The organism is Dermabacter sp. p3-SID358, assembly GCF_025147465.1.
Classification (GTDB): Bacteria; Actinomycetota; Actinomycetes; order Actinomycetales; family Dermabacteraceae; genus Dermabacter.
In genome coordinates this window covers 1-44684 of sequence record NZ_JALXOZ010000019.1, presented here as the reverse complement: position 1 = coordinate 44684, position 44684 = coordinate 1, and the positions used below count along the sequence as shown (strand labels likewise).

Here is a 44684-nt window from a genome sequence, read left to right as displayed (position 1 = left end):
GTGGCGGTAGCGGCGGGATTTGAACCCGCGGTACGGGGTTGCCGTACACAACATTTCGAGTGTTGCACCTTCGGCCGCTCGGACACGCTACCGCGGAACACTTTACCGATTCGTCGCCTGTCGTCAAAGTTCGGGCAACCTTGTGGGAGCCAGGTCACGCGCAGGTGGCGCCCCCGAAAGCACTATAGGCTTGCCTCCATGACACATACCACTCCCCTAAACCCGCCGGTACCGGCGAAGAAGCCCATTGAACGCACGCATCACGGCGACACCGTCGTCGACAACTTCGACTGGCTGCGCGACAAGGAAAGCCAGGAGGTCCTCGACCACCTGAACGCGGAAAACGCCTATGCGGATCAGATCCTCGAGCCCCTCCACCCGCTACGCGATCACATCGTCGAAGAAATCAAAAGCCACACGCAAGAGACCGACTCTTCCGTGCCCTACCGCGATGGCGACTTCTGGTACATCTCCCGCACACGCGAGGGCGACAACTACCCTCGTTTTAGCCGTATCGCGGTCACGGAAAGCCCCGAGCTTCCCGTGATCGACGCCGAAAGCGACGAACTGCTTCCCGGCGAGCAGGTGTACCTCGATGCGCAAGCACTCTCGGAGGGCACCGAGTTTTTCCAGCTCGGCGGCATTACCCTCAACGAAGCCTCGAACCGCCTCGCCTACAGCGTGGATACTTCTGGCGGCGAGGTGTATGCGCTTCGCATCGTGGACCTCGCTTCGGGCGATGTGATCGACGATTCCGTCAAGGACGTCGCCTACGGTCTCGCCTTTTCCCTCGACGGTTCGGAAATCGTCTACGCCAAGAATGATGAAGCCTGGCGTCAGTGCGAGATTTGGGTGCACGAGATTGGCAAGCCTGCGTCGGAAGACCGCCTTCTTTTCCGCGAGGACGACGAGAAATTCACCACCTACGCGGGCGCGAGCCGCAACCGCAAGGCTCTCATCATCGAGACGGCCTCTCGCGTCACCGGCGAGGCCCTCGTGACCTCCCTTGAAAGCCCGATTCAGGAACCGCGCTCGGTTGCGGGTCGCGTCGAAGGCGTCGAATACACCGTTGAGCACGCGGGCGATCACTACCTCGTCTTTCACAACCGCGACCACAAGGGCTTCGCGCTCGCGCGCCAGGAGCTCGACGCGAGCGGCGCGGAGGCTCAGGACACGTGGCGCGAAATTCTCGCCCCGGCCGAGGGCGAGCGTATCGAGGGGGCCGACGCTTTCGAGAGCCACGTGGCGATCACGATGCGCGCAGCGGGCCTGCCGACCGTCCGTGTGCTGCAGCGCGATCAGGTGAGCGGCGACCAAAATGCCGAGAGCAGCACAGGCTGGGACACCTCCTCCGCTTTCGACATTTCGCACGGTGGCGAGCTCGATGCCGTCTACCTCGCGCACAACCGCAATTGGGACGAGGAGACGATCCGCTACACGCTCGACTCGATGCTCACGCCCACGACCGTCGCGCAGATTCCCGCGTCGGGCGGCGAACCGGAGATCCTCAAGGAAACTCCCGTACCGAACTTCGATCGCACGAAGTACGTGGAGAAGCGCCTGTGGGCGACGGCCCACGACGGTACAAAGATCCCGATTTCGCTCATGGCCCGCGCCGATATTGAGCCCGACGGCACGAACCCCGGCTTCCTTTACGGCTACGGAAGCTACGAAGTCCCCACGGATCCGATGCTTTCGGTGTACTGGCTGAGCCTCATGGACCGCGGCGTCGTCGTCGCGATCGCGCACATTCGCGGCGGAGGCGAGATGGGCCGCGAGTGGTACGAGAACGGCAAGAAGCTCGCGAAGAAGAACACGTTCAGTGACTTTGTGGAATCGGCGCAGTTCCTCGCGAGCGAGGGCTGGTTCGACAAGAACCGCATCGCGGCTAATGGCGGAAGCGCGGGCGGCCTGCTCATGGGCGCGGTCGCGAACCTCTCCCCCGAAACGTTCCGCGTGATCGTCGCGGGTGTGCCGTTCGTGGATGCGCTCACGACGATCCTCGACCCGAGCCTCCCGCTGACTGTCGGTGAGTGGGAAGAATGGGGCAACCCGCTCGAGGATCCCGAGGTGTACCAGTACATGAAGGAGTACACGCCGTACGAGAACATCCAGGGCGTGCAGTACCCTGCGATTCTCGCGACGACGAGCCTCAACGACATCCGCGTGTTTTACGTCGAGCCCGCGAAGTGGGTTGCGCGTCTTCGTGAGGAGACCCGTAACTACGAAAGCGGAGAGGCGATCCCCGCGCACCCGATCCTCTTCAAGTGCGAAATGGTCGCCGGCCACGGCGGACGCTCGGGGCGCTACGCCAAGTGGGAGCAGCGCGCCGAAGAGTACGCCTTCGTGCTCGATCAGCTCGGGGCAACCGAGCTCCTCTAGCCGCGCTTAGAAAGCGGGGATGACGGAACCGTCGGTGTAGGTCTTCTCGATGAAGGCCTTCACCTCATCCGAATGCAGGAGCTCCTCGAGCTTCTTGAGGTGCTCGTTTCCGTCATCCTCGCTTCGCCACACGAGCAAGTTCGCGTAGGGGCTGTCCTCGCCCGGCTCGAGGAAGATCGAATCCTCGTTGGGCTTGAGGCCAGCCTCGAGCGCGAAGTTGCCGTTGATGACACCCGCGGCGAAGTCACCAAGCGAGCGCGGAATCTGGCCGCCCTCAAGCTCGGTGAACGTGAGGTTCTTCGGGTTCTCTTTGACATCCTCGGGCTTGACGAGTGCGTCCTCGGGGGCGTCACCGAGCGAGATGAGGCCCGCCGACTCGAGAAGCCTCAGACCACGCGCGGTGTTCGCGGGGTCACTGTTGAGGGCGATCTCTCCGCCTTCTTCAATCTCGTCAATGCTCTTCGCCTTCTCGGAGTACAGGCCAAGCGGCTCGATATGCACGCCCTTGCCAGCCGTAAACTTATACCCGTTTTCCTCGATTTCGTTCTTGAGGAAGTTTGGGGTCTGGTAGAAGTTCGCGTCAGTATCGCCCGATTCGAGGTCCTTGTTCGGAAGGATGTAATCCGTGTATTCGACGATCTCGATATCGAGCCCTGCGTCTTTCGCAAGCTCATCCTTGACGAACTGGAGGATCTCGGCGTGCGGAACGGGTGACGCTCCTATCTTGAGTGACGAGTCAACGCTTGATTCACCATTCTTACCACCGGTGCCCGGCGAGTTCGAAACGCACGCGCTCAAAAATCCAAGTCCCGCGAGGCCCACGGCCGAAGTGAGGAGGGTGCGGCGATTGAGGTTGGTCATGATGGTCTCTCCTTAGGTGTTCTCGATTGGCTCTAGCCTGCACCGGAAGTGCGGCCGGGCGCGAGAAATGTGACGGTTCGTGACATCGGCGTGGGTGAGTGGGAGCGCTGGAGCGGATTCCGACGTCGGACTGCCCCACACCGTACCCGCGTTCGTTAGCCCTTCGCTCGGTGATCGACCGCGCGCGCGGCCCAATCCCCCACGACCTGCACGAGCACGACAAGAATCACGAGCACAACGACGGTCGTGATCATGACCGTGTCGTTGTAACTCAGGTACCCCTTGCGGAAGGCGAGATCGCCGAGTCCGCCGGCGCCGACTGTGCCTGCCATGGCCGTGTAGCCGACGACACCGATCGTCGTCGTCGTGATGCCAGCGATGATTCCGGGAAGGGCTTCTGCGACGAGCACGTGTCTGATCAGCTGGAAGCGGCTCGCGCCCATCATCTCGACGGCTTCGAGCTTGCCCGCGGGGATTTCACGCAAGGCGGTTTCGACGAGGCGCGCGAGGAAGGGGACCGCGGCGATCGTGAGGGAGATAATCGCCGCATTGGGGCCAGTTCCGCGCCCCACGAGCATTTTCGCGAGCGGCAAAAGCGCGATGATGAGGATGACGAACGGGAAGCTTCGCAACACGTTCACGACGAAACCAAGAATCTGGTAGGCGACACGAGCTGCGCGGGAACGCGCGCGCGAGAGTTCAAACAGGCCGATACCGAGCGGGATACCGATCAGGATGCTCAGCCCCATCGTCCACGCGACCATGTAGATCGTGAGCCCCGTGTTGATCCACAGCGAGTTATTCGTGCTCGTCGAGGTGAAGATTGGATCCGAAAAGAACTCGTGGAACCACTCGATCACGGCTGCACCTCCACGGCGACGATGTTGTTGTCGGCGCAGTCCTTCACGAACCTCGCGAAGCCCGGCGCACTAATGGGGCTGTTGTCGGCGTTGCGCAACGCGAGCTGGACTCGACCGATCTGCTGGCCTTGGATCGTTTCGATAGAGGCCGCGACGACCTCGGCAAGCGCATCGTGTTTCTCGGTGAAGCGCACGATGTCGTTGACGTTCTTGACGGCGGGTGACTTTCCGTAGTCAAGGTTCACGATTTTTGCATCGACGCCCGTGGGGGCGGGCGGCAGAGGAATGAGTTCTTTCGCGAGGCGCCCGAACGGATCGGAAGCGACGTCGAGAAGCGAGCCGGTCTGGACGATCTTTCCGTCTTCGAGAAGAGTCACGTGGTCGCAGATTTCGCGCACGGCGCTCATCTCGTGCGTGATGAGAAGAACCGTGATGCCGAGGCGGCGATTGAGGTTTTTGATGAGCGAGAGGATCTGCCGGGTCGTCCCGGGATCAAGGGCGCTCGTGGGCTCATCGCACAGGAGCACCTGAGGCCGTGCCGCAAGGCCGCGCGCGATTCCGACGCGCTGAATCTGACCACCGGAGAGCTGCGCTGGATAGTTGTTCTCGCGACCTTCGAGGCCCACGAGTTTCACAAGTTCGGCGACGCGCTCGCGGATTTTCTCGCGAGACCAGCCGGCGATCTCGAGGGGGTGCGCGATATTGCGCGCCGCGGTACGAGAATCAAGCAGGTTCGCGTGCTGGAACACCATGCCGATCCTCCGCCTCGCTTCACGAAGTTGCGGACCGCTGAGTGCGGCGATGTCCGTTTCGCCGATCCGCACGGTTCCGCTCGTGGGCTTCTCGAGGCCCGTGAGGCAACGGATAAGGGTCGATTTACCTGCGCCGGAGCGGCCAACGATGCCGTGGATCTCGCCGTCGGCGACATCCAAGGAGATGCCGTCGAGGGCGCGAACCTCGGCACCGCCGGTTCCGGGGAAAACTTTGGTGAGTCCGTCGAGTGTGATCACGCCCTCCAGTATCCGGGAAAGGCGGTGCGGAACGCAGATGCCAGTTCATGAAAGGACACACAGCTCACACAAAAGGCGACGCCCCCGCCGCGTTTGCGAAAGGGGCGCCGCTCGTGACATGACGACGTGACTACTGCTGTGTCGGCCCATCGTTTGCGGAAGGTGCAGAACCAGGCTGGGGCGGCTGGTTGTGACCGTAGGCCTGCTCTTGCGTGAAGTGAGGAGCTTCGGAGGCCTGCTGCTGGGGCTGCCCGCCATACTGAGGAGCCTGCGGGCTCTGCTGGCCGTACTGCGGCTGCTGGCCGTCATACTGCGGGGCCTGCTGACCACCGTACTGGGGCTGAGCCTGCTGACCCTGCTGCCCGAATTGCGGCTGCTGACCACCGTACTGCGGCTGAGCCTGCTGACCCTGCTGCCCGAACTGCGGCTGCTGACCACCGTACTGCGGCTGAGCCTGCTGGCCGAACCCTTGCGGTGCGGCCTGCTGGCCCTGCGGATTCTGCTGCCCCTGCTGATTTTGCATGTTCGCCGCCAAGGCGTTGAAGTCGATCTTCTTGTGCTGCACCTCGGTGGCGTTGTACTCGGAGTTCTTCCCGTACTGCTTGTGCACGAAGCCGCCGGCGATCGCCGGAACGAAACTTGTGTAGAACGGGGCGATGAAGCGCGAAATGACCTCGACGAGGATTCCCACAACCGCGGCGATGAAGGGGGTCGCGAGGCTTACACCCGCATGGGCATCGCCTTCATAGTTCAAAAGCCCGGCGGATTCGAGAACGTCGCGAGCTCCGTTCGCGCCGAAGTTCGAGTTGATCGTCGCAAAGATGATGCCGAGAACGCTCAGCACGAAGAACACGGCGGGAAGCGCAGCCCACGAGGTCACAGTCGCGAGAGTGTTGCCTTCTACGCGGCGGCGGGACTTCGCCCACACCCCTGCGAAAACGAACATGAGAAGCAGGGCGAACGGAATCGCGGGAAGAATCATCCACCAGTGCGGGAGGGTGAACACGGAAACCATGTCGCCTTCCTGGCTAATCAGCAGGCCCGCATAGGCGCCGTGGCCGTACGTGTAGTTCACCGGCGAGAACGTCGCGAGACCAAAGTGGGTGAAGAGCACCGTCAAAAGTGTCGCGGGGAGCGTGAGAACACACATCACGAGCATCTTGAGAGTGTCGCCGAAGTGGCCCTCGTTGATGGCGGCAATGAGGACGACAACGACGCTGCTAAAGAGCCCCACGATCGCCGCCGTGGCGGCATAGAGAAGCGCAAGCTTCGCCGCATCGAAGTACTCGCTCACAAGCGGCCACTTCTTCGGGAGAGGGCGAGTGCTGTAGCGGCCCGCCACGAGGGCAAGGGCGAGGAGCACGAAGATACCGAGGAACGGAAGGACCCCTGCGGCGTGAAGGCTCACGTGGGTCTCGTAGCTCATGCCGTAGTTATCGATCTCCTCACTCCCGCGCGCAGCGAGGGCCCACGACAAGAGGGTCGAGACGACCGCGACGGCGAAGCTCGCGATCAGGGCCTGGACCCAGATGGCAACGGCGCCCTCGTTCGGCCTACGTTTAGCGACGTAACGCCCGGCGAAGAAGGCGCCGGCAAGCACCGCGGCAAGCACGAGGAAGGGAACGAGTCCGAGGCTTGCAAACGTGGACATCGTCGCGTCGTCTTCTCCGGCGAACGACCCCTTAATGGTGGTGTTGACCGTGTACGAGCCAAGGAATGCCATCGAAACGGCCTGGAAAGGCGCACCGAGGATATACAGGAATTCGGGCGTATCCGGCTTGAGCTGGCCAACACCCGCCGCACCGAAACCATTCTTCACATCGGGAACAATGCTCGGTGTATCGAGCACCATTGAGCCGAGAAGGGGAAGGCCGATCACGATCGCGGCGACGATGAGACCCGTCGCGTACGAAGCAAATGCCGCTGCGAGGGTCGGCAGCGGATTACCGATGAAGGATGCGGCCTGACCAAACTGCTTGCCGAAGTCGGCGCCTTGTTGTCCCGGCTGTCCCTGCTGAGGCTGGCCTTGCTGCGGCTGGAACTGGGGGTACCCCTGCTGCGGGTTCTGCTGGCCCTGCTGACCCGGGCCGCTCTGCTGGAACTGCGGTGCACTCTGCTGGAACTGCGGTGCGCTCGGCTGGCCCTGCGGATACTGGGGACTCTGGTACTGGGGTGCGGAGGAAGCGGGGCCCGACGCCTGCGGGGCGCTCGGCTCTGACGAGGCCGAAGCTGCCGAAGGCGGAACGTTGGGGTTCGGAGTCACTCCGTCGCCCTGGGGCATACCCTGCTGCGGGGGGTTCTCTGACATGTCATTCCCTTGCTCGTTGGCGCACGCGATCGTCCTGTTTCACGCGTGTGTAACGGGCATCATGGTACGGGACTTTTTACTCTCCGCGTAGCCCTTTGCGCCGTTCACGCAACTTTCGAAAGAATTCGCGCAGTAAATCGCCGCATTCTTCATCCCGTACACCCGTCGTGAGCTCGACGCGGTGGTTGAGCCTCTCTTCGCGCACGAGGTCGTACAACGATCCGGCGGCCCCCGCTTTGGGGTCCATCGCTCCAACAACGAGGTGCGCGATCCGGGCAAGCACGATCGCCCCCGCACACATCGTGCACGGCTCGAGAGTCACCACGAGCGTGCAACCGCTCAGGTTCCAGCGCCCTCGCACGCGGGCCGCTTCGCGCAGGGCGAGAATTTCGGCGTGTGCCGTTGGGTCTTCATCCGCTTCCCGACGGTTGCCAGCGCTCGCGATGAGCGTGCCTTTTTCGTCGTACACGGCGGCGCCGATGGGAATGTCTCGGCGCGGAGGCATCGAGGCGGCGCGTGCTTCATCGATCGCCGGCTGCATGAGCTGGTCTAACGTCGCTCCCGCGTATGCCATGCGTACCTCGCTTACATTTTGGGCCCTGGGGCCGCGCCGAATCGGCTTTCATCGTAATAGGCTGGCCTCATGCGCGTATTGAACATTGACCACCCGCTCGTTGCCCATAAGCTCACTGTCCTTCGCGACAAGGACACCCCCAGTTCCGTTTTCCGCCAGCTCGCCGACGAGCTCGTGACCCTTCTCGCGTATGAGGCGACGCGCAATGTCGCCGTCGCGCCTGCGGAGGTCGAGACGCCGGTCGCGACGACGGTTGGCCGCAAGCTCACCGACCCGAAACCCATGGTCGTGCCGATTCTCCGTGCGGGCCTCGGCATGCTCGATGGCATCACGCGCTTGCTCCCCACGGCCGAGGTCGGCTTCCTCGGCATGGTGCGTAACGATGAAACCCTCGAGGTCACGACCTACGCGAATCGCCTTCCCGACGACCTCACGGGCCGCCAGTGCTTCGTTGTGGATCCGATGCTCGCGACCGGCCACACGCTCATCGCTTCCGTGAATTACCTTCTCGAAAAAGGCGCGCGTGACATCACGTGCGTGACCCTCCTTTCGGCTCCCGAGGGCATCGCCACCATGGAGGAGAAGCTCGACAAGGACGCGAATATTACGGTCGTGACCGCAGCAATCGACGAGAAGCTCAACGAGAAGAACTACATTGTTCCGGGCCTCGGCGACGCGGGCGACCGGCTCTTCGGGGTTGTCGACTAGACCCGCACTTTCGTTCATCACGGCGCCGACGCGGCGGGGACGTCCACGAGCTGATTTCACGGCAGTGTTTCAGTATGTGAACGCCCACTTGCGTCGGCGCCGATCGTGTTTCACACTGGTCACATGAATTTCCATGCCGCATCGAGCATCATCGAGGGGACCTCTTCGGTCTCCCGCTTCATGATGCGCGGCATGATGATGGACATGGCGATGTCCATGATGCAGGGTCAGCCGCGCCTCTAAGCGCACTGCGGAAAGCCGGCTGACAGGAGCCGGCCACTGGGCGCGGGTTCCAGGTGCCCACCGGGAGCACACCTCGCACGCGAGTTTCTTTCACTCCCCCGCGAGATCCCGGATTCCCCACACTTTCGCGCCGCACGGCGCCGCATCCTGGAGAATCGCCATGACCGTTGCACTTGACCGCACCCCCGCTTCCACCTCGACCCGCACCGTGAGCATCACGCTCACCGTTGAACTTCCCGCCGCGAGCAGCCAACGCGAGGCCACGCTCATTGCCGACGCGCTTCGCTCCCACGCCCACACGCTCGCGACAGTCAAGGGAGGAACGGCGAGCGTGCAGGTAGCGTCGGACCCCCGCCCCCGCCGCGCCCGCTTCACGGCCGTTCCCGGTCAGAGCGCAGGTACATCAATCCCCCCGCGTCCCGCTGGGAAGCCGCAGGCACTTCGCCCTCGCAAGGCTGGAGTCGTGTCGCCCAACGCACCCGCGCGCAGGGACGCCGAAGCCGCACGCTTGCGCCTGATCCAGTCGCGCTCGGTGAGTCCCGTCAGCGCCCCGGGCGCCGCGAGTGCACTCAGTCCCGCAAGCCCGTCCCTTCCGGGGAGCCCCGGATCGCGTCTCGCGCAACCATCGCTTGTAATCGATCTGTTTGGTCGCCGCGTGCGCATCGATGGCGAGGATGTGGATTTGACCCACCGTGAGTTCGAACTCCTCGCGCACCTCGCACGGAAGGCCCGCAGCATCGTTTCGCGCGAGGAGCTCATGCGAGAGGTGTGGTGCACTGCGGGTAGTGACGCGGGCGAGCGCACCGTTGACGTCCACATTCGCCGCGTGCGCAACAAGCTCGGGCGCTACCGCAAGCTCATTTCGACGGTGCGCGGTTCGGGTTACCGCCTCGAGCTCGGGAGCGACGTCGCATTGCTCGGCACAAAATAACGAAGAACACCTCCTCACAGACGAACGGACCGGAGCGCTCACAAATGGGGCTCACGGTCCGTTCGCTGGCTTCGCGGGACGAAGGGGGGGGGGGAGGTCCCTGCGAAGCGGCGATCGGGTTCGGGGGAACTTCCGATCGCCAGGCCGCACGCGCAAGGGGGTGAGCGCTGTGCGGCGGCTATGTTCCGGCATACCTGCCGTACTTGTGCCGCGAACGCGACGCCGGAATGCCTTGGAGCGGGCAACGCCGGTACTGCAACTCTAAAACACTTCGGGTCAAATGTGAACCCAGCTCGTCTCTCTAAGAGCGGCAAGTTGTGTTCGAGTCATACGCCTCACCTCTCAACGTTTAAGGTGGGGCCGTTACGATGGTTGCTCAGGGCGTGCAGCCGCCCACCGAAATCGTTTACACATTCGCAGCGAGGACCTTCATGATTGCTCACGCACGCATCGTTTCGGCGAAGGATGCCACGATCCAGTTCGCCGATCGCGCCGAACGGATCGAAGGCGAGAGCAGGAACGAGGTGCGCACGGCTATCAAGCACGCATTTGTCGCGGAAGCCCGTAAGCAGAATGCACCGGTGGATGTCGTCATTTTCGATGGTCCCGCAACGCACAACCTTCGAGTCGAACCCAACGGTCGCATCCAACCCCGCGAGGGCGATTCCCGCCCGCTCTACGCCTCGAGTGCCGCAATGCCCGACGCCTCGGAGCAAAAACGTGGCCGCCACTCGGCGCTGAGCGCCACGAGCCCCGCCACGGCAAACGCCGCCCGCCCCGCGAGTGCCGCGTCCCCGGACCCCGCGAGTGCCGCATCCGCCGCGGCCCTTGCCGATCTTCAAAAGCGCCTCGCAGCCGCCGAGGAGCGGCCAGCTGCCGATTCAACCTCCTCCCCCGAACCACTCACTTCCTCGCGCCATGCGGAGGGTGACGCGCTCCAGCCCGCCACACCGGCGAAGCCGCACGAACCGGTCGTCTCACCCAAGCGTGAGCTCCCCAAGGATGACCTGCCCACCCTCGATGACCTACGCGCGGGCAACGACGCGCATCGCAAGCCGCTCGCAACCCGCGGCTTCAACAAGTTCATTCGCCAGGCAAGCCTCGGTCTCATCAAGCCCGGGCCCGGCCGCGCCGAGCGCCGCGAACTCGACCAGATTGAGCGGATCCGCAAAAGGCTTGATGCACCGAAGAACATCGCGGTCGTCAACCTCAAGGGAGGCGCCCATAAAACCACGAGTGTGCTCATGCTCGCCGCAACCCTCGGCATGTTCCGCGGAGGAAGCGTGCTCGCGTGGGACAACAACGAAACACGAGGCACCCTCGGTTGGCGTGGTATTCCAAGCGATCACCACCTCACTGCCCTCGATCTCCTCAACAACCTCGATCACTTCGCGGGTGGGGATGCGCGCGTAGCCGACCTCGACAAGTACGTTCGCCCGCAGGGTGACATGAATTTCGACATCCTCGCTTCGGATGAAGACCCGGGCTCGGCCGCATCGATCGATGGCGAGGCCTTCAACCGCCTCAACGACACCCTTTCGCGCTTCTACCGCGTCAAGGTCGTGGACACGGGCAATAACGTGCGCGCCTCGAACTGGCTTGCCGCCGTCGAAGGCGCCGATCAGCTCGTGATCGTGTCGACGGTGCGCGAGGACACCTTCAACGCCGCCGCGTGGATGATCGACGAGCTGCGCATGACCGGCCACAAGAAGCAGGTCGAAAAGGCCGTGACGATCCTGTCGCACTCCTCGCGCGGCAAGATCGACCGTGTGCTACGCAAGCGCCTCCTCCACCACTTCGGCGCTCACACGCGCGCCGTGCTCGAGGTTCCGTTTGAGTCGCACTTCGTGGACGGCGGAAGCCTCGAATGGGCCAAGCTCTCGAAGGAGACGCGCGAGGCGTGGATGAACGCAACCGCGACGGTGGCCGACGGCCTCTGAGCACCACGGGAACCCATGAGGCCGGGCGAAGCCCCGCGTATCGCTCGTGCACGCTCCATCTCCACGCTGATACCGCCCTCGGCGTGAGCCTGTGGGCACACGCGACCGACACCGCGCGCCACGCCCACATTCTCGACTCCCTCGACTCGGCGCTCAGCGCGCTCTCCCCCGACGGGAGGCATCCCGCACCGCTCGCGGCCCTCGGTCCGTGGCTTGCGCGGCCCATGCGGCACGTGATCGAGGTTGAGTTTTTCGGCCGCCGCACGCGCGTGCGCACCCTCGCGCTCGAAAGCGCGCATCTTGCCGAGTTTATGACCGCGTTGCGCGCGCGCATCGCCCACCTCGCCCGCGCATCGGCAACGCCGCGGGATACGAGCGACGACGGCATCGCGCGTTTGATCAGCGAACTTGCGGAAGCGGGCCGCCCGCTCGACCTCGGTGAGGGAATTCTCCTCGCCCCCGAAACTCTTGCGCTCCTCAATCTCGACTCGCACGCGCGCCGCATCGTCAAACGGCGCGACGTCGTGCCCGGGCCCGAGAGCGCGCACGACACCTCGCGCGTGCGATGGCGCCTCGCCCCCGGTCTCGCAGTCGGTACCTCTCCCACTAATCCCGCGCTCGAACACCTCGTCGATGCCCACGCGCGCGCGACCTTCACGCGGCTGCGCAAGGAGCGCGAGCGCGCGGGCGAGCTTCCCGGGGCCGATGAGCTCGCGGGCCTCGACCCCGTGGGCGCCGCGCTTCTCGATGCCCTCGACAACAGCGATGCCCTCCTCACGCTCGACACGGTCAACGACCGCCGCGTGCGAAAGGCCCTCGACTCGTTCGTGGACTCGGCGCTCGCCGGCGTCCTTTTGAGCGAGAGGCAGCCGCGCCTCACGGTGCGCGTGCGCGAGGCGGAAAAGAAGGGTTACGACGCAGGCTCGGCAACCGTCGGACTTCGTGTGTACTCCACCGCTGCCCGCTGGCAGGTCGAGGTTTGCCTCGCGGAAACCTCGGGCCGCGTGCACCTGCTCGGGGATCTCGTGAATGCGGGTGATCTCACGAGCGTGGGCGCGCTCGAGCACGCCTCCCACGTGCGCCGCCTTTCTCCGACGCTTGCGGGGACCCACGCTGAGCCGGGAGGGCTCACGTGGAACCTTTCCACCAAGGAGCTTTCGCGCTTTCTCACCGAGGAGGCGAACGTTCTCGAGGCAGAGGGCATCACGGTCATGCTCCCGCGCGAGTGGACGAAGCAGCGCGTAAGCGTCGTTGCGAAGGTGGCAACGCCCGAGGAGGACGACCGCGAGAATCGCCCCGCGAAATCGACTGGTTTCTCGGGCGCGATGGCGTCGTTCGAGTTCGGCGTCGCGGTTGGCGAATCGATGCTGAGCCCCGACGAGCTCGAGGAACTCCTCGAGGAGCAGCGCGAACTTGTGAACATCCGCGGGAAGTGGGTGCGGCTCGATTCCTCGACGCTGCGCGCGGCGACGGCGTTCCTGCAGGGTGCGCGCCGGGTGGCGGCGGAGAATTCTCGCGAGGGCGAACGCGATGCGCTCACCGACGTGCAGTTTCGCGGCCTCCTCACCGAGGGTGGGCTCGAGGATCTCGACCTGAGCGTCGAGGCGGAAACGAGCAACGGCGACGAACTCCTGTTTGGCACCGACAAGGTTGCCGTTCCCGCGCTTCCCGCCCCGCGCACGCTCAAGGCGACGCTGCGCCCCTACCAAAAGCGTGGCCTCGACTGGCTCTCGTTCCTCGATGCGCGCGGCGTGGGCGGGATTCTCGCCGACGACATGGGCCTCGGCAAAACCATGCAGGTGCTCGCGTTCCTCGCGCGCGAACGCGAAAAACTCCCCCGGATCGGCCCCACACTCCTCGTGTGCCCGATGTCGGTGCTCGGCAGCTGGCAACGCGAGGCTGAGCGCTGGCTTCCGAGCCTCAAGGTGCACATCCATCACGGCCCCGATCGCCTCCACGGCGAGGCGTTCCGCGAGCGCGCCCGCGCTTCCCACCTCACGCTCACGACCTACGCGCTCGTGTCCCGCGATTTCGACGACCTTGCCGCCGCGAAGTTCCATCGCGTGGTCCTCGACGAGGCGCAGCACGTCAAGAATCACGACACGGGTGTCACGCAAGCGGTGAAGGCTCTTCCCGAGGGTCGACGTCTCGCACTTACGGGCACGCCCGTCGAGAACGATCTCACGGACCTGCACTCGATCCTCTCGATCACGACGCCGGGCCTGCTCCCAAGCGAGGCGGCCTTCAAGGAACGATTCGTGAATCCGATCAACGAGGGCAATCGCGCTGTTCAGGAACGCCTGAGCCTCCTCACGAGGCCGTTCATTTTGAGGCGCGTGAAGACTGATCGCAGCATCATCTCGGACCTGCCCGAGAAGCGCGAGGAACGCGAACTCGTCAACATCACGGAAGAGCAAGCGGGGCTCTACAAGGCGCTCGTGGAGGACATGACGAAGCAGCTCGAGGAGCTCTCGAAGATCTCCGACCCAATCACGAGGAATCGCCGACGCCGCACGATCGTGAGCACGACGATCATGAAGATGAAGCAGGTTCTCGGGCACCCCGCGCACTTCCTCGGTGATGGCTCGCCTGTGCTCGATGCCTCGGGCGAGCACAGAAGCGGCAAGCTCGAACGGCTCGACACGATCCTCGAATCTGTCGTCGCGAATAACGAGAAGGCGCTCATCTTCACGCAGTTCACGGCGTTCGCCCCCACGATGCTCGAGCACTGGGAAACGACGTTCGGGCTTCGCGTGCCGTTCCTCCACGGCGGCATCTCGAAGGCGGAACGCGACGAGATGGTGCGCGAGTTCCAGAACTCCCCCGGCACCCCGGGGGCGATGCTGCTTTCGCTTCGCGCAGGCGGCACCGGCATTACCCTCACGGCGGCCAACCACGTGATCCACCTCGATCGCTGGTGGAACCCCGCCGTCGAAAACCAGGCGACCGACCGCGCGTTCCGCATCGGCCAAACCCGCGATGTCTCCGTTCACAAGCTCATCTCGATCGGCACAATCGAGGAGAAAATCGACGATGTGCTGCGCTCAAAACTTGAGCTCGCCGAGCACACGGTGCGCTCGGGCGAAGGGTGGCTCACGGAGCTCAGCAACGACAAGCTCGCCGAAATCGTTTCGCTCGACGACGCACGAAAGGAGCGCCGCTCGTGAACATCGAGATGACCTCGAAGCGCGGCGCGATCGGCGAAAGCTTCCTCGCACGCGAGTTCCTCGCACGCGCAGAGGTGCAGCTCGGCCGCACGAAGCTCGCGGCGGGCAGGCGACTCGCGCGCGCGGGGGCCGTCGAGTGGCTCGACGTCACCGCGGGTCACGTCAAGGGCGAGGTCACTGCCGCGATCGATGGCACCCTTACGCATCCGCAGCTCGACTTCGGGCCGCGGGGCGGAAACGACATCGACGCTCTCATTGCGCGAGCCACGCGCGACCCGCACGAGATTCTCGCGGTCTTCGCGGGCACCTACGACATCGCCGACGAACGCGAACTTGAAAGCGAAGGCCTCGCCCTCCTCCCGAGCGCCGAACTCCCCCTCTCCTTCGGCTGCACGTGCCTGCGCTGGCCCGACGTGTGCGAGCACGTGTGGGCCCTCACGCTTGCTTTCACCGAACACATCGATCGCGCACCCGCAGACTACCTCGCGCTCCTCGGCCTGGACGTCGAGCAGCTTCACCTCACGGAAGGAGAGTCCGACGGTTCTTCGGCAACCGTCGGACCTGATCCGCACGTGGAGACCCGCACCCGTTTTGATCCCGCGCGGCTCGAATCCGAGATACTGGTGAGGGCTATGGGCGAAGAGGCCGCGGCCCTCATCGCGGCGTTCTACGCTGAAGCTAAGCGAGAGGGCGGCACGCCGCCAACCGAGACGAAAGGACAGGGCCCGGGCGATGGCTCACGAACTGACTAACGAGACGATTGACGCGGTTGCGGCGATTTTTGACAAGGCCGTCGCGGACCACCGCATGGCGGGGGTTGCGTGGGGCGTTGCGAGGGACGGCGAGATCCTCGCCTCCGGTGGTGCGGGCTCGAGCGCACTCGTTGGGGGTGAGAACGACGAGGGCGCGTTCACGCCCGGCGTTGATTCGATCTCGCGTATCGCCTCGATGACGAAGTCGTTCACGGCCGCAACGATCCTCGCCTTGCGCGACGAGGGCAAACTGCGCCTCGACGACCCAATCTCGACCTACGTTCCCGCCGCCGAAGGCATCGGCGCGTTTAGCGAGGACTCCCCCGCGCTCACGATTCGCCACGCCCTCACGATGGCCGCGGGTTTCGTCACGGATAACCCGTGGGGCGACCGCCAGGAGTCGATGAGCGCCGAGGAATTCGATGAGTACATCGCGGGCGGTCTCTCGCTCATCGCGGAACCGGGCTGCGGCTTCGAGTATTCGAACACGGGCTACGTGCTTCTCGGCCGCGTGATCGACGAGGTCACGGGCGTGAGCTTCCGCGACGAGATTCGCCGCCGCTTCCTCGAGCCGCTCGGCATGACGGACACGGTGTTCTCCCTCGCGGAGATGACCGACGAGCAGCGCTCGCGCGTGCTCACGGGCCACCGCGTGGGCGATGGCGAAGGCGCGACGCGATTCGAAGAAGTCGATTTCGATACGCCCGGCGTGTTCGGCGCGATGGCGGGGCTTTTCTCGACCGTCGCGGACGTCGCGAAGTGGACGGCCTTCCTTTCCGAGGTGGGTGTGCGCCGCGCCGACGGCATCAGTGCCGAATCGCGCGCGATGCTTTCACCAGCTTCGCGCCGCGAAATGCAGGAGATTCACCGCATCCAGGAGTGGCCGGTGCTCGAAGGCGAAACTGGATTCGGCCGTGTGCGCGGCTACGGCTTCGGGCTTGTCGTCGAGAAGTTCCCGAAGCTCGGGGACGTCATCTCGCACTCGGGCGGCTATCCCGGATATGGCTCGTTCATGGTGTGGCTGCGCGGCACGGGTCTCACGGTGATCGCCCTCGCGAACTCGAAATATGCACCCGCGATTCCGTGCTCGCTCGAGGCGCTCGAGGCGATCCGCACCCACCAGGAAGAGCTCACCCGGGCCCCGAAGCGCGAGCTTGCCCCTTCGACCCGGGAGGCCCTCGAGAAGTCGCTCGCGTGGCTACGCGACGTCGAGCTCGAGGGCCAGCCGACGGCCCTCGTGCCGAGTGGCTCCGCCCGCACCGTGCTCGCGAATCGCGCCGAGCAGGGCGTGAGCGAGGAAAGCGACCCGCTTCTCGCGCTGTTTGCGACCAACATGGATCAGGACGTCTCGCGCGCCGAACGCGTGCGTCTGCGTGACGCGGCCCTGCGGATCGCCGGCCTCGACCGCGCCGACCTCACGCTCGAGAAGGCTGCAAACCTGAAGGTGCTTTCACCGTTCCAAGCGGTGTGCACGTTCGAGGGCGAAAGCGGGAAGGTCCTCATCGACCTGCTCATGGATCCGCGCAAGAACTCCCAGATCCAGGCACTCAATATCAAGGGCGAGCCGAAGAACAAGGGCGAGGCCTCGGGCGCCGCGCCCATCGGCATCTAATCCTCATGCCGCACATCCACCTCGAGGTGAGTGGGCTCGATGCCGCCCTCGTCGACGACCTCGACTGGGGCGGCACGATCCTCACGATCGGCGGGCACGAGCAGTCCCACGTCAACCCCGCCGATCCGTTAGAGATTCGCTACGAGTATTTGAGGCGCATCGCGAACGTTCTCGACGAAGGATTCGAGGCAGGCGCGCCGATCAGCATTCTCCACCTCGGCGCGGGCGCGCTCACACTCGCGCGGTACGTGCAGGCCACGCGCCCGGGAAGCATCCAGCTCGCGGTCGACATCGAACCCCGCCTCGTCACGTTCGTGCTCGAGAACCTGCCTCTTCCAGCGGGCACGCGCCTCGAACACCGCGTGGGCGATGCTCTCGCACTGGTGCGCGCGCTCTCGCAAGAGCACACGGACTCCGCCTCGAGCGGTGAGGTCCGACGGTTCCACGCCGCCGTGCTCGATGTGTTCAGCGGGAAGGAGACCGCGCCTCACCTCGCAACTGCTGACTTTTATGGCGCGGCGCTCGACGTGCTCGACGCAGACGCTGAGGATCCAGGGATCCTTCTCGTCAACATCGGCGACGACGAGCCCCAACGCTTCCTCGCCGCGCAGGCTCGAGAGCTTCACGCCGCGTGCGCCGAGCGGGGCTACCCAGAGCCGTGGATCCTCACCGATGCTCACGTCGCGCACTCCCGTGCGACGGGCAACTCGATTCTCGTGGCAGGCCCCCTCACGGCTCGCGAGGATTTTGTGCAGATTGCCTCGCGCGTGCGGGCCTCGGGGCCCCATCCCGCCGTCGTAGAGCCGTGGCGCGACGTCCTCGGCGCTTAGCTCCGCCGCGCCTTACAGGAAGCCAATGAGCGTGAGCGATGCGAAGGCACCCGCGCCGATCGCGATCGTCATGCCCGCGATGATCGCGGCCCAGCCCACGAGAGTCATCCGGTCATAGCTGCGCGCACGCTCACCCAGCCCGCGCTTTCCGGTGCGAATATCGACGTCGTGCTCATCCGGGCTCGACGGCACGAGTGAAACCGCGGGAGGCATCCGTCGTTCGGGCGGATCGAACGGCGCCTCGACGTCGTCCACTTCTTCGATAATCGCGGCGCTTGGGGGCCGCTGAGGCACGGGCGACGGCACCGGCTCAACGGTGGGCGGCTCCCCCTCGTACGGATCGAAATCTTCCGGAATATCCGGCATGAGGTCCACAATTTCAAGCCGGGAACCGTCGGAAAGAAGAGCCGGAGAACCGGGCTCCACGCTCGGGAGCTGCGCGAGGGCTTCCCGCGCGCTCGGGCGCTCAGCGGGGTCGCTCGCGAGCATTGCGGCGAGGACCCGGGCGAATTCGGGCGAGAGGCCTTCGGGAACTGTCGTATCGTTTAGCGCGGCGGGGCCGGCGAGCGTGAACAGCACAGACGCACCAAGCGCGTAGACGTCGGCCGCGGGTGTAGCGACGGCACCGGCGGCGACCTCGGGCGCGAAGAAAGCTTCCACGGTCGCGGTGTCCACGACCGGGAAATCTGGCGCTTCGACCTCCGGCATCGCTGCGCTCACGCCCGCGAGAACAGCGAATACGGGTGGGCGATCTTCCCGGCACATGATCGTCGTGGCACTCACGCGGCGATGCACCCACCCCGCCTCATGCATCGTTGCGAGCGCCTCGAGGATTTGCCTCGCGATCATGAGTGCCGCTGATTCGCCGAGCGTCCCTCTGAGGCTCACAACTTCGGCGAGGGTGCCACCTGACACGAGCGGCATTGCTACGAGCGCCTCGGACTCGTCCATCGCATAAGGGGAAAGAAGATGCGGGTGGGCGAAGGCGCCGTCGGAATCTTCGAGTATCCGCCTCGCCGAGACCAACTGCCCGTCATCGAGAATCTTGAGCGCGCACTGATCCTCGCGTTCGCAGTCCCGCGCGCGCCAGACCTCACCCGTGCGTGAGCGCTCGACCAGGTCGATCCGCACGAAACGCTTGCCGTAGGCGTTCATGGACCTAGATCAGCACACGCCGACGCATCTTTCAACTTCTATAGCGTTTCAGTGTTGACATTCGCATTTTGTGACCAGCCTTGCACATATGAATATGCAGGCTAAGTTCGCAGGCATTCTCCTCCGGGAGCATAGCCACGAGGACTTCAACGCGCGGGCTATAAGGCAACGAGCAATGGCAGCGCCTACCGTTTACACCTGTAGCGCGACACCATGCCGCGCTCGGAGGTTGGCTTCACTATTACAACCAGCACCGGCCTCTAAGGAACTAGGGAGGCCACACACCAGCCAGCCTCGTCCCGGGTATTGACTTCGGTCTCGTCCACGATGAGGGCATTCACTCGGATGGTCCGTCTGAATACCCGCGCCTGGGAACGCTCCTGCCAACTGGAGCGTCCTGAGCGTCCTTCAAGCGCGGATGGGCGCAGAACCCTCAATACCAGCGGACGAACATCGCCTGCGATCGTCGATTTAACGACGCCAAGCATAGAGAAAGCCGACACACATTCCCGCCACTCGCCCAAAATGGCAGTGCGCGACAGTCATCGAGCATTCCTAACGGTCTTCCAGTAGGACGGCGCCCGAGCCCAAAGAAGCTGCGGAATGGTCTGACCACCATTCAAGCTTGCGTTCGACGCTGGGGCCACCTCCATAGGTCTAAGTCTTCAGCAAACGACCGCGCAAATAAACAAATAGTCCACAAACTCGACGAGCTGCCCTACCGCGACGAAATGCTCGTCGGGATCGGGAAGTAGTTTCACACTGGCCAGGCGGCAGCGATAAGACGCTGCCCATGGCTATTCAGGGCACTCGCCGGCGTTGTAAACACCGCGTATAGAGTGAACACCCAGGGTGGGAAAACTGCCCAGATCATCATCAGCGCCACCCCCCTTCCGGTCAACCTGCTACACCTCCATCCACCCCAGATGGTGGTCATCAACCTTTCTAACAGCCTCTGCACACCGACGGTATAACCAGGGACAACGACACGCCCCTTCCATCACCGTTTCCGGGCCCTACACCTACGTTCAGTACTGCCATCACCACTCGAGCGACATGACCTGCGGGGTTCAACTGCCTTACTCACAACTCCAGCCGCCCCAGGTGGATAAGCCTAGCCAGCTCTCGTCAGGTTCCTTAAGTTCTCCCAACGGCTCATCTGGAAGGAGAGCCAGGGCCGCTACCGTATAGTAAGCACCACGCACACGTGACAGCAGTCACATGTCGGTGTAAGATCCTAGATGAGCTCAAAGAGGAGGTGATTTCAATGACGATTCAACTTTCCCAGAAGGCGCCTCGCCTACGCCATGGCGCATACGGATATTCGCACTGCGGAGCACACTGTTCCAGCCCTAAGTAACCCAACCGATTGCCTGGTGTATGCGGCGTCGAACGCCGCATACACCAGGCTTCACAGAAGTAGGCAAGAAATGACCAGCTCCCCCTTAGCCGCAGCGATAATTTCCCAAACGTTTTCCCACCAGTGGATCGAATCCTCTAGGCCGGCCGTCAACACTTTCTTCTACACTACCGCCGTACCGCATGCGACAACACTGGAGAGGTTCGACAAATTTGCGACCATATACTCACGCTTTCGCTGGATAGCAAAAGAGGTATCTAACGCTGCGCGGGGGCCACTAAGCCTACCAAGCCCTGGAATCATAAGTATTCCCGATAGCATATTCATAGCAGAACTCTGCCGGTGTGGCGCATTGCTGACATTTGATAACGGACCTCACACCATCGAGCAGCCCCAACAGAATAGTCCCGATTCCCCTCCCGAGGAAATTATTTCACGCGCACACCTTTCTCTTCGAAACAATGATCCGTGGGCCACCATAAATTTACTAGACCGTGCTCCACAATCAATTGCAAGATCCTTTGACGGAACCCTACTTTATGCACGAGCGAACGTCGCCTTAAATAGCTCGTTCACTGCGCTTGGTGTTCTAAATCAGATTATTCCCACGACCGCGGACGAGCGGGCGATTTTAGCGTACGAAAAGGGAATCATACTTCTGCGTCACCTCCCCGCCCATTGGCAATCGCGCGAGCAGGGGATTATCCTTCTAAAACAAGCAGCAACCCAAGCACGAAGCTCCGAGGTATCACCTTCTGTTAGAGCTACCGCTCTTAATGGTTACGCTCTTGCGGTGGCCGCTCAAGACACGGCTCTGGCAGTCGCGCTCGAAGTAGAAGCGATCGAGACCCAAAAGGAGCTCTTGGATATCGATAGACACGAAGAAGACGTGTCTTTATCAATCTTTAGAGGAAATCTTGCACGACTGCTGCACTCTTCAGGTGCAACTGACGAGGCGAAGAGGGCCATCCTGGAGGCACTCAGATATCAACCTCCAGACACTGGACAACTAGAGCTGGCGTTAAGAATAGCTGAGGACCAGGGGGATGAATCACTTGTAGATCGAACGGTCCACCAATTGTCACAACGCTCGAACTGGGACTACAATGCCGCCATCGCGTTGGGAAATTACTATTCAAAAAACGAGATCAATTCTCTAGCTCTATCACATTACGAGCAAGCCCTATCTCTGGACCCTGAGCTTGTCGATGTCCGTCTTTCTTGTGCTGAACTCTACCTAAAAAACGACTCCATCCAGGATTCAGAAAGGCATCTCTCAAAGGAACTATTTACCTTTGCTGAGCGTTCGGACTTAGCGCGACGAGACCTTCTATTACTCGAGATAGAAATTAGACGCGTCCCTGATCGAGAGCGATTGGATTTCCTCCTTGTTGCGTTGGAGCGACTCGCCGCTATCTATCCAGAAGACCCTGAGGTCAGCTCTAATCTCGCGATGATCGAAAAGAAGACTGGCGAGGGGCGGACGTCATGACGACTTCCACCATCAAGACCGCGCTTTGGGCCGTGCATCAGTTGTGGAAGTACTCGCCTGTGGTCCTCGTGTTCTATCTGATTTTCGTGATCGTCGACAGTCTCGGCCCTGCCCTGATGGTAGTCGCGGTTGAAAACCTCGTGCATGAGGCCACTGCGAGGGAATCACACTCCCAACTGTCTGGAGCTATTGTCGCGGCGGGGCTCGTATTCGGGCTGAACTCCAGCGTTCGGTCTGTTGTGATGACTCTCAGTCAAATCTTGAGCCGAAAAACCCGGGCGGGCATGGAGTATGAGTTCGCGAAAGCAATGTCCCGTGTACCGGCAGACCAGCTCATGGGAGACTCGCTCACTACCCGAGCAAGAACCGCTAGCGAAGCCATTGCAACGGCGGCATCCTTCCATGGAACCTATGTGATCAATTCGTTCCGCGCAGTCGCCACCATGGCATTTTTGGTCCTCGCCTTAGCTCCTTACAGTGTCATTTCGGCGTTGGTCATCGTGCTGGCTACGATTCCTACGCTCATCGCTTTTACGCTGGTCGCCAAAATCGAAGGCCGAACCTGGCCCTTGGTTTCTCACGAAGTAAAGTTCGGAAGCTACGCTCTCAATCAGTTGGTTTACGAAAAGCCAGCTTTCGAGCTGTCGGCACTTGGGACCGGCTTCAAATTAGCTCGCGTCGTTAAGCAGCGGTCCTTCAAAGCCGCACAGCTCTTTGTCTCGGCGATGTCGAAGTCCACTATCCTTATCGTTCTGGGTGGGCTTTTTGCGACTGGCCTCTTGATCTTTGCTCTATTCACACTCGCCTCTGATAGTGGTCTCGGTGCAGGTGTTCTTGCTGCCGGAGTGGTGGCACTGATTTCGAGCATGTCAGCTACGTCTGATGCCTCGTACACTCTGGGTAGTGTTGTGTCAGGCACCCCGATCGTCGATGCCTATAGACGATTTACTAATGAGTTCCAAGGTGAGGCCCGGGAAGCTTCCTCGTCAGACGCCGATACACCTCGAGCAGATATACAAAGTCTTCACGTGCGTTCCGTTTCCTATAGCTATCCCCATGGCGCGGCTAAAGCGCTCGATAACATTTCACTGTCTGCGGAGAAGGGTCAACTCATCGGTATCGTCGGCGTGAATGGCGCAGGCAAAACAACGCTGGTCCGTATCATCATGGGGCTGTTTAACCCCAGTACTGGCGACGTTCTGATAAACGGTGAACCGATCAACTGCTTCGACGACGTCTCGCGCACCAGTATTTTTGGACTACTGTCGCAAGAGTTTGGGCGATACGAACTCACAGTGAGGGAGTCCTTGCTTCTCGGAACAAGAAGAGACTATGTCTGCGACAGTGAACTTTGGGACGCGCTTGATGCGGCCAGACTGCGAAAAGCCGTCGAAGACCTACCGAATAAGCTAGATTCCCAACTGGGCGAGCAGTTCGGCGGGGTCGGACTCTCTGGCGGCCAATGGCAGCGACTTGCGCTAGCGCGAATAGCTCTGCGCAATGCTCCAGTGTGGATTCTTGATGAACCGACAAGTGCCATCGATGCGGAGAGTGAGAGGGCAATCTTCGATGACCTTGCATCCGGACCCACGAAAAATGATCGCATAACCATCGTCGTATCCCATCGTGCTGCCACATTACGTGCTATGGACCGAATCTATGTCATCGAAGAAGGACAACTGATTCAATCAGGCACCTACTTAGAGCTGCTGGCATCGCCGGGCCGGTTTCACGAAATTTTTCGTGAAGAAGAATAGAGCACACATCATTGTGAGTCATATATCGAGTTCTACTTTCATGAAACGAATTCGGGATGAGACTGCACCAAAGAGGCGCATAGTCTTAAAGTCGTTGATTCGTAAACGTGCGTCAGTACCCTTCTGATATCCAACGTCCACAGCGTGGATCAACCTCCCCAGCGTAGAAATCTCACCCGCCCTAGCGGGTCTCTTCCCTCTACTAGGCCTGAGGTTGTGGCCGAGTTCGAAGGCTGGTAGCGACACCGTGTTCGTGTTGGAGAAAGTTGCGGTGCGGTAGATCGCACGCCGCCCGAATGGGCTCAAGATCCCTTCAAACCTTGAACAACGCGGCATCGTCCAGCATCACTTAAATGAAAACTTGCCGCCGGAACAGGTGTGAGGCCGGGTGCGTAACGACTTTCCCGACCGAAAGGATCTGTGGGTGAGACACGAAACTGTGTATAAACCGATCAACCTACAGACCAATGGAGATCTCAACCGGAGTGGCAGCTCTTACTCGCATAAGCCCGACTATTCGATATCCCCACACCGTCTTAGCGAGCGCCGACGCCACTTCACGGACACGTCTCGTTCTGAGCGCGTCCACCCCGCCACTCCTCCAGACTCCTAGTCAGCGGATTTGCCTCGCGATCATGACTGCCACTGCTTCGCCGAGCGGCCCCTTAGACTCACAACTTCGGCGAGCGTGCCACCTGTCACGGGCAGCATTGCCACGCACGCCAGACCTCGCCCGTGCGTGAGCGCTCGATCAGGTCGATCCGCACGAAACGCTTGCCGTAGGCGTTCATAGGCCGCCCTGCCCACGCGTGCGCACACGCCCTATGAGGGTCTGGAGATCTTCGAGTCGGCGTTCCCACCATGACTCGGGCTTCACGCGCTCGAGGAGTTCATCGAGCTCGGGCACGAGATGCCACACGTGAAAGTCGGCTCCCGAGTCCGCGGGTGGGCGCGCGGCGCCTGAGAAAACCCGCGCGAGAGCCTCCCCAGTGCGATCGAATTGAAACTCGACTCCAGTGACCGCCGGGTACTGGGCCTCGCGGGCCGCCTCGAGCGCGTACTCCCACGTGGGTGCGATGTGTTCCTCAAGTCCCTGCACCGAGGCGAGTGGGGCGGGTGTGCCTCGATGGGCGACCCACACGCCACGAATGTCGAGCACCGCATCCACGCGGCACAGCCGCTCACCGTCGGCCCCGGCCGCGCTCACGTACACGAGGTTGCGCAGTGCATCCGCGGGCGTCAGGGGGGACACAAATCGGGCGAGCGGTTCCGCGATTGTCGCAGGCAGAGATCGGCGAAGCGGCGCATGCTCAGCGCCCGCCAGCTCATTCCCACTCAGCGACACGTCCTCACCTCCGAGTTCGTCCATCAGTGTCGACATGGCTCGCTACTGCGCCATGTCCTTGAAACGCGAGTAATGCCCCTCGAACGCCACGGGAATGGTCTTCGTTGCGCCATTGCGGTGCTTCGCGACGATGAGGTCCGCCTCGCCCGCGCGGGCCGATTCCTTCTCGTAGTAGTCCTCGCGGTGGATGAGCACGATGAGGTCCGCATCCTGCTCAATCGAGCCGGATTCGCGAAGGTCACTCATCATGGGCTTTTTGTCGGTGCGCTGTTCGTTCCCGCGGTTGAGCTGCGAAATCGCAATCACGGGCACCTCGATCTCCTTCGCGAGGAGCTTGAGCGCACGCGAGAACTCCGAGACTTCCTGCTGGCGCGACTCGACGCGCTTACCGGAGCTCATGAGCTGCAGGTAGTCGATCACGACCAGTTTGAGATCCGCCTTCTGCTTGAGGCGACGGCACTTCGCGCGAATCTCCATGAGGGTCATGTTCGCCGAATCGTCGATATACAGCGGCGCATCCATGAAGCGAGTCGTGGCGCGCGCAAGGCGCTCCCAGTCCTGATCGTCTACCGTGCCGTCGCGAAGGCGACTCATCGGCACCTGCGCTTCGGCGGCCATGATGCGCATCATGATCTCTTGGCGGTCCATTTCGAGGGAGAAGATGGCCGACGCCATCCCGTTGTGGATCGCGGCGCTCCTCATTACGTCCATGCCGAGAGTCGTCTTACCCATCGCAGGGCGGCCAGCGAAGATGATCATCTGGCCGGGGTGCAGGCCCTGTGTGAGCTCATCGAACTCCGCGAATCCCGTGGGCACGCCATTGACCTGCCCGCCTCTGGACTGGAGCATCTCAATGAAGTCCATCGTCGGCTCAATCACTTCGGAAAGCTTCACGTAGTCCTCGGACTTCGTGCGGTCCGTGACCGAGTACACCTGCGCCTGCGCTTCGTTGACGGCGGCATCAACCTCGCCGCCATCCGCGGCGAAGCCAAGCTGCACGATGCGCGTGCCAGCCTCGACGAGCCTACGGAGCGTGGCCCGCTCCGCGACAATCTCGGCATAGAATCCTGCGTTGGCAGCCGTCGGAACCGCATCGATCAAATCGGCGAGGTACGGGGCTCCGCCGACCTTCTCGAGGTTGCCCCTCTCACGCAGCGCATCGGCGACCGTCACGAAGTCGGCCGGCTCCCCGCGACCGTAAAGGTCGATGATCGCCTCGTAAATGAGTTCGTGCGCGGGGCGGTAAAAGTCGTTGCTGCGGAGCTTCTCGACGACGTCGGCGATCGCATCTTTCGACAGCATCATGCCGCCAAGAACGCCCTGCTCAGCACCTAGATCCTGCGGCGGGAGGCGGTCCATTCCCTGATCGGGACCCGGCTCCAAAAGGGCGCTCGACATACGACCTCCTCAAGTCTCGGTGTGACTGCCCCCCGAGGCGGGGCATGAATGCCCCAGAATCTTACCGCGAGGCGCTACTCGGCGACGAGGTCTTGCACATCGGGGTGCTTTTCGATCCAGCCCTGCACGTAGGGGCACACGGGGCGGACCTTCACGCCGTGACGGCGCGCATGTTCGAAAGCCGCGGCGGTCACCTCGCCCGCGATGCCTCGCCCGCGAAACTCCGGATCGGTCACGACATGCGTGGCGACGAAAATGACGCCATCGTTCTCGCGGTCGTACTCGAGGTACCCCGCCTCCACGCCACCTTCCGTGGCAATGAAGCGCTGCTGGTCTGAATAATGAGTCACGGTAGCCATGCCTTAAGTGTCGCAGGAGCGCGCGGTTTGCAACAGGTTTTTGGCTATTTTGGCCGGAGATCTCGAGGCGTGGGCAGGGCTCGGTTGGCTCATGCGGGTCCGACGCTTGTTGGGCAACCTGTGGACTCGCCCTCGAGTTGCCTCCTTCCCCCTTCTCTCCGTGACTCCCACGGTTCTCTCTGAGTCCACCACGTTTCTCTCCGGGGCTTCACCACACTTCTCCCCGGGCCCCACAACGCTTCGCCATCTTTGCGACACGCCTCGCATTTCGGTTGTTCTTGGTGGGCCCATCCACATTCGTGAATTCGTTTCAGTTGGCGATTTGTCGCTCGGTGGGCTCAGTATTCGTTGGCTCGCGCTCCACAATCTGTTTTATCCACAAATCATTCGGGTTTTCCACGGTGTTTTCTGGATTTCTGGGTGTTTTCCATACACCGCGGCCACCAGGGTATTCGCGTGGAGAGGGTGGCGAGTTTAAATGTCTCACCCCTCTTTTAAGCTCGAGTTGTCTCGAGAAAGGCAAGGGTCGGGTTTAAATGTCTCACCCCCTTTTTAGGCTCGAGGCATCACCACACAGAAGCCACTTCAAAACCCGGTCGAGAGAAAGGGGGGCGCAATGACCAGCACAGTGTTAGGCCGCGATGCCGCTACGGGCACTGCCGGTCCTGCCACGGGCACGAGCGGTACTGCCACAGGCACTGCCGGTATTGCTGCGGGCTCTGCTGTTGTCGCGACCGCAGCATCCTCCCCTGCCCCTGCCACCGGCTCTCTTGATGACCTCGCGGCACTCGCTGGACTCACCCAACTGGAGGCCCCTTCGCGTACCGACGTTCTGGATCTTCTTCTTTCTCGGTCGAAGGGGTGGCAGGCCGCGCTGATGGGCATGCTCAAAACCTTCCCCACCGCACCCCCTCATTCTTCTGATACTCCAGGTGACGCGCACTCGGCTACGACTCCCGCACGTGTCCTTGATGGGCCGGATCTGCTCACCCGCCTGGATGTGTTGGAGTCGTTGACGCGGATCGCGGAGCTGAGCGAAGCAGTCAAAGCGCACATTCTCACCGAGCTCGACGAAACCGACGGCATCGGCCACCTCTCCAGCAAAGAAACCACTCCCCACACCACCAGCGCCTCCTCCCCCACACACAACGACACCCCCTCTCCCTCACACGCAACTGACGCATGCGAGGATGCTGGCCGGGTTGATCCGTCTGCGGGCCTGGATTCCCTCAGCGACAAAGACCGGGCACGAGTGTTCGCCACGCGCCGCTCTCTCGCGCATGAGGTTGGGCTGATTCTCAAACAATCCCCGTATGCGACCAGTCTCGACATCGCCCGCTCCCGCATGCTCACCACAAACCTGCCCACCCTCCTTGCCAACCTCGAAGCCGGGCGGATCTCCATCACCGACACTCACGCGATCACCACGAGCCTTCGCGATGCCACAAGCCACCACGCCCAACAATTGGATGGCCCGATCGCTCGGGAACTGGAGCGCAACCCCCACGCTGGAAAGAAACACTGGCGAAACTTCACCACCAACGCCCTGCTCTCCCTCGACCCCGCTACCGCTCTCGAGAAAGAAAAGAAAGCCTTCACCACACGCCGCCTCACCCTGAAAACCCTCCGCAACGGGATGAGCAGTCTCACCCTCACCATGCGCACCCTCGACGCCCACCGCATCCACGACCTGCTCACCCACCGCGCCACACAAGCCCACAAGGTCCTCCACTAACACGAAGTCACCACCGCCACGCGCAAAGCACACGAACACGCCACCAAAGTCACCGCTGAGCTTCAAACGCTTCTCGCCAGAAACGTCTTTACCCTCGAACACCTCACCGGCGCCACACCAACACCCCACGCCAACCTCGACGACGACATTGACGACACCTCACGCGCCACCGCCACCCCAGAAACAACAACACCCACCCATCGCGCAACACTCGCACACGAAGAAGCCGAGGAAACCGCACGCCACAAAGCCAAAGACTTCCTCACGCAACTCGAACGAGACAACCTCCGCCTCGAAACCTCGACCACTACCGACGGCTCACCGGGCGTGAGCGTGAAAGCCCGTGCTGGGGCATGGAGGGGCCACTACCAAAAACCCGCCCACACCCCACACAACCTCGCCGTTGACGTCCTCGTCGAAACCCTCCTCAACACACGCCCCAACCACCCCACCGCACAACTCGCACCACCAAGCACCGCACCAGGCATCACCCACGACCCCTGGACACCACTACCCCACCCCCACACCAACAACGGAAACCTCTCACCCAACAACCACGACGCGAGGCACACAAACCCACCACCCGGCGCCCCACACCCACCACAAAAACCACCAACGCAAACAGACAAAGAAACCGAGACCATCCCAACCGAACACGCCACCACTGAAAGCCACGCAACCGAACACACCAGCGGTGTTCGGGGATCAGAGCGCGCCCGCAGATTCGACATCGGGCTACTCGTGCCCGTGGACCCAGACGTCTCCACCGCCTACATCCCCGACGCCGGCCCCATCACCGCCAAAACCGGATTCGACTACCTCAACGAGCTCTACAGCAACGACGTCCTCGTCAAATACCGACGCATCTTCACAAGCGCCACAACCGGAGAAGTCCTCGCCATGGACTCCCGCTCCCGAATCTTCCCCAAAGCCCTCGCCGAACTCGTCCGCCTCAGAGACCGCACCTGCCGCGGCCCCTACTGCAATGCACCCATCACCCACATCGACCACATCAAACGCCACGCACAAAACGGCCCCACCACCCTCACCAACGCCCAAGGCCTCTGCGCACGATGCAACCTCGCCAAAGAAGCCCTCACCGTCACACCCACCACAAACACCAAGACAAGCACCAACACCACACCCCACACCACCACCTGGACCACCCCAAACGGCCGCACCTACACCAGCACCACACCCACATACGACAGCTAAGCAACCCGAAAGCCGCGGGGACGAACGCTCGCGCCAGATGCAAGAGTCTCGACAGATGCAAGAGTCTGAGGAAACGGCCGCGCTGCCAAAAGCGGCCACGCCGCCACTAACGAGAGGACACCAAGGCCATTCGTAGAGATTGTCCGTGGGGCGAGAGGCGTCCCCTGCTTCGGAGCGATGGGGCACTTCAGTTCTGCCACGGGTCCCGGCCCGCGCGCCTAGGATTGAGAGCGTGAGCACTTACGAACAGAAGAATGAGCTTCAACAGGGCGCGGGCGAGCGTCGGAACGAGAACCCCGCTGCCAAAGTCGCCGAGAGCAACCATCAGGGCAACCCCGCTACGGGGGCGCTCAATACCGGGGATTCGGCTTCCACCGTTTCCACCGCCTACGCCACCCGCCGCCCTAGCCGCATGCTTTCGAGCGTGTGGGGGGATGAGCAGCACGCCGTCGAGGCCGCGCAGAAGTGGGCGCGCGAGCACACGGCGCTTGCCCATGACCCGAAGGCCACCGCACGCTCCGCAGCCGAGCTTGACGAAGCCGTCAAGGCGCTGGCCGGCGACATGATCACCGAAGAGGGCATCGGCGCCGATCGAGCCCTTGAGATCTACGAGAACATTCTCATCCCGGCGACCCGCGCCGCCGATGACCCCATGAACCTCGCCTATATTCCCGGTGCCCCCACGCGCGCGGCCGTTGCCTTCGACAACGTCGTGAGCGCCGCCAACGTGTTCGGTGGCGTGTGGGAAGCCGGCGCCGGCGCTATCTGGGCCGAGAACCAGGTGCTGCGGTGGCTCATGGACCTGCTCGGCTGGCCGGAAGGATCCGCTGGCGCCTTCGTCTCGGGAGGCACAAGCGGCAACCTTTCCGCGCTCGCGACGGCACGCGAGAAGGCCCGCGAAGAATGGGCTTCGAGTGGCGTGTTTATCGACGGACGCCCCACGACGGGCTTCAAGGTCGCCTGCGCGAGCAGCGCCCACTCGTCGATCCGAAGCGCAGCGCGCCTGCTCGACGTCGAAGTCGTCACCGTCCCAGTGGACGAGCGCGGCCATTTGAGCGGCCCCAACCTCGCCCGCGCCCTCGACGAGAACCCGGGCGTCTTCGCGGTTGTTGCCTCGGGCGGCACCACGAACGCCGGCATCGTCGACGATATTCGCTCCGTCGTCGAAGTCGCTCACGCGCGCGGTGTGTGGGTGCACATCGACGGCGCCTACGGCGGCGCCGCCCTCGCAGCCCCGAGCGCCCGCCCCCGCTTCGACGGGATCGAGGAAGCCGATTCCTTCATCGTCGACCCGCACAAGTGGCTGTTTGCCCCCTATGACTGCTGCGCACTCGTGTACCGGGACCCGAGCCCCGCCTACCGCGCGCACTCTCAGCACGCCGAATACCTGGATTCGATCGTGAGGTCCGACGCCAACCCGAGCGATCTCGCGGCCCACCTCTCGCGTCGCACGCGCGGCCTCCCGCTGTGGTACTCGCTGCTCACGCACGGCACGGCGAAGTATTCCGAGGCGATCGAGAAGTGCCTCTCCACTTCGCGCGCGGTGCGTCGCGGCATCGACGATATCGAGCACCTCGAGATGGTGATCGAGCCTGAGCTCAGCGTTCTCGTGTTCCGCCGCCCGGGTTGGACCGACGAGCAGTATCACGAGTGGTCGCAGCGCATGGCCCGCGACGGCGTGATCCTGTGCATCCCCACGAAGCACAGCGGCGAAACGGTGCTGCGACTTGTGTTCGTGAACCCCGATACGGAAGCGGACCGCGTGATCGCGGTTTTGCGCGACACGATGGCCTAACGCCCCTCTCAGCGCGAGTCCGCGAGCGCGAGGCTCTCGAATTCGGCGAGGGCCGTTTCATCGGCATCGCCCGCTGCCCGAGCCCGGGCAATGCGGCGCAGGATCGCCTCTGCCTCGCGCGAGGATGCCCGGTCTCGATCCTCTTCTCGCATGCGCGTGAGCAGCAGGGCCCTTGATTGGAGCGCCGAAACGGTGGCATCGCGCCGTAAATCAGGTGTGCTGTCGAGGTCGTCGGCAACGCGTTCGGCGAGTGAAGCAACCTCAGCGTGAGCGGCGGCCTCCGCCCATGTGCGCCCCGCCATGCTCAGGGCCTGTGCGCGTACTCGCTCGGCGTGCCACTGCCCCGCAAGGTCCCGAGCGCGGTCGGCAAGAATTTTCGCGCGGTTGACGGGGATGAGCGCTGCCTCCGGGTCGCCTTGGGCGAGCCGGGCAATCGCGATCGACGACCAGGCGTGAAAACGCACATGCACGGCGTGGACGCGGGAGGCGTTTTCCTCAACAGCAGCAAGCGGCGCTTCCACCGCGTCAGTCATGCCCGCGACAAGCGCCGTGCGCACGAGAGTCAGGCCCAGCTCGACCACGACATCGGGAATGCTGGCAACGCCGCCTCTCTCTCGCGCGGCATCGCACCACGAAAACGCTTCCGCGGCGGCACCGTAGGCATCCGTCGGACCAAATGCGCGTGCCCGCCGACCCCCGCCTGCGCCGCCCGGGTCCACTGCCGAGAGCGCAAAGCGCTGCAGCAGAGCGGCGCGAAGGTACTGGTCAGGACCAGAAAACCCCGGGGCGGAAGCGGATCTTTCGAGGGCGGCATGGCAGAGCGCTGCCGAGGGCGCCTCGGGCGCGGTCACGAGCTCGACCACGCGCCTTTCGAAGGAATCCGACGCTTGCCCCGCACACCACGCGTCCACGCGTGCACGCCGCTCGCGCGCGAAGGCTCGGCGATTGGCAACCGCAAAAAGCGGCGCGTGCCACGTGAAAAGCGAGCCGACATCATCCTCGTGCGCGGCTCGCTTTTCCATGACTGAAGAGTATCAATCGAGAATTTTTACTTCTTTGCCTTCGCGGAAATCGCCTTCACGAGGTCGGTCTTGAGCGTTCCCGGCTGCTCGCCGTCGCCCATCCACTCCTCGCCGTCGATGTACACGGTCGGGGTGCCAACCTGGCGTTCCTGGCCAACCTCTTCGATAGTCGCGACGTAGTCGCGGTACTTCTCGTCGAGGACGGCGTTCTTGACCTCTTCACTTGCGCCGGCCTTCACCGCTGCTTCGGCAACCTCGGCCGTATCGGGCGTGGGGTCCTCCGGCGATTCGGGCTGGAGCGCGAACATCGCTTCGTTCATGTCCCAGAACAGCTTCGGATCCTCGACCCACGAGGCGACGACAGCGCTCGCCGTATCGTTCGAGAACGTGAGCCCCGTGCGCTTATCGAGCATCGGGCGCGGGTAGACGCGGTAGTTGATGTAGCCCTTCTCGACGAGTTCGCGAATGTCCTTATCCTGCGCCTCGGCAAAAAGCTTGCAGTGCGGGCATCGGTAGTCAACGAGCAACTCGACGGCCGGCCCCTCGGAGTCCGGGTTGAACTCGAGGTAGGGCTTCGATTCGTCGAACGGCACGCTCACGGCAGCGCTCTGCGTGGGCGACGGCAGGGCGGGGGTGGCGTCGGAAGCGCCAGAATCCGACGCTTGCTTGCCTTCCTTGCTTTCCTTACTTTCTGAGTTTCCGCACGCCGCAAGCAGCATCGTGGCGGCAACACCACCCGCGGCAAGCACGCCGCGGCGGGTCGTCATGAGAGGCTTCAATTCACGCGAGTTTTTGAGACTGGTCATGGACCTATTGTGACGGCTTCACCCCGGGAACGGCGGGGACCCATGGGACCTGAGACAAAAATTGAGTGAAGTGTTCACGATGTGGGCGGGGCCCAGCCACTCGTTTCGAAAGTGATGAGGGGAAGATGCGGGAGGCCATGGGCTGCGGGGGGAAATGTGCCACTCTGGAGTTAAAACAGCAAACCTCCACCGGGCGTGTGTCCTGGTGGAGGTCCCTTATTCCTGTGGACCTAGCGGGAGGCTTATCGAAACCTGCGCCTCACTGGTTCGCATGGGCTCGATGCATCGGTTGATCCGCGTCCGTCAACGCCGGGTCCGTCCCCTCGAGCCGCGCGCCCGAAAGCTCCCTCGCGTGAGCGAGGAGATGCTGGTTCGAGCAAGAGGCACGCTACGCGGCGGGCGCCACGTTACGAGAGATTGCAAAGGAACTCGGACTTGGGCGGGAGCGGCTGGCATCGCTGCTGCGAACGCGGGGTGTGCGCTTGCGGCGTGCAACGCCATCGGACAGGGAGGTCCGGGAAATGATCCGTCGTTATGTAGCCGGCGAGACGTTCAAGCGTATGGGCATGCAGCTTGGTTACTCCCCCAGCACGATCCGCAACTATCTGAGGTCTGCTGGGATCGAACTCCGGGACACGCATGGACGCGAAAGGTAACCTGCCCCCTTACCTTCACGCACGCGGACACGAGCGAGGGACCGCTTCGAGGCACGAATACCGGAGGCAGTCATCGAGAAGCCCTCGGAGATACCGTATGCCCGCCTCGTATTGTTAGTGTCAGTGCACCCTCGACGGCTTGGTCTGATTCCCAGGAACCTCGAGCATCACGACGTGACGCTCAATGGCACCTCCGTTGACGGGGACTGTCGTATGGGAAACGTACTCGGTCAGGTGGGCTGAGGGAGATTTGTCCTTCGGCGGCGTCATTCGCAGCACAATGAGGAAGCCGATTCGTACGTCTGACGCTTGGTAGGAAACTGTCTGCTTGATGTAGGTGGACTTGTCGGCGACTGGGACTGCCGTGTGGTCGGCCTTCAATTCCAAGTACAAGTGGAAGCCCGAGAAGTGGATCTGGATGTCAGCTCTACCCCCGCCGACTTCCTGAACCTCGACATTCGTGGCACTTCCCAGCTGCCCTTGATTCAGCCAGTCGTAGAGGTCCGCATGCAAGTCCTGCTCGTCAGCCTCAGGATCGAACAAGTAGGAGTTCCATGACTGCTGAGAGTTGATGCGTTGGCGGACGAACTTGATGAGCTGGTCGAGCACAGCTGTAACGGCAGGAACGACGTCGCCACGAAAGTCCTCCGCCCGCGTCAGCGCCTCGATCATCCTCTTTCGGGTCGCGGTAACCATGAGGTCGGGATCTGGATCGATAGCAGCCTGTCGGTCCGCGATACTGCCAGTGAGACGTTCGAGTTGTTCCTGTGGAACACCCTTGAGCGCGTCAGCCACGGCCGGCGTAGATGCGAAGAAGTCAGCCAGCAGGGGCGGTAGGGCTGCCACCTGCGTATGGGATTTTCCCGGCGGTTCCGGGGCCGCTACGAGGCTGATGCGCGCAGCCTCCAAGACATGCTCTGCAGTCGTTAGCCGACCCTGCAAGTCTGCCTTGTTTGCCGAGTCGCCCCCGGCGCTGGCGGCCGCAAGTTTCCCTCTAAGTGCGTCTGTGTGGTCAGTGAGGTTTCGCAACAGTCCGGCGCGCGCGGCGAACCCGCTGCCGATTGCGGGCCGCAGAACTGTCACGACGTTCTGGGATCCCCCTGCGGAGTGGGTGAGCTCGTATGAACGAGAGGAAGAGTAGATGGCGCTAATATCGTCCAGCACGATCGACGCGTCATAAATGCTGTCACGGCTGAGCTGGTCGCCCAGGAACGCGAGATCCTCAGCGAATCGACTCCACCCCCGAAGCACGGCCGTCTTCCGGTCGCCGCTCCAATGGTTGAGCCCGCGCCGATCAAAGGTGAATTCGTCCGCGCGTGCGGCGATCGCTTTGGCCTCGTCGAGATCGGGCGCCCAGGCAGCGGCATCATAGGGGGCGGTTGTCGCCGGCAAGGCGGACAGGAGCTTCCGAAGCAGCTCCAGGGCAGGTTTAAGCAAGCAAGCGTCGTCGCGATCGTCAAGATTCGCTACAAAAGAAAGATTCTTGACCGCGGTGTCAAGTTCATTGCACATGTCCGTCACCGCGGTCAGACGTAATGCCTTAGCTAAGGCGATGTTCGCCAACGTCCACGCAGCATCCGGTGCCGCATCACGGCGGAACACCTCGTTACGCTCAACCACTTCTTCAGTTGGTGGTTGGTTGTAGCGTGGGGCAGCAACACCGGTGAGGACGTCGATGACGTCGGCGGTCTCTTCGTCAGGCGTCCAGTGGTCGAATGCCAACGCGACCGTTCGCATGACTGCCTGCGCGTACCGACGGGGCTGTGGCTCGGTGATGTCCTCCAGGAGCGCCAGCAACTTGTGCTTCGAACCGCGGCCGCGGACCGCTAGCCGAGCGGCCGCTTCAAGTGCCGTAGCTCTCCGCAGCACTGAGGCTTGATGCAACCCTCCTTGTTCGCTGGTCGGAGGTACAGCCAGCGTCAAGCACCGCGCGGCGAGCAAGTCACCCGCTATCTCGGAGGTCGCCGCGTCAGTGCAAAAGAAGTCCACAGCCGAGGCAAAGAGTCCAGGATCTTCGGTATCGAGCACCGCAGTAGCGAGTGCCTCGACCGCGCGACGCATGCTCTCAGTGTCAGGTCCGCCAGTCTCTGCAGCGGCGTCGCGGGCGGCCAGGGCTGTCACGGGCATGATAAGCGGGTCGTCGACTAATTCTGGCGCGACGATCTGGATCGAGTCCCAGCCGCCGATCCTATTCAGAGAGTCGGAAGGAGGTTCAGCGCCGGTAAGAACCCCCTGCAGTGCGGTGAGAGTAGCCCCAGCATCAGACTGATCCGCCACGGAACCTCCTCTGGCATGAGTCGGAGACGAGCTCTCCTCCATTCAACCGTTGGCCACGGGTGGTGCCGGACGCCGTCGATGCACGTGTCACGTCACCACACGAAGTCAGTGCCGGTCGCGACCAGCAAGTTGGACTGAGGAAGGACGGCTTTGAGCATCGGACCGTGGGTGGTGGCGACCACGATCTGGAGGTCTGTTTCCCCAGCAACTGCGACCATCGTCTCGATCATGGTCTTCAGATCAGCTTCGGGGATCTCTTCGGCTGCCGGCGAATCGATGAATAGCAAGCCTGGATGCCGCCCGACGCCGGCGCGGTGGCCCAGTTCGACTAGCGCGATAACCGCGGCAAGCTTGATGCGGAGCTTCTCGCCGTTGGTGAGACTGCTGTATGTCGTGGTGGTCCCGCCCTTGACGACGTCCATGTTGCCATTGCCTTTGAGCTTCACGGCAGTGATGTTGGTCGACCCGAAGCGTTGGGCAAGGGATGCGATCGTGTCCGAGACCGACTGCAGAAGAGGATCTTGGTCGTTTTTTACCCACCTCTTGGTCAGGTCCGACGTCGCCTGTAGCACGATAAGCTCGTCATCATCATCGCCGTCGGTCCGCCGTTCGGTCATCGCGCTGCTCAGCGCGTCGAACGCACTCTGCGCCCGGGCGAGTTCCAGCTCGGCCTTAAGTCGGGCCCGGGCTGAGTCGAGTTTCAACCGCCCCTGGGCTGCGGCGTCTTCAGCCTCACGACGCTTAGCTTCCGCTTCCCGATAGCGATCCTTCAGAGCAGCGACACCGCTGTCTGCGTCGGCCACAGCGCTACGGAGCGCTTCAAGCGGATCGATGATCTCCTCGATCTCCGTGTCCTCACGACCACCCTCTGCTGCGACTTCACCTTCAGGTGCGTCCGACCCGTCGATCGCCGTTGGATCGTCCAGATCGAGCTCGTGCAGGCACAGTGAGCACTCATGCGTCGTGGTTTCCGCCGCATACCGGTTGGCGTCAACTTTCGTTGAGCACCTTGGACACACGGTGGGCGTCATGCCATTGAACAGCCGCCTCGCGACGGCATCTTCAATTGCGGCCTGCTGCCTCATTTCCTCAGCGCGCAGGTGTGCCCGTGCCTCAGAGGCCGCAGCATCAGCGGTCATGATTTGGAGGGAAAGATTGTGTGCCTCGTGGGCTCTTTCGGAAGCCGCCGATGCGAGGGCAAAAACGGTATCAACATCAGGCTCGTCGGTATCGAATGCCTCCAAACCTTGCAGTGCCGCCGCAACGCGGTCTTCGGCTTGCCTCAAAGCGGTAGCCGTAGCCGAGGTGGCAGCCTGACGCTTCGCCGCTTCCTCGTGTCGAGAGTGTTTGAGGGAGTTGAGTGCGGTCGCGACCTGCGCGTCCACAGCCGCCCAACTAGTGCCGACAAACATCTGGAGGATACGGGTCTTCAGTGTGCTCTCGTTCCCGATGATGGGATCGAGCTTGTCTGCGTGCACTGTCAGCGCCGCCGCGTACGAAGGCCAGGTGTGCTTGGTCTCCACGCCATTGGCGAATACGGAGATCGCGTCCAGGCGCAGACGCTCGAGCATGACTGCTCCCATGACAGACTCGAACTCCGAGTGGCCATCGAACTGCCCCAACACGGTTCGACTTCCGGAGGTGATTCTCTGCTCTACCGCGCCGACCGGTATACCGTCGCGCACGTCGAACTCGACGTACAGGGGGACCTCATCAATGTGAAACTCGGCGCTCACATGTTTAATCCATGAGAAAACGTCGGCCTGCAAATGACTCCGTCCGGTCAAGGCCCACATCGTCAGATGTAGGACCGAGGATTTGCCTCGCAGGTTAGCTTCAGAACCGACACCGTTTACCCCATTGCCGGGGGACCAGTTCAAGTTGATGGGTGCGGACTTGACCTCGGCCGCCTCGTTCCCTTCCGCCGGATTCTCGGAGTAGTGCTTCGTCCCGGTGACGTGGAGTCGCCGAACACGCAATCGCGCGGGTACGCCGCGGGACGCCGTCGATGACACGTCGGCATTGAGCAGGATCCTCTCGACCCGAGCCAGGTCGATCTCCATGCCACGACGCCGGAGCTCGGCAAACACCGCTTCACCTAGGATGGTCATGCCACTCCTTCCACACGCGTTGCCACGGCCTTCACCTCGTTCAAGCGTTCGCGTACGCCATCGTGAATCGGCGCGATGTTCGTGCCGAGTTTGGTTCGCGCATATTCGGCTTGTTGGTACTGACGCTGCTTTAGCTTGCTACCGACGTCAGATCCAGCAACGAGCGCGACGAGCTTGACCTGGTTGGTGTACCAGGACAGCACCTTCTCTCTTCGCAGACCATCGACAGCGGCACGGCCGGCAGACGTTAGGAAGAACTGACTGCGGGCAGTCTTCGTGATGCCGCCCTTGCGTCGCACTTGGGCGAGGCCGTATGCAGAGAGGACAGAAAAGGCATCGTCGATTGCTTCGTATGCGCCATGATGCCACCGGGGCATCGGGTACCAGTGCAGGTCCGGCTCAGGGCTGTCGAGGAGGTCCTCGATGACCGGCAGGTACTCATCGGAGAGTGACTCGTCAGCCTTGACCATCGTGAGGAGCTCGTCGGCAAGGTAGTCAGGGTTTCTGAGCCAGAAGTCGAGAGCTTGGAGCCGCATCTCGGCCCGGATGACGGCAACACAATCCTCTGGGTCACCTTGGGCAACATCCTCGCCGCACCCGTCAAGTAGCACCAACAGCCGGATGGCATGTTGCATCACACTCGGCGCAGGACGGACTGACAAGTCGCCACCGCTCTGGCTCATCGCAATCGGTGTTCCCTTCGCAGACAGCACTACCCTCTTACGCGAGTGTATCGCGCGCGTTGGCTCCCCCACGCCCATTTCGGGGAGTCGAGCCGTCATCAGAGCCATCGCGGACCACGCCGCTGGTCACCCGGGCTTGGGCCCGAGCACGTCGAGTCGCTGAAGTCGGTGGATGCCCCGCGAGCAACTGCTTCCGTTCCCATGACAGCGGAGGTATCGTGGGAGTGGCGACCTCTACCTGCGCGACCTACCGCCGGACGTGGTGGGGTGACCAGCTGGCTTCGGCCGAGCGGTCCTTCTTGATTCCTTGTCGCCGGAGACGAGGAGAGGACTGTGCTCATGTTCCGCCTGATCTGGATCGCAGCGTCTACACCCGCTACTTCCTGCGCCGATACATGCCCACCAACATCCGGCTCGACGCGATCCGTACGCGCCGTGGGCTGAAGTGGGGCGTGCCGGCGATGCTGCTGGTCCTCCCCTACCTGTATGTCGCGAGCTTGCTGATGATGGTGATCGAGGACGGCACACCGGGCTGGCTGCACGTGCTGGTGGTGTTGTGCATCTGGAACGCGATGAAGTTCGCGGTCATGGGCCCGGTCAGCATCGTCCTGCTGCTAAGGGCACGCGCCACCGAATGGCGCGAGCGCCGCATGACTCGCCGCTCTGTGCCCGCGGCTGCCTGACCTCGACGCGTTGCGCGTGTGCTGCTGTGCACCTTCTCGGCGTCATCTGACCGAGAAGGAGGCCACGTCATGGCCGGTATCGCTGACCTGGCACCTGATGAACGCCGCGCGCGGATGCTGTTGTCGATCCTATCCGAACCCGACGACGCCATCACCGGACGCGTTATTGCCCGCGAAGGCGGAATCGAAACGATCCGCCTGCTCGGAGACGACGGCGCGGTGCCGGGGCTGAATCGTGTGGACGCGCATGTCTGGCGCGATCGCCTCGGGCTGCCGCACCGACTCGAGGATCTGGCCGAGCGGATCCGGGGCATCGAACAGTCCGGGATCGTGACGGTGATTCCGGGTGATGCGCACTGGCCGCAGGCGCTGAACGATCTGGGCGACCGGGTCCCGTATGTGTTGTGGGCGCGCGGTGCGACGTCGTTCCTGGCCCGGCCGACCGCGGATCTGGTGACGGTCACGGGTGCTCGGGCCGCGACGGGGTATGGCGAGCATGTCGCCGGCGAGCTCGCTGGCGACCTCTCGCGCGGTGAGCGGGTCGTGGTGGCGGGTGGAGAGTACGGGGTCGAGGGTGCAGCTCACCGGGCAGCGCTGGCGTCTGGTGGAGACACGATCGCGGTACTCGCCAATGGGGTCGACCGCCCCTACCCGGCCGATCACCGGGAACTGCTTGATCGGATCGCGGATGTCGGTCTGCTGGTCAGTGAGGTGCCGCCTGGCTCGGTGCCGGCCGCACCCTGCACACTCCTGCCACAGACATGAAGTCCCTGGGCCGGACCGGGACCCTCACACCAGTAATGGTGGCGTAACCAAATGAGGCACGGGTGCCCACGGCACGCGTGCCTCCGGGCTGACCGCCCCTGGGGACGCGAAGAGGCGAAAGCGCCACGTTCGACCACACCACGCCCCAACACCTTTAGAGCCTGTTGACGCGGCGCGAGACACCGCCTAACATAGATGCATGCACAGGAATGTAGATCACCGGAGGGGGTGAGACAGTGCAGGAGCCAGGTGCTTCGTGGACCACAGTTGTCACAACCGTTGACGAGATCGAGGCCACGCTCAACAAGTGGCTGTCACAGCGTCACGGACTGGGACTGACCGACTATCGCGCTCTGACGCTTCTCAGCGAGGCGCCAGATCGCGAACTGCGGATCACCGAACTGGCCACACAGGTCGGGCTCAACCAGAGTTCCACCACCAGGCTTGTAGCACGCCTCGAAGCCAAGGGGTTCGCCGTGCGCGACACCTGCCCCAACGATGGTCGCGGCATTTATGCGGTCCTCACCGAGCCTGGCCTTGCACTCGTACGCGACCTGACCGAAACCTATAACGAACGCCTCAGGGCGCTGCTCGCCAGCACTGTTGCCACCGACGCCGAGAGAAGCCGCGCCTTCAACGCGATCACCAGCTTCCCTTCCTGACCCAAACCCCTACCCGAGCGAACCCAGCCCCCACCGACTTATATGTATGCACATACAGCTAGGAGAGATTTGTGTCTACACCCACCATTGATGTGTACGTCGACTATGTCTGCCCATTCTGTTTCCTGGTCGAACCTGCCATCGAGGAACTGAAGCGTGACCGCGACGTGCGGGTCCGGGTGCGACCGTTCGAGTTGCGCCCTGACCCGGTCCCCACGCTGCGCCCAGAGGATGACTACTTGCCCCGCGTGTGGCGCGATGCTGTCTACCCGATGGCCGAGCGCGTCGGGGTCCCGGTGCGACTGCCCAGTGTCTCGCCGCAGCCTCGTACGGAGAAAGCGTTCCTTGTGCTGCAGCTTGCGCAGGAGCAAGGCCTTGCTGAGGACTACTCGCGGGCCATGTTCGCGGCCTTCTTCCAGGACGATCGCGACATCGGTGACGAGGACGTGATCGTCGACATCGCCGAAACCCTGGGCATGGACGCCGCTTCGGTCCGCAAAGCCATGAGCAGCCCGGAGCGGCTACGACAGCATCGCGCCGACCTGGCTCATGCCACCGAGACCGTCGGCGTAACTGCGGTGCCCGGCATCGTGATCAACGGCACCCTTCTCCAAGGCGTCCCGAGCGCGACCAGACTGAAGAAGGCCGTCGACGCCGTGAGTACCTCCGGGGGCTCGGATGGCTGACTTCCTGGAGGATGTGCTGACCCAGGCGGTCGCCGCGGCGCTGGCCCATGTCGAGAGTGGTGGCATTCCGTTCGTGGGAGTGGTGGTTGACGGCGACCGGGTGATCTCGGAGTTTGGCGTCAACCGCGTCCACGAAACGGGCGATCCAACGGCTCACGCAGAGATCGTGGCTATCCGTGACGCCCTCACCGCCTCTGGGCGCTCTCATCTTCGCGGCGCGACCCTCTTGGCCACCGGTGAGCCGTGCGGCATGTGCTACCGATACGCCCTCGACGCCGGCATCACCGACATTCGGGTGGCCGTCACCCGCGACGAGGTCGCGGCACTCGGCTTCGACTACCGCAACAGCTATCCAGCGTTCGGCATCACCGACACGATCCGCGACGCCCACATGCGCCCGCTGCGAGCTCCCGGTGACACCGAACCTTTTACCCGCTTCCTGTCTCTCCACAGCATCTGACCCAACAGAAAGGACCCTTGCCATGCAGTGGCTCTACTTAGCAATCGCCGTCGTCTTCGAAGTCACGGTCGGCATCGCGGCCGGAAAGGCCCAGGGCTTCCGCAATGTCCCCTGGACGATCGCGACCTTGATCAGCGGCGCCATCGCCACCTTCTTCCTCAGCCTCGCCCTGCTCACCTTCGACGTCGGCGTCGGCTATGCCCTTTGGACCTCCCTCGCCGGGGTCGGAATCGTCATCGTCGGTGCCCTCTTCCTCAACCAGCGACTCACCTGGAAAAAGCTCCTCGGCATCGCGATCGTCATCGTCGGCGTCGTCGGCCTCAACCTCGCCGACACCGCCTAAGTCACCCAACCACAGGAAAGGAAATCCGTCATGACTACCACCAGCACCGACACCGCCACCAACGTGGAAACCAGCAACGCCGGGCCCTGGGCCGCGCTCCTGCTCGCAGGTGCTTTCGAGGTCGGCTACGCCCTCAGCGTCAATGGCAGCCAGGGCTTCACCAACCTGACGTGGTCTCTCGTCGCGCTCGTCTTCTTCCTGTGCACGCTGTTTTTCCTCAGCGTTGCACTCAAGCGCATCGATGTTGGCATCGGCTACGCCGTGTGGGCTGGAATCGGAGCCGTCGGATCAGCCGTTCTCGGGCCCGTCTTCTTCGAAGAGACCTTCACTACCACCAAGGCCATCTGGCTCGCAGTCATCATCGCCGGAGTCGTGTGGCTCAAACTTGCCGACAGCACAAAGCTTAAGACCGATACTGACGCAGCGACCCACGCCGAGCCGTGACCACGCATCTGATGCGCTCCTCCCGTCGTGTCGCCGCCGCGGCGGGAGGAGCTTTCGCTTCCTTCTATATCCTCTAAACCAGCGCTCCCACAAGCCTCTCAGCCAGCACTCCCAGCGCCGGGCTGCGCGTAGGGATCGTCATGCTTATCGTCGTTGCCGTACAACCGTTCGTGCTACTTCTCAGTCAGTATGTCTCGACGCGACGGTAGATGGTCACAGCGGCGCTTGCAGCGATGGGCGCAGGGAGCTTTACCTTGCCCGCGGCTGGGCATTGGCCAGGAACGGCGCTGCTTGATCTTGGGTTTGGCGTCTTCGTCGTAACCAGTTCTGCTTGGACCAAAGAGACCGCCATACCGGAACTACTGGGGAAGGCACTCGGTTTGTACGGCTTCGGAGCGGCAATTGGCGGAGCGGTTGGTGCACCCATTGGCCTATGGCTCGCCCAGACAGTCGGCGTCTACGTCACCGCTCTCGCAGGCGGCATACTTGCGTTCGGGTCCGTCCTTGTCACGGTGTCGACGCGGACTGCGCCAGAGACCACCGGCGGCGTCACCCGAGCGAGGACAACGAGTCAACAAAACATGATTTCCAAAGCGGGACGACCCTCGTTGCGCTCAGTGGGCACCTTCTTGCCGTCACAGTGTATGCCTCGGCGCTAACCAGCCTATCCTCCAGCTGAAGGACCTACCTATCTGGCTACTCGTCCTGACGACCTTGGGAATCCAAGTCTCTCTCGCACGCGGCCGCCTTACCGGAGGATTGGCCACGAACATATGGGCGCCATTTCATATAGGGGCCCGCGCTCGCCCTGCTCGTCGTTGCAGCTGCCGGATTCGCTTCCTTCGCTGCGCCGTGGCAGGAACTTGCATTCGGCATCGTCGTTGGGATCACTTCAGGAGTCACACAAACCATTGCGCTGACGATCCTGATGAACCAGGCAGGCACCACGGCGACTACCTCTAGGGCAAGCGCAGCCTGGAACCTGTGCTTTGACAAAACCGCATCCGCTCCAGTCTCGACCAGATCACCACCCGGCTCGACAACCTCACCGACACCTACGCCGAGGCCCGAACAGGCTTGGACCAGCTCGCCGAACTCCTGGTCGACCTCGACGAGCTCTACAACAAGCGCGAACCAGCCGAACGACGCATCCTCAACCGCGCCCTGTTCACCCGCATCACCATCGACGACGAAGAGAACGCCACCCATACCCCCGAGCAGACCACCGCCAGCGTCCTCGCACACACCAGCATCGATGCCCCGACCCACGTCACCGCAGAAACAAAACTGCCCCGCC

The 44684-nt window shown here is 62.7% G+C and carries 34 protein-coding genes, 1 tRNA gene and 1 pseudogene; 21 read left to right on the top strand and 15 right to left on the bottom strand.

Features of this window, described 5'->3' with window-relative positions; all coding sequences use genetic code 11:
- Nucleotide 1 precedes the first annotated feature (1 nt).
- A tRNA-Ser gene (locus M3B90_RS08615) sits at nt 2-92 on the bottom strand.
- Nucleotides 93-198: 106 nt separating this feature from the next.
- Here M3B90_RS08615 and M3B90_RS08610 point away from each other — a divergent pair.
- Complete coding sequence (locus tag M3B90_RS08610; protein ID WP_259889865.1) at nt 199-2382, top strand: S9 family peptidase; 2184 nt, start codon at nt 199-201, stop codon at nt 2380-2382.
- 6 nt (nt 2383-2388) lie between these two features.
- Here the strand turns inward: M3B90_RS08610 and M3B90_RS08605 are convergent, their stop codons facing one another.
- From M3B90_RS08605 to M3B90_RS08585, 5 genes are all read right to left on the bottom strand, one after another.
- Nucleotides 2389-3243 (bottom strand): MetQ/NlpA family ABC transporter substrate-binding protein, encoded by an 855-nt coding sequence (locus tag M3B90_RS08605; RefSeq protein ID WP_259889864.1) that lies wholly within the window; start codon nt 3241-3243, stop codon nt 2389-2391.
- Between the two features lie 155 nt (nt 3244-3398).
- Nucleotides 3399-4103 (bottom strand): methionine ABC transporter permease, encoded by a 705-nt coding sequence (locus M3B90_RS08600; RefSeq protein WP_259889863.1) that lies wholly within the window; start codon nt 4101-4103, stop codon nt 3399-3401.
- The gene (locus M3B90_RS08595; protein ID WP_259889861.1) at nt 4100-5113 is read right to left on the bottom strand and encodes a methionine ABC transporter ATP-binding protein; all 1014 of its coding nucleotides are present in this window, start codon (nt 5111-5113) and stop codon (nt 4100-4102) included. The genes M3B90_RS08600 and M3B90_RS08595 overlap by 4 nt, the downstream gene beginning before the upstream one ends.
- 130 nt (nt 5114-5243) lie before the next feature.
- Nucleotides 5244-7421 carry a hypothetical protein gene (locus M3B90_RS08590; RefSeq protein ID WP_259889867.1) on the bottom strand — a complete coding sequence of 726 codons (2178 nt, stop codon included), beginning with the start codon at nt 7419-7421 and terminating at the stop codon, nt 5244-5246.
- 76 nt (nt 7422-7497) lie between these two features.
- Nucleotides 7498-7995 (bottom strand): nucleoside deaminase, encoded by a 498-nt coding sequence (locus M3B90_RS08585; protein WP_396122503.1) that lies wholly within the window; start codon nt 7993-7995, stop codon nt 7498-7500.
- A gap of 69 nt (nt 7996-8064) precedes the next feature.
- Between M3B90_RS08585 and upp the strand changes: the two genes are divergently transcribed.
- From upp to M3B90_RS08550, 7 genes are all read left to right on the top strand, one after another.
- Complete coding sequence (upp, locus tag M3B90_RS08580; RefSeq protein ID WP_259889859.1) at nt 8065-8703, top strand: uracil phosphoribosyltransferase; 639 nt, start codon at nt 8065-8067, stop codon at nt 8701-8703.
- Between the two features lie 403 nt (nt 8704-9106).
- Nucleotides 9107-9877, top strand: a complete 771-nt coding sequence (locus M3B90_RS08575) for a winged helix family transcriptional regulator (RefSeq protein WP_259889857.1) — start codon at nt 9107-9109, stop codon at nt 9875-9877.
- 431 nt (nt 9878-10308) lie between these two features.
- Nucleotides 10309-11817 (top strand): chromosome partitioning protein, encoded by a 1509-nt coding sequence (locus M3B90_RS08570; RefSeq protein ID WP_259889856.1) that lies wholly within the window; start codon nt 10309-10311, stop codon nt 11815-11817.
- The gene (locus M3B90_RS08565) at nt 11778-14984 is read left to right on the top strand and encodes a DEAD/DEAH box helicase (protein ID WP_259889854.1); all 3207 of its coding nucleotides are present in this window, start codon (nt 11778-11780) and stop codon (nt 14982-14984) included. Before M3B90_RS08570 ends, M3B90_RS08565 begins: the two co-directional genes overlap by 40 nt.
- On the top strand, nt 14981-15736 hold the full coding sequence (locus M3B90_RS08560) for a hypothetical protein (RefSeq protein WP_259889853.1): 756 nt from the start codon (nt 14981-14983) through the stop codon (nt 15734-15736). Before M3B90_RS08565 ends, M3B90_RS08560 begins: the two co-directional genes overlap by 4 nt.
- Nucleotides 15717-17348 carry a serine hydrolase gene (locus tag M3B90_RS08555; protein ID WP_259889852.1) on the top strand — a complete coding sequence of 544 codons (1632 nt, stop codon included), beginning with the start codon at nt 15717-15719 and terminating at the stop codon, nt 17346-17348. Before M3B90_RS08560 ends, M3B90_RS08555 begins: the two co-directional genes overlap by 20 nt.
- 5 nt (nt 17349-17353) lie before the next feature.
- On the top strand, nt 17354-18178 hold the full coding sequence (locus tag M3B90_RS08550; RefSeq protein WP_259889851.1) for a spermidine synthase: 825 nt from the start codon (nt 17354-17356) through the stop codon (nt 18176-18178).
- A gap of 12 nt (nt 18179-18190) precedes the next feature.
- On the opposite strand, the gene M3B90_RS08545 is transcribed toward M3B90_RS08550, so the two are convergent.
- A complete protein-coding gene (locus tag M3B90_RS08545) occupies nt 18191-19333 on the bottom strand; it encodes a protein kinase domain-containing protein (protein ID WP_259889850.1) in 1143 nt (380 codons plus the stop codon).
- Between the two features lie 1430 nt (nt 19334-20763).
- On the opposite strand from M3B90_RS08545, the gene M3B90_RS08540 reads away from it, so the two are divergent.
- A complete protein-coding gene (locus M3B90_RS08540) occupies nt 20764-22185 on the top strand; it encodes a tetratricopeptide repeat protein (protein ID WP_259889849.1) in 1422 nt (473 codons plus the stop codon).
- Nucleotides 22182-23942 carry an ABC transporter ATP-binding protein gene (locus M3B90_RS08535; protein ID WP_259889848.1) on the top strand — a complete coding sequence of 587 codons (1761 nt, stop codon included), beginning with the start codon at nt 22182-22184 and terminating at the stop codon, nt 23940-23942. Before M3B90_RS08540 ends, M3B90_RS08535 begins: the two co-directional genes overlap by 4 nt.
- A 787-nt stretch (nt 23943-24729) precedes the next feature.
- Here M3B90_RS08535 and M3B90_RS08530 read toward each other — a convergent pair.
- The 3 genes from M3B90_RS08530 to M3B90_RS08520 all read right to left on the bottom strand — a co-directional run bounded on the left by M3B90_RS08530 (nt 24730) and on the right by M3B90_RS08520 (nt 27044).
- Nucleotides 24730-25323, bottom strand: a complete 594-nt coding sequence (locus tag M3B90_RS08530; protein ID WP_259889847.1) for a hypothetical protein — start codon at nt 25321-25323, stop codon at nt 24730-24732.
- A gap of 6 nt (nt 25324-25329) precedes the next feature.
- Nucleotides 25330-26685, bottom strand: coding sequence for a replicative DNA helicase (dnaB, locus tag M3B90_RS08525; protein ID WP_259889845.1), 1356 nt, complete (start codon nt 26683-26685; stop codon nt 25330-25332).
- 74 nt (nt 26686-26759) lie between these two features.
- A complete protein-coding gene (locus tag M3B90_RS08520; protein WP_259889843.1) occupies nt 26760-27044 on the bottom strand; it encodes a GNAT family N-acetyltransferase in 285 nt (94 codons plus the stop codon).
- 616 nt (nt 27045-27660) lie between these two features.
- Between M3B90_RS08520 and M3B90_RS08515 the strand changes: the two genes are divergently transcribed.
- The 3 genes from M3B90_RS08515 (at nt 27661) to M3B90_RS08505 (ending at nt 31789) form a co-directional block, all read left to right on the top strand.
- Nucleotides 27661-28779 (top strand): DUF222 domain-containing protein, encoded by a 1119-nt coding sequence (locus M3B90_RS08515; RefSeq protein WP_259889841.1) that lies wholly within the window; start codon nt 27661-27663, stop codon nt 28777-28779.
- 747 nt (nt 28780-29526) lie between these two features.
- Nucleotides 29527-29994 (top strand): HNH endonuclease, encoded by a 468-nt coding sequence (locus tag M3B90_RS08510; RefSeq protein WP_259889839.1) that lies wholly within the window; start codon nt 29527-29529, stop codon nt 29992-29994.
- A gap of 232 nt (nt 29995-30226) precedes the next feature.
- Nucleotides 30227-31789, top strand: a complete 1563-nt coding sequence (locus M3B90_RS08505) for an aminotransferase class V-fold PLP-dependent enzyme (protein WP_259889838.1) — start codon at nt 30227-30229, stop codon at nt 31787-31789.
- 8 nt (nt 31790-31797) lie between these two features.
- Here M3B90_RS08505 and M3B90_RS08500 read toward each other — a convergent pair whose 3' ends face one another.
- The 5 genes from M3B90_RS08500 to M3B90_RS08480 form a co-directional block, all read right to left on the bottom strand.
- On the bottom strand, nt 31798-32811 hold the full coding sequence (locus M3B90_RS08500; RefSeq protein WP_259889837.1) for a hypothetical protein: 1014 nt from the start codon (nt 32809-32811) through the stop codon (nt 31798-31800).
- A 26-nt stretch (nt 32812-32837) separates the two neighbouring features.
- Complete coding sequence (locus M3B90_RS08495; RefSeq protein ID WP_259889836.1) at nt 32838-33617, bottom strand: thioredoxin domain-containing protein; 780 nt, start codon at nt 33615-33617, stop codon at nt 32838-32840.
- Between the two features lie 776 nt (nt 33618-34393).
- Entirely contained in the window at nt 34394-36550 is a 2157-nt protein-coding gene (locus M3B90_RS08490; RefSeq protein ID WP_259889835.1) for a hypothetical protein, read from the bottom strand.
- 92 nt (nt 36551-36642) lie between these two features.
- Nucleotides 36643-38661, bottom strand: coding sequence for a hypothetical protein (locus M3B90_RS08485; protein WP_259889834.1), 2019 nt, complete (start codon nt 38659-38661; stop codon nt 36643-36645).
- Complete coding sequence (locus M3B90_RS08480) at nt 38658-39299, bottom strand: hypothetical protein (RefSeq protein WP_259889833.1); 642 nt, start codon at nt 39297-39299, stop codon at nt 38658-38660. The genes M3B90_RS08485 and M3B90_RS08480 overlap by 4 nt, the downstream gene beginning before the upstream one ends.
- Before the next feature lie 440 nt (nt 39300-39739).
- Here M3B90_RS08480 and M3B90_RS08475 point away from each other — a divergent pair, with 440 nt between their 5' ends.
- The 8 genes and pseudogenes from M3B90_RS08475 to M3B90_RS08440 all read left to right on the top strand — a co-directional run.
- Complete coding sequence (locus tag M3B90_RS08475; protein WP_311199958.1) at nt 39740-40027, top strand: sulfate permease; 288 nt, start codon at nt 39740-39742, stop codon at nt 40025-40027.
- Nucleotides 40028-40096: 69 nt separating this feature from the next.
- Nucleotides 40097-40792, top strand: a complete 696-nt coding sequence (locus M3B90_RS08470) for a DNA-protecting protein DprA (protein ID WP_259889830.1) — start codon at nt 40097-40099, stop codon at nt 40790-40792.
- A gap of 236 nt (nt 40793-41028) precedes the next feature.
- On the top strand, nt 41029-41454 hold the full coding sequence (locus M3B90_RS08465; RefSeq protein WP_259889829.1) for a MarR family transcriptional regulator: 426 nt from the start codon (nt 41029-41031) through the stop codon (nt 41452-41454).
- Nucleotides 41455-41525: 71 nt separating this feature from the next.
- The gene (locus M3B90_RS08460) at nt 41526-42140 is read left to right on the top strand and encodes a DsbA family protein (RefSeq protein ID WP_259889827.1); all 615 of its coding nucleotides are present in this window, start codon (nt 41526-41528) and stop codon (nt 42138-42140) included.
- Nucleotides 42133-42600: a nucleoside deaminase gene (locus M3B90_RS08455; RefSeq protein ID WP_259889825.1), complete on the top strand. Its 468-nt coding sequence runs from the start codon at nt 42133-42135 to the stop codon at nt 42598-42600. The genes M3B90_RS08460 and M3B90_RS08455 overlap by 8 nt, the downstream gene beginning before the upstream one ends.
- A gap of 22 nt (nt 42601-42622) precedes the next feature.
- Nucleotides 42623-42943, top strand: coding sequence for a multidrug efflux SMR transporter (locus tag M3B90_RS08450; RefSeq protein ID WP_259889823.1), 321 nt, complete (start codon nt 42623-42625; stop codon nt 42941-42943).
- Nucleotides 42944-42973: 30 nt separating this feature from the next.
- A complete protein-coding gene (locus M3B90_RS08445) occupies nt 42974-43387 on the top strand; it encodes a multidrug efflux SMR transporter (protein ID WP_055088223.1) in 414 nt (137 codons plus the stop codon).
- A 1077-nt stretch (nt 43388-44464) separates the two neighbouring features.
- Nucleotides 44465-44684, top strand: a pseudogene (locus M3B90_RS08440) (hypothetical protein); the annotation flags it as partial.

Excerpts from the sequence above, each read along its gene's own strand:
- M3B90_RS08485 (WP_259889834.1), bottom strand. The coding sequence starts at position 38,661 with ATGACCATCCTAGGTGAAGCGGTGTTTGCCGAGCTCCGGCGTCGTGGC.
- M3B90_RS08575 (WP_259889857.1), top strand. The coding sequence starts at position 9,107 with ATGACCGTTGCACTTGACCGCACCCCCGCTTCCACCTCGACCCGCACC.
- M3B90_RS08605 (WP_259889864.1), bottom strand. The coding sequence starts at position 3,243 with ATGACCAACCTCAATCGCCGCACCCTCCTCACTTCGGCCGTGGGCCTC.
- M3B90_RS08535 (WP_259889848.1), top strand. The coding sequence starts at position 22,182 with ATGACGACTTCCACCATCAAGACCGCGCTTTGGGCCGTGCATCAGTTG.
- M3B90_RS08570 (WP_259889856.1), top strand. The coding sequence starts at position 10,309 with ATGATTGCTCACGCACGCATCGTTTCGGCGAAGGATGCCACGATCCAG.
- M3B90_RS08475 (WP_311199958.1), top strand. The coding sequence starts at position 39,740 with ATGCCCACCAACATCCGGCTCGACGCGATCCGTACGCGCCGTGGGCTG.
- M3B90_RS08530 (WP_259889847.1), bottom strand. The coding sequence starts at position 25,323 with ATGTCGACACTGATGGACGAACTCGGAGGTGAGGACGTGTCGCTGAGT.
- M3B90_RS08470 (WP_259889830.1), top strand. The coding sequence starts at position 40,097 with ATGGCCGGTATCGCTGACCTGGCACCTGATGAACGCCGCGCGCGGATG.
- M3B90_RS08610 (WP_259889865.1), top strand. The coding sequence starts at position 199 with ATGACACATACCACTCCCCTAAACCCGCCGGTACCGGCGAAGAAGCCC.
- M3B90_RS08495 (WP_259889836.1), bottom strand. The coding sequence starts at position 33,617 with ATGACCAGTCTCAAAAACTCGCGTGAATTGAAGCCTCTCATGACGACC.
- M3B90_RS08500 (WP_259889837.1), bottom strand. The coding sequence starts at position 32,811 with ATGGAAAAGCGAGCCGCGCACGAGGATGATGTCGGCTCGCTTTTCACG.
- M3B90_RS08515 (WP_259889841.1), top strand. The coding sequence starts at position 27,661 with ATGACCAGCACAGTGTTAGGCCGCGATGCCGCTACGGGCACTGCCGGT.
- M3B90_RS08590 (WP_259889867.1), bottom strand. The coding sequence starts at position 7,421 with ATGTCAGAGAACCCCCCGCAGCAGGGTATGCCCCAGGGCGACGGAGTG.
- M3B90_RS08545 (WP_259889850.1), bottom strand. The coding sequence starts at position 19,333 with ATGAACGCCTACGGCAAGCGTTTCGTGCGGATCGACCTGGTCGAGCGC.
- M3B90_RS08450 (WP_259889823.1), top strand. The coding sequence starts at position 42,623 with ATGCAGTGGCTCTACTTAGCAATCGCCGTCGTCTTCGAAGTCACGGTC.
- M3B90_RS08540 (WP_259889849.1), top strand. The coding sequence starts at position 20,764 with ATGACCAGCTCCCCCTTAGCCGCAGCGATAATTTCCCAAACGTTTTCC.
- M3B90_RS08585 (WP_396122503.1), bottom strand. The coding sequence starts at position 7,995 with ATGGCATACGCGGGAGCGACGTTAGACCAGCTCATGCAGCCGGCGATC.
- M3B90_RS08445 (WP_055088223.1), top strand. The coding sequence starts at position 42,974 with ATGACTACCACCAGCACCGACACCGCCACCAACGTGGAAACCAGCAAC.
- dnaB (WP_259889845.1), bottom strand. The coding sequence starts at position 26,685 with ATGTCGAGCGCCCTTTTGGAGCCGGGTCCCGATCAGGGAATGGACCGC.
- upp (WP_259889859.1), top strand. The coding sequence starts at position 8,065 with ATGCGCGTATTGAACATTGACCACCCGCTCGTTGCCCATAAGCTCACT.
- M3B90_RS08520 (WP_259889843.1), bottom strand. The coding sequence starts at position 27,044 with ATGGCTACCGTGACTCATTATTCAGACCAGCAGCGCTTCATTGCCACG.
- M3B90_RS08455 (WP_259889825.1), top strand. The coding sequence starts at position 42,133 with ATGGCTGACTTCCTGGAGGATGTGCTGACCCAGGCGGTCGCCGCGGCG.
- M3B90_RS08555 (WP_259889852.1), top strand. The coding sequence starts at position 15,717 with ATGGCTCACGAACTGACTAACGAGACGATTGACGCGGTTGCGGCGATT.
- M3B90_RS08550 (WP_259889851.1), top strand. The coding sequence starts at position 17,354 with ATGCCGCACATCCACCTCGAGGTGAGTGGGCTCGATGCCGCCCTCGTC.